Origin of the sequence: Enterobacter sp. RHBSTW-01064 (assembly GCF_014103035.1) — a bacterium.
In the GTDB taxonomy this organism is placed as follows: domain Bacteria; phylum Pseudomonadota; class Gammaproteobacteria; order Enterobacterales; family Enterobacteriaceae; genus Enterobacter; species Enterobacter mori.
Genome location: NZ_JABXOU010000007.1, coordinates 173015 through 229683, shown reverse-complemented (window position 1 = coordinate 229683; position 56669 = coordinate 173015). Strand labels below are relative to the sequence as shown.

The 56669-nt window shown below is 55.6% G+C and carries 54 protein-coding genes, 1 other RNA gene and 1 other annotated feature (2 of these 56 running past the window's edge); of the genes, 19 read left to right on the top strand and 36 right to left on the bottom strand.

The window, feature by feature from the left end:
- Positions 1 to 1511, bottom strand: the 5' portion of a protein-coding gene (ushA, locus tag HV355_RS19970) for a bifunctional UDP-sugar hydrolase/5'-nucleotidase UshA (protein WP_010428206.1). Its footprint begins 142 nt before the window's first position; the window shows 1511 of its 1653 coding nt (coding positions 1-1511); its start codon is at positions 1509 to 1511; its stop codon lies beyond the left edge, outside the window.
- Positions 1512 to 1675: 164 nt separating this feature from the next.
- Here ushA and HV355_RS19965 point away from each other — a divergent pair, with 164 nt between their 5' ends.
- Positions 1676 to 2896 (top strand): MFS transporter, encoded by a 1221-nt coding sequence (locus HV355_RS19965; protein WP_089598007.1) that lies wholly within the window; start codon positions 1676 to 1678, stop codon positions 2894 to 2896.
- A 232-nt stretch (positions 2897 to 3128) separates the two neighbouring features.
- Complete coding sequence (gene ybaL / locus HV355_RS19960) at positions 3129 to 4805, top strand: YbaL family putative K(+) efflux transporter (RefSeq protein WP_010428204.1); 1677 nt, start codon at positions 3129 to 3131, stop codon at positions 4803 to 4805.
- A gap of 184 nt (positions 4806 to 4989) precedes the next feature.
- Here ybaL and HV355_RS19955 read toward each other — a convergent pair whose 3' ends face one another.
- The 9 genes from HV355_RS19955 to HV355_RS19915 all read right to left on the bottom strand — a co-directional run bounded on the left by HV355_RS19955 (position 4990) and on the right by HV355_RS19915 (position 14354).
- Positions 4990 to 6294, bottom strand: coding sequence for an inosine/guanosine kinase (locus HV355_RS19955; RefSeq protein WP_108415736.1), 1305 nt, complete (start codon positions 6292 to 6294; stop codon positions 4990 to 4992).
- A gap of 62 nt (positions 6295 to 6356) precedes the next feature.
- Positions 6357 to 7319: a ferrochelatase gene (hemH, locus tag HV355_RS19950; RefSeq protein WP_010428201.1), complete on the bottom strand. Its 963-nt coding sequence runs from the start codon at positions 7317 to 7319 to the stop codon at positions 6357 to 6359.
- A gap of 125 nt (positions 7320 to 7444) precedes the next feature.
- Positions 7445 to 8089 (bottom strand): adenylate kinase, encoded by a 645-nt coding sequence (adk, locus tag HV355_RS19945; protein ID WP_010428200.1) that lies wholly within the window; start codon positions 8087 to 8089, stop codon positions 7445 to 7447.
- Positions 8090 to 8283: 194 nt separating this feature from the next.
- On the bottom strand, positions 8284 to 10158 hold the full coding sequence (gene htpG, locus HV355_RS19940) for a molecular chaperone HtpG (protein WP_010428198.1): 1875 nt from the start codon (positions 10156 to 10158) through the stop codon (positions 8284 to 8286).
- A gap of 110 nt (positions 10159 to 10268) precedes the next feature.
- Entirely contained in the window at positions 10269 to 10874 is a 606-nt protein-coding gene (gene recR, locus HV355_RS19935) for a recombination mediator RecR (protein WP_008499298.1), read from the bottom strand.
- Entirely contained in the window at positions 10874 to 11206 is a 333-nt protein-coding gene (locus HV355_RS19930; RefSeq protein ID WP_010428194.1) for a YbaB/EbfC family nucleoid-associated protein, read from the bottom strand. The genes recR and HV355_RS19930 overlap by 1 nt, the downstream gene beginning before the upstream one ends.
- Positions 11207 to 11259: 53 nt before the next feature.
- A complete protein-coding gene (gene dnaX / locus HV355_RS19925; protein WP_182403141.1) occupies positions 11260 to 13185 on the bottom strand; it encodes a DNA polymerase III subunit gamma/tau in 1926 nt (641 codons plus the stop codon).
- Positions 11866 to 11930 (bottom strand) — a sequence feature (DnaX frameshifting element). It overlaps the preceding gene by 65 nt.
- A gap of 88 nt (positions 13186 to 13273) precedes the next feature.
- Positions 13274 to 13825 carry an adenine phosphoribosyltransferase gene (apt, locus tag HV355_RS19920; protein ID WP_010428187.1) on the bottom strand — a complete coding sequence of 184 codons (552 nt, stop codon included), beginning with the start codon at positions 13823 to 13825 and terminating at the stop codon, positions 13274 to 13276.
- Positions 13826 to 13976: 151 nt separating this feature from the next.
- Positions 13977 to 14354, bottom strand: coding sequence for a DUF454 family protein (locus HV355_RS19915; protein WP_010428184.1), 378 nt, complete (start codon positions 14352 to 14354; stop codon positions 13977 to 13979).
- Between the two features lie 50 nt (positions 14355 to 14404).
- On the opposite strand from HV355_RS19915, the gene priC reads away from it, so the two are divergent.
- Both priC and rsmS read left to right on the top strand, forming a co-directional pair.
- The gene (gene priC / locus HV355_RS19910) at positions 14405 to 14932 is read left to right on the top strand and encodes a primosomal replication protein N'' (protein ID WP_182403139.1); all 528 of its coding nucleotides are present in this window, start codon (positions 14405 to 14407) and stop codon (positions 14930 to 14932) included.
- Positions 14933 to 14946: 14 nt separating this feature from the next.
- Complete coding sequence (gene rsmS, locus HV355_RS19905; protein WP_014830906.1) at positions 14947 to 15105, top strand: pleiotropic regulatory protein RsmS; 159 nt, start codon at positions 14947 to 14949, stop codon at positions 15103 to 15105.
- A 51-nt stretch (positions 15106 to 15156) separates the two neighbouring features.
- Here the strand turns inward: rsmS and mscK are convergent, their stop codons facing one another.
- Positions 15157 to 18504 carry a mechanosensitive channel MscK gene (gene mscK / locus HV355_RS19900; RefSeq protein WP_108415732.1) on the bottom strand — a complete coding sequence of 1116 codons (3348 nt, stop codon included), beginning with the start codon at positions 18502 to 18504 and terminating at the stop codon, positions 15157 to 15159.
- A 113-nt stretch (positions 18505 to 18617) separates the two neighbouring features.
- Entirely contained in the window at positions 18618 to 19271 is a 654-nt protein-coding gene (gene acrR / locus HV355_RS19895; RefSeq protein ID WP_010428179.1) for a multidrug efflux transporter transcriptional repressor AcrR, read from the bottom strand.
- Between the two features lie 141 nt (positions 19272 to 19412).
- Here acrR and acrA point away from each other — a divergent pair, with 141 nt between their 5' ends.
- The 6 genes from acrA to HV355_RS19865 all read left to right on the top strand — a co-directional run bounded on the left by acrA (position 19413) and on the right by HV355_RS19865 (position 26251).
- On the top strand, positions 19413 to 20606 hold the full coding sequence (gene acrA, locus HV355_RS19890; RefSeq protein ID WP_042716154.1) for a multidrug efflux RND transporter periplasmic adaptor subunit AcrA: 1194 nt from the start codon (positions 19413 to 19415) through the stop codon (positions 20604 to 20606).
- 22 nt (positions 20607 to 20628) lie between these two features.
- Entirely contained in the window at positions 20629 to 23775 is a 3147-nt protein-coding gene (gene acrB / locus HV355_RS19885) for a multidrug efflux RND transporter permease subunit AcrB (RefSeq protein ID WP_089598001.1), read from the top strand.
- Between the two features lie 509 nt (positions 23776 to 24284).
- Positions 24285 to 24659, top strand: a complete 375-nt coding sequence (tomB, locus tag HV355_RS19880; protein ID WP_008499288.1) for an Hha toxicity modulator TomB — start codon at positions 24285 to 24287, stop codon at positions 24657 to 24659.
- Positions 24660 to 24686: 27 nt separating this feature from the next.
- Positions 24687 to 24905 (top strand): HHA domain-containing protein, encoded by a 219-nt coding sequence (locus HV355_RS19875; protein WP_010428174.1) that lies wholly within the window; start codon positions 24687 to 24689, stop codon positions 24903 to 24905.
- 209 nt (positions 24906 to 25114) lie between these two features.
- On the top strand, positions 25115 to 25666 hold the full coding sequence (maa, locus tag HV355_RS19870; RefSeq protein ID WP_148400317.1) for a maltose O-acetyltransferase: 552 nt from the start codon (positions 25115 to 25117) through the stop codon (positions 25664 to 25666).
- 117 nt (positions 25667 to 25783) lie between these two features.
- Complete coding sequence (locus HV355_RS19865; RefSeq protein ID WP_089597999.1) at positions 25784 to 26251, top strand: YlaC family protein; 468 nt, start codon at positions 25784 to 25786, stop codon at positions 26249 to 26251.
- Here the strand turns inward: HV355_RS19865 and HV355_RS19860 are convergent.
- Positions 26223 to 27683, bottom strand: coding sequence for a PLP-dependent aminotransferase family protein (locus HV355_RS19860; protein ID WP_182403137.1), 1461 nt, complete (start codon positions 27681 to 27683; stop codon positions 26223 to 26225). The genes HV355_RS19865 and HV355_RS19860 overlap by 29 nt on opposite strands.
- A 101-nt stretch (positions 27684 to 27784) precedes the next feature.
- Here HV355_RS19860 and HV355_RS19855 point away from each other — a divergent pair, with 101 nt between their 5' ends.
- Positions 27785 to 28495 (top strand): GNAT family protein, encoded by a 711-nt coding sequence (locus HV355_RS19855; RefSeq protein ID WP_182403135.1) that lies wholly within the window; start codon positions 27785 to 27787, stop codon positions 28493 to 28495.
- On the opposite strand, the gene ykgO is transcribed toward HV355_RS19855, so the two are convergent.
- Together ykgO and HV355_RS19845 are read right to left on the bottom strand one after the other, a co-directional pair.
- The gene (ykgO, locus tag HV355_RS19850) at positions 28492 to 28632 is read right to left on the bottom strand and encodes a type B 50S ribosomal protein L36 (protein ID WP_003859006.1); all 141 of its coding nucleotides are present in this window, start codon (positions 28630 to 28632) and stop codon (positions 28492 to 28494) included. The two genes, HV355_RS19855 and ykgO, sit on opposite strands and share 4 nt — an antisense overlap.
- A gap of 2 nt (positions 28633 to 28634) precedes the next feature.
- On the bottom strand, positions 28635 to 28895 hold the full coding sequence (locus HV355_RS19845) for a type B 50S ribosomal protein L31 (protein ID WP_010428154.1): 261 nt from the start codon (positions 28893 to 28895) through the stop codon (positions 28635 to 28637).
- Between the two features lie 231 nt (positions 28896 to 29126).
- On the opposite strand from HV355_RS19845, the gene HV355_RS19840 reads away from it, so the two are divergent.
- On the top strand, positions 29127 to 30692 hold the full coding sequence (locus HV355_RS19840; protein ID WP_182403133.1) for an EAL domain-containing protein: 1566 nt from the start codon (positions 29127 to 29129) through the stop codon (positions 30690 to 30692).
- On the opposite strand, the gene HV355_RS19835 is transcribed toward HV355_RS19840, so the two are convergent.
- A complete protein-coding gene (locus HV355_RS19835; protein WP_010428149.1) occupies positions 30685 to 30957 on the bottom strand; it encodes a metal/formaldehyde-sensitive transcriptional repressor in 273 nt (90 codons plus the stop codon). The genes HV355_RS19840 and HV355_RS19835 overlap by 8 nt on opposite strands.
- A 132-nt stretch (positions 30958 to 31089) precedes the next feature.
- Here HV355_RS19835 and HV355_RS19830 point away from each other — a divergent pair, with 132 nt between their 5' ends.
- Positions 31090 to 31938, top strand: a complete 849-nt coding sequence (locus HV355_RS19830) for a nickel/cobalt efflux protein RcnA (RefSeq protein WP_182403131.1) — start codon at positions 31090 to 31092, stop codon at positions 31936 to 31938.
- Positions 31939 to 31974: 36 nt separating this feature from the next.
- Here the strand turns inward: HV355_RS19830 and HV355_RS19825 are convergent, their stop codons facing one another.
- From HV355_RS19825 to HV355_RS19815, 3 genes are all read right to left on the bottom strand, one after another.
- Positions 31975 to 35067 (bottom strand): beta-galactosidase, encoded by a 3093-nt coding sequence (locus tag HV355_RS19825; protein WP_182403129.1) that lies wholly within the window; start codon positions 35065 to 35067, stop codon positions 31975 to 31977.
- A 103-nt stretch (positions 35068 to 35170) separates the two neighbouring features.
- On the bottom strand, positions 35171 to 36241 hold the full coding sequence (locus tag HV355_RS19820) for a LacI family DNA-binding transcriptional regulator (RefSeq protein WP_182403127.1): 1071 nt from the start codon (positions 36239 to 36241) through the stop codon (positions 35171 to 35173).
- Between the two features lie 77 nt (positions 36242 to 36318).
- Complete coding sequence (locus tag HV355_RS19815) at positions 36319 to 36930, bottom strand: membrane protein (protein ID WP_010428145.1); 612 nt, start codon at positions 36928 to 36930, stop codon at positions 36319 to 36321.
- An 86-nt stretch (positions 36931 to 37016) separates the two neighbouring features.
- Here HV355_RS19815 and HV355_RS19810 point away from each other — a divergent pair, with 86 nt between their 5' ends.
- Positions 37017 to 38438 carry a PLP-dependent aminotransferase family protein gene (locus HV355_RS19810; RefSeq protein ID WP_182403125.1) on the top strand — a complete coding sequence of 474 codons (1422 nt, stop codon included), beginning with the start codon at positions 37017 to 37019 and terminating at the stop codon, positions 38436 to 38438.
- Positions 38439 to 38507: 69 nt separating this feature from the next.
- Here the strand turns inward: HV355_RS19810 and HV355_RS19805 are convergent, their stop codons facing one another.
- The 3 genes from HV355_RS19805 to ffs all read right to left on the bottom strand — a co-directional run bounded on the left by HV355_RS19805 (position 38508) and on the right by ffs (position 39335).
- On the bottom strand, positions 38508 to 38723 hold the full coding sequence (locus tag HV355_RS19805) for a hypothetical protein (RefSeq protein WP_010428144.1): 216 nt from the start codon (positions 38721 to 38723) through the stop codon (positions 38508 to 38510).
- On the bottom strand, positions 38720 to 38971 hold the full coding sequence (locus tag HV355_RS19800) for a hypothetical protein (RefSeq protein ID WP_006176926.1): 252 nt from the start codon (positions 38969 to 38971) through the stop codon (positions 38720 to 38722). Before HV355_RS19800 ends, HV355_RS19805 begins: the two co-directional genes overlap by 4 nt.
- A 267-nt stretch (positions 38972 to 39238) precedes the next feature.
- Positions 39239 to 39335, bottom strand: an RNA gene (ffs, locus tag HV355_RS19795) — signal recognition particle sRNA small type.
- A gap of 170 nt (positions 39336 to 39505) precedes the next feature.
- Here ffs and HV355_RS19790 point away from each other — a divergent pair.
- The gene (locus tag HV355_RS19790; protein WP_182403123.1) at positions 39506 to 39817 is read left to right on the top strand and encodes an MGMT family protein; all 312 of its coding nucleotides are present in this window, start codon (positions 39506 to 39508) and stop codon (positions 39815 to 39817) included.
- 33 nt (positions 39818 to 39850) lie between these two features.
- Here HV355_RS19790 and HV355_RS19785 read toward each other — a convergent pair whose 3' ends face one another.
- Positions 39851 to 40378 carry a YbaY family lipoprotein gene (locus tag HV355_RS19785; RefSeq protein WP_182403121.1) on the bottom strand — a complete coding sequence of 176 codons (528 nt, stop codon included), beginning with the start codon at positions 40376 to 40378 and terminating at the stop codon, positions 39851 to 39853.
- Between the two features lie 203 nt (positions 40379 to 40581).
- On the opposite strand from HV355_RS19785, the gene tesB reads away from it, so the two are divergent.
- Positions 40582 to 41442: an acyl-CoA thioesterase II gene (gene tesB / locus HV355_RS19780; RefSeq protein ID WP_108415724.1), complete on the top strand. Its 861-nt coding sequence runs from the start codon at positions 40582 to 40584 to the stop codon at positions 41440 to 41442.
- 95 nt (positions 41443 to 41537) lie between these two features.
- Here tesB and amtB read toward each other — a convergent pair whose 3' ends face one another.
- From amtB to HV355_RS19755, 5 genes are all read right to left on the bottom strand, one after another.
- Complete coding sequence (amtB, locus tag HV355_RS19775; protein ID WP_042714776.1) at positions 41538 to 42824, bottom strand: ammonium transporter AmtB; 1287 nt, start codon at positions 42822 to 42824, stop codon at positions 41538 to 41540.
- Positions 42825 to 42859: 35 nt separating this feature from the next.
- Positions 42860 to 43198: a P-II family nitrogen regulator gene (glnK, locus tag HV355_RS19770; RefSeq protein ID WP_008503304.1), complete on the bottom strand. Its 339-nt coding sequence runs from the start codon at positions 43196 to 43198 to the stop codon at positions 42860 to 42862.
- A gap of 222 nt (positions 43199 to 43420) precedes the next feature.
- Entirely contained in the window at positions 43421 to 45202 is a 1782-nt protein-coding gene (locus HV355_RS19765; RefSeq protein ID WP_148400310.1) for a SmdB family multidrug efflux ABC transporter permease/ATP-binding protein, read from the bottom strand.
- Positions 45195 to 46949: a SmdA family multidrug ABC transporter permease/ATP-binding protein gene (locus HV355_RS19760; protein WP_100167112.1), complete on the bottom strand. Its 1755-nt coding sequence runs from the start codon at positions 46947 to 46949 to the stop codon at positions 45195 to 45197. The genes HV355_RS19765 and HV355_RS19760 overlap by 8 nt, the downstream gene beginning before the upstream one ends.
- A 30-nt stretch (positions 46950 to 46979) precedes the next feature.
- Entirely contained in the window at positions 46980 to 47438 is a 459-nt protein-coding gene (locus tag HV355_RS19755) for an Lrp/AsnC family transcriptional regulator (protein ID WP_010428130.1), read from the bottom strand.
- 115 nt (positions 47439 to 47553) lie between these two features.
- Here HV355_RS19755 and HV355_RS19750 point away from each other — a divergent pair, with 115 nt between their 5' ends.
- Positions 47554 to 48600 carry a PLP-dependent cysteine synthase family protein gene (locus HV355_RS19750; protein ID WP_182403120.1) on the top strand — a complete coding sequence of 349 codons (1047 nt, stop codon included), beginning with the start codon at positions 47554 to 47556 and terminating at the stop codon, positions 48598 to 48600.
- A 40-nt stretch (positions 48601 to 48640) separates the two neighbouring features.
- Here the strand turns inward: HV355_RS19750 and cof are convergent, their stop codons facing one another.
- Positions 48641 to 49459, bottom strand: coding sequence for an HMP-PP phosphatase (gene cof, locus HV355_RS19745; RefSeq protein ID WP_010428126.1), 819 nt, complete (start codon positions 49457 to 49459; stop codon positions 48641 to 48643).
- Positions 49460 to 49561: 102 nt separating this feature from the next.
- On the opposite strand from cof, the gene HV355_RS19740 reads away from it, so the two are divergent.
- Both HV355_RS19740 and queC read left to right on the top strand, forming a co-directional pair.
- Positions 49562 to 51262, top strand: a complete 1701-nt coding sequence (locus HV355_RS19740; protein WP_182403118.1) for an SgrR family transcriptional regulator — start codon at positions 49562 to 49564, stop codon at positions 51260 to 51262.
- A 66-nt stretch (positions 51263 to 51328) separates the two neighbouring features.
- Positions 51329 to 52024 carry a 7-cyano-7-deazaguanine synthase QueC gene (queC, locus tag HV355_RS19735; protein ID WP_182403116.1) on the top strand — a complete coding sequence of 232 codons (696 nt, stop codon included), beginning with the start codon at positions 51329 to 51331 and terminating at the stop codon, positions 52022 to 52024.
- Positions 52025 to 52026: 2 nt separating this feature from the next.
- On the opposite strand, the gene HV355_RS19730 is transcribed toward queC, so the two are convergent.
- The 7 genes from HV355_RS19730 to lon all read right to left on the bottom strand — a co-directional run.
- Entirely contained in the window at positions 52027 to 52356 is a 330-nt protein-coding gene (locus HV355_RS19730; protein WP_148400307.1) for an addiction module antidote protein, read from the bottom strand.
- Complete coding sequence (locus HV355_RS19725; protein ID WP_108415717.1) at positions 52343 to 52696, bottom strand: type II toxin-antitoxin system RelE/ParE family toxin; 354 nt, start codon at positions 52694 to 52696, stop codon at positions 52343 to 52345. The genes HV355_RS19730 and HV355_RS19725 overlap by 14 nt, the downstream gene beginning before the upstream one ends.
- 48 nt (positions 52697 to 52744) lie before the next feature.
- A complete protein-coding gene (locus HV355_RS19720) occupies positions 52745 to 53143 on the bottom strand; it encodes a YbgC/FadM family acyl-CoA thioesterase (protein ID WP_025756175.1) in 399 nt (132 codons plus the stop codon).
- A 99-nt stretch (positions 53144 to 53242) separates the two neighbouring features.
- Complete coding sequence (locus HV355_RS19715; RefSeq protein ID WP_108415716.1) at positions 53243 to 53623, bottom strand: helix-hairpin-helix domain-containing protein; 381 nt, start codon at positions 53621 to 53623, stop codon at positions 53243 to 53245.
- A gap of 148 nt (positions 53624 to 53771) precedes the next feature.
- The gene (gene ppiD / locus HV355_RS19710; RefSeq protein ID WP_172701363.1) at positions 53772 to 55643 is read right to left on the bottom strand and encodes a peptidylprolyl isomerase; all 1872 of its coding nucleotides are present in this window, start codon (positions 55641 to 55643) and stop codon (positions 53772 to 53774) included.
- A 212-nt stretch (positions 55644 to 55855) separates the two neighbouring features.
- A complete protein-coding gene (hupB, locus tag HV355_RS19705) occupies positions 55856 to 56128 on the bottom strand; it encodes a nucleoid-associated protein HU-beta (protein ID WP_010428111.1) in 273 nt (90 codons plus the stop codon).
- Positions 56129 to 56339: 211 nt separating this feature from the next.
- A protein-coding gene (gene lon, locus HV355_RS19700) for an endopeptidase La (protein WP_148400305.1) crosses the window boundary here: on the bottom strand, positions 56340 to 56669 show its 3' end. 2025 nt of this gene lie beyond the right edge of the window; 330 of the gene's 2355 nt are visible here — the last part of the coding sequence; its start codon lies beyond the right edge, outside the window; it ends in the stop codon at positions 56340 to 56342.

Here is a 56669-nt window from a genome sequence, read left to right as displayed (position 1 = left end):
TCGCCACCCGTGGCGTTAAAGCTTAACGTTGCCAGACGGTACGTTTTGGCCGGGTCAACCGGTTCGCCCTTGATCTTCAGATCGTTAAGCTTGCCGTCTTTCGCGACGAAACTCACGTTAGCAAACTGCGGGTAGGCGCCCGAGTCCGGCTTCATCTGCGCCACGGCGGTGAGGTAGTCAATCACCTCTTTCCCGCTCATATCCGCATACACCACCACGTTGCCGAACGGCTGTACCTTCAGCACGTCTTTATAGGTGATGTTTCCACCTTCGATGGAATCACGAATGCCGCCGCCGCTCATTACGCCAAAGTCAGCGCCAGTGCGCGCTATTTGCGCCGCCAGCACCAGATGGCCCATGTTGGTCTGCACGAAGCGGACTTTGCTGCGGTCCCCTTCCAGGCGGCCATTGAGCGTACCAATTTTCACGTCCAGCTGCGCCTTGCCTTTGTTCTGGAACGGCGTCAGCAGGGAGAGCATCTGCTGGTTCTCTGCAATCTCAGGCGTGTAAAGTACGCGCTCACTTTTCCCGTCCGGATAGGTCACCTTCTTCTTCAGGTTGACCGGAATGAGCTGATAGTGGACCAGCTTCATCTCGCCGTTACGGAACTCAAAATCTGCACGACCCACGTATTTCCCCCACTCGTGCGCCTGTACGATCCAGATACCGTTCTGACGGTCCGGCGCGCACGGCGTGCCCGGTACGTAGTCCACCTGCTTTTTATTCTCGGACGCCATACACACCGGATCCTGTGAGTGACCACCCACAATCATTGCCAGAGAGCCCGCAGGCAGGCTGCGCGCCATCTCGACGTCGCCCGGCGCATTGGAGCCGTGCGCGCCGTTGTCGTAGTGCCCCATGTGGGTGGTGGCGATAATCACGTCCGGTTTTTCGTTCTGCTGTAATTCCTGAATCACCAGCTTCGCTTCGTCTGCCGGTTTACGGAATTCGATATCAGTGAAGAACTCAGGGTTACCAATTTTGGCCGTGTCGTCGGTAGTGAGGCCAATGACCGCAATTTTTAAGTCCTGACGCTTAAACAGCGCCCAGGGTTTAAACAGGCGTTCGCCGGTGCTTTTCTGGTAAATATTGGCAGAGAGGAACGGGAATTTAGACCACTTCTCCTGCTGGCGCAGCACGCTCAGCGGGTTATCGAATTCATGGTTACCCACGGCCATCGCGTCGTAGCCAATCAGATTCATGCCGCGAAAGTCAGGCTCGGCATCCTGTAAATCAGATTCCGGCACGCCGGTATTGATATCCCCGCCCGAGAGCAGCAGCACGCTACCGCCTTCTGCGGCGACCTCTTTGCGAATACCGTCAACCAGCGTTTTTTGCGCCGACAGGCCATATTCCCCGTATTCACTGCGCCAGAAATGACCGTGGTGATCGTTGGTATGCAAAATGGTAATTTTATAGGTTTTGTCTTTTTCATATGCCTGCGCGGGCAGGCTTGTCAGCCCCCAGGCCGCTATCAACGCCAGCGCGACGCCACGCTTCATTAACTTCATCATCTCTCTCCCTGACCAATAGACAAACGCAAAAATTACAGTGACTCACAAGAATAGACAAATAAGTTTTCAGAATTGCGACTTTCTTCAAATGTCACGGACGGGTATGTTAGTCGGATAATAATTACACCCTGCATTTCTCATAACAAATCGACGTGGTATTTATGGCAATCAGTGAATCAACCCAGCCCGTCCCGGGCGCTCCGGCGTCGCCGCCAAAATCGCGCACTTCCTTTAAAGTTTTAGGCGCAATCAGTCTCTCGCACCTGCTCAACGACATGATCCAGTCGCTGATCCTGGCAATCTACCCGCTGCTGCAGTCCGAGTTTTCGTTAACCTTCGTACAGATCGGGATGATCACCCTCACCTTCCAGATGGCCTCCTCGCTGCTGCAGCCGGTGGTCGGTTACTGGACGGATAAATACCCAATGCCGTGGTCGCTCCCCATTGGCATGTGCTTCACCTTGAGCGGGCTGGTGCTGCTGGCAATGGCGGGCAGCTTTGAAGCGGTGCTTATCGCCGCCGCGCTGGTGGGGACAGGCTCGTCCGTCTTCCATCCGGAATCCTCCCGCGTGGCGCGTATGGCCTCCGGTGGTCGTCACGGGCTGGCGCAGTCCCTGTTCCAGGTAGGCGGTAACTTTGGCAGTTCCCTCGGCCCACTGCTGGCCGCGGTGATCATCGCCCCATACGGCAAAGGCAACGTGGCGTGGTTTGTGCTGGCCGCGCTGCTGGCGATTGTGGTACTGGCGCAAATCAGCCGCTGGTATGCCGCGCAGCATCGCGTGAACAAGGGCAAACCTGTAGCAAAGGTTATCAATCCCCTTCCCCGTAACAAGGTTATCCTGGCCGTAAGCGTGCTGCTGGTGCTGATTTTCTCGAAATACTTCTATATGGCGAGCATCAGCAGCTATTACACCTTTTATCTGATGCAAAAATTCGGATTATCGGTACAAAACGCGCAGTTCCACCTGTTTGCCTTCCTGTTTGCGGTGGCAGCAGGAACGGTGATTGGCGGGCCTGTAGGTGACAAAATCGGGCGTAAATATGTGATTTGGGGCTCAATCCTCGGTGTTGCACCCTTCACGCTTATTTTGCCCTACGCAAGCCTGGAATGGACGGGGATTTTGACCGTCATTATTGGTTTTATTCTGGCCTCTGCCTTCTCGGCCATTCTGGTTTACGCACAGGAGCTGTTACCGGGGCGTATCGGTATGGTTTCCGGGCTCTTTTTCGGATTTGCCTTCGGCATGGGCGGCCTTGGTGCGGCGGTGTTGGGCATGGTTGCAGATCACACCAGCATCTTCCTGGTCTACAAAATCTGTGCTTTCCTGCCACTTCTGGGGATATTGACCATATTCCTGCCTGATAACCGTCATAAAGCGTAATTTAGGGGTCGCCAAAGTTAAACTCTGGCGACCTTGCACCCTTATGCCATAAGGGTTTCTTCTCACCTTCCCCATCAAACTTGTCCAAAAGGGCTTTTTTTCACGCTTATTGCTCTTTTATTCAAACTTCAACAATTATTCATAAACATAAGGGTAAAAATTGTCATAAACTATTACCTGGTCTTTTGGTATTTATGCCAAAAATGGAACACTCACCACGAAAGGAGACGGAATGCACCACGCCACACCGCTTATCACCACCATTGTTGGTGGACTTGTGCTCGCTTTTATCCTTGGCATGATTGCCAATAAACTGCGTATTTCTCCTCTTGTCGGCTATCTGTTAGCGGGTGTACTGGCGGGTCCTTTTACGCCGGGTTTCGTGGCGGATACCAAACTGGCTCCAGAACTGGCGGAATTAGGCGTGATTCTGCTGATGTTTGGCGTCGGTCTGCATTTTTCACTGAAGGACCTGATGGCGGTAAAGTCTATCGCCATACCGGGAGCGATCGCCCAGATAGGGGTGGCGACGCTGCTGGGAATGGCGCTTTCAGCGGTACTGGGCTGGTCGCTGATGACCGGCATCGTGTTTGGGCTGTGTCTTTCAACCGCCAGTACCGTGGTGCTGCTGCGCGCGCTTGAAGAGAGACAGCTGATAGACAGCCAGCGCGGGCAAATCGCAATAGGCTGGCTGATCGTTGAAGATCTGGTGATGGTGTTAACGCTGGTGCTGCTGCCCGCCGTCGCCGGGATGATGGAAAAAGACAACGTCGGCTTCGCCTCGCTGGCGTTGGATATGAGTATCACCATCGGTAAGGTTGTGGCCTTTATCGCCATCATGATGCTGGTGGGCCGCCGTCTGGTACCGTGGATCATGTCCCGCACTGCGGCGACAGGTTCCCGCGAGCTGTTCACTCTTTCGGTACTCGCTCTGGCGCTGGGTATCGCCTTTGGTGCCGTTGAGCTGTTCGACGTCTCGTTTGCGCTGGGCGCGTTCTTCGCCGGGATGGTGCTGAACGAATCTGAATTAAGCCACCGCGCGGCGCACGACACGCTGCCGCTGCGTGATGCTTTCGCCGTGCTGTTCTTCGTCTCCGTCGGGATGCTTTTTGATCCGCTGGTTCTGATCCAGCAGCCGCTGGCAGTGCTGGGCACGCTGGCGATCATTATCTTTGGTAAGTCCGTTGCCGCCTTCTTCCTGGTGCGGATGTTTGGCCACTCGCCGCGTACGGCGCTGACCATTGCCGCCAGCCTGGCGCAGATTGGTGAGTTCGCGTTTATTCTGGCCGGTCTCGGCATGGCGCTTAATCTCCTCCCGCAGGCCGGTCAGAATCTGGTGCTGGCGGGGGCGATCCTCTCCATCATGCTGAACCCGGTGCTGTTTGCCCTGCTGGAAAAATACCTCGATAAAACGGAAACCCTGGAAGAGCAGACGCTGGAAGAGGCTATCGAAGAAGAGAAGCAGATCCCGGTGGATATCTGCAATCACGCGCTGCTGGTTGGCTTTGGCCGCGTGGGCAGCCTGCTCGGTGAGAAGCTGATGGCGCAGGGCATTCCGCTGGTGGTGATTGAAACCTCACGCACACGCGTTGACGAACTGCGCGAACGCGGCATTCGCGCGGTGCTGGGCAATGCGGCAAACGAAGAGATCATGAATCTGGCGCATCTGGACTGCGCCCGCTGGCTGCTGCTGACCATTCCGAACGGCTACGAGGCAGGTGAGATTGTCGCGTCCGCGCGCGCGAAGTGTCCAACCATCGAGATTATTGCCCGCGCACATTATGACGATGAGGTGGAATACATCACCGAGCGCGGCGCGAATAAGGTCGTCATGGGCGAGCGTGAGATTGCGAACACGATGCTGACGCTGCTGGAGAAAGCGCCAGTTGAAGAGGCTGTTACGGGGTAAGTTTGGTGCGGTCTGGCCCCCTCTCCCTGGCCCTCTCCCACAGGGAGAGGGAACAAACACTAAAAACGGCAACCTGGTTGCCGTTTTGCTTTTACCTTGTGCGGCCTGATGCCCTCACCCTGGCCCTCTCCCACAGGGAGAGGGAATAAACACTAAAAACGGCAACCTGGTTGCCGTTTTGCTTTTACCTGTCCCAATACGCCTCTTCGAGACTATCTTCCCGTTCCGGCAGGCCACGCGTTAAGCGCGGGGAGTGCTGATTCAGCACCTGATAGCTCACGCGGTTCGCGTATTTACACACCTGCGCCAGCGACGAATAGGTCAGCCAGCTGAACTTGTGCTTGCTGGAGTTCGGCACGTTGGTTTTGTGGTAAGCGTTAGCCGTGATGTCGTGCAGCAGCGCGGCCAGCGCGCCATCGCCCGCGCCGTTGGTGTTCATGATCTTCTCTGGCCCGCCCATGTACGGCGCGATGTGGGAGTAGATACGCAGCGGGTTGGTGCAGTCTTTATGGCGCATACCGCGGCTGAATTCGAACTGGTTGAATTCGGCAATTGCGCCAGGCAGCAGCGGATGCTGGGTTTTGCGTTTGCTCTCTTCTTCCGTGAAGCCCGCCATGTACAGCCCGACAGGTCCGGCGGTGCAGAGCACCAAATCTACCCAGTCCAGCGCTTTGTCAGACGCCAGCAGCGGATCGCTTTCGCCGGTCAGCGCTTCGGCCTCTTCTTCGTTCATCGCCAGAATCGAAACGTGTTCCTTCAGGAAGGCCTGCCACCACTCCGGGTTGTCGGCGATAACGAATTTGGTCCCCAGCGTCAGGACAACCGGGACATCGTACTTCTTCGCGTACTCAATCGCCTTCATGGTCGCGTCCGGCATCGGCTCGCCCGGCTTGCAGCGCACCAGATACGACGTGAGCACCAGCGCAGAGGCCCCCGCAATGACCTCTTCAGGGATACTCTCTGCGCGCAGCTTGTTCATGTGGCCAGGGCTGATGGCAAAGGTACGCTCGCCGGACTCACCAATGAGGGTAAAGCAGCGGCCAATCGGGCCGTCAACGCCCTGCAGGTAGTTCAGGTCGGTACGGCTGGAGGTGTTGCACAGGTAACGATAGGCGTAGCCGCCGATTTCGATATTGCTACACATCACGCCGAGCAGCACCGAACGGTCATCAGCCAGCACGGAGTAGTTGTGCATGGTGTTGCCAATGGTGCCACCGGCAAACTGATGGGCGATCAGATTTTCACGCACCAGCTCCTGATACAACGCTTCGGCAACATCGTCCTCGATCACCAGCGAATGCCCGGCGCTCAGACCGTAACGCGCAACAAACGCATCATCCACTTTGGCTTCAATATCCACCAGCGTCTGATCGATACCCACCACCCATGCGGCGCTGGTTTCATTTTCAGGCTGGATTTGCTGCAGGAGCGGATCGCGAGCGTTAACGGGGAAGTAGTGTTTTGATTTACGTTTACCGGGAAATTTCATGGTCTGAACTGTGCAAGGAATAGAAGCCGGGAATGGTAGCACAAACCCGGCCTCAAGCGCGATCAGCGGCTATTCGTCACCAGCGAGACCATCATGTCGATATGCTCAGGGGAGTCGTTAAGTGCCGGAATGTACTCGTACTTCACACCGCCAGCTTCGAGGAAAAATTCCCGGTTTTGCACCGCAATCTCCTCCAGCGTTTCCAGACAGTCGGCCGAGAAGCCCGGCGACATCACCTGAATGTGCTTCACGCCCTTCTCGCCCAGCATTTTGAGGGTTTCATCGGTGTACGGCGTCAGCCACGGCTCGCGGCCGAAGCGCGACTGGAAGGTCATCATCACTTTCTCCGGCGGCAGGCCAAGGGCGGAGACCAGCTCGCGGGTGGTATCGCGGCAGCGCTGCGGGTAATCATCCCCTTCATTGGCGAAACGCTGCGGAATGCCGTGATAGGAAAGCAGCAGCAGATCCGGCTCGCCGTGCTTTTCAAACGACGCGCGCGCGCTGCTGGCCAGCGCCTTGATGTACAGATCGTTATCCGCGTAGTCACGAATAAAGGTCACCGCAGGAATGCGGCGACGCGTCTTCAGAATGCGCGCCAGCTCGTCCCAGACGGCAGCTACCGTCGAACACGAATACTGTGGATAGAGCGCCAGAACGACGATATGGTCAACGCCCTGCGCTAGCAGGTTTTCCACTGCGCTTTCCAGCGAAGGTGTTCCATAGCTCATGCCGAGCGCGACGGGCATATCCGGCAGGCGGGCGGCCAGCGCTTTCTCCTGACGGCGGCTGTACACCATCAGCGGCGAGCCCTCTTCCATCCACACGGACTGATAAAGCTTTGCCACGCGCGGAGAACGAATCGGCAGAATGACGCCACGCAGCAGGGGCCACCACAGCAATCTTGGGGTATCCACGACGCGCGTGTCGCTTAAAAACTGTCGCAGATAGCGTTTTACCGCTGCTGGAGTGGGTGCTTCTGGGGTGCCCAGATTGGCAAGCAGGATGCCGGTTTTCGCCTGACTCATTCACGCCTCTTAACCATTTGATAGGTTGTCAATTGTAGCGGAAATGCGTTTAAACGAAACCCATTGCTGTAATAGGTAAGATGAGAATTTTTCTCACCCGGAGAACCCGGGTGAGAGACGTGCAATTAGCCGAGGATTTTTTCCAGCTCTGCACGTACGTCAGCCACGGCTTTGGTACCGTCGACTTTGGCGTATTGGGTGTTACCCGCCTGCGCTTCTTTGGTGTAGTAGCCGATCAGCGGTGCAGTCATCTGATGGTATTCCACCAGGCGTTTACGCACAGTCTCTTCCTGATCGTCTTTACGGGTGGTCAGCTCTTCGCCGGTCACGTCGTCTTTGCCTTCAACCTTAGGTGGGTTGAATTTGATGTGGTAAACGCGGCCAGAAGCAGCGTGTACGCGACGGCCAACGATACGGTCAACGATCAGCTCGTCCGGTACGTCGAACTCCAGAACGTAGTCCACGTTGATGCCCGCTTCTTTCATGGCGTCAGCCTGAGGAATGGTGCGTGGGAAGCCGTCCAGCAGGAAACCGTTACGGCAGTCTTCCTGAGCAATGCGCTCTTTGACCAGAGCAATAACCAGCTCGTCGGTCACCAGCTTGCCTGCGTCCATGATGTCTTTCGCTTGTTTACCCAGCTCGGAGCCAGATTTAACAGCGGCGCGCAGCATGTCACCGGTGGAGATTTGCGGAATACCGTATTTCTCCATGATGAACTGAGCCTGAGTTCCTTTACCCGCGCCCGGAGCGCCAAGCAGAATAATACGCATTGCGAAAATCCCCTCAAAAGTCGTTTCAATTTTTCAAAAGCGCTAAACAATACCACCAGAACGGGCGTGGCTCAAGGAAGGCGGGAAGGCTGAAACGGTTAATGGGGGGAGATAATTTTGCATCGTGCGGTCTGGTGCCCTCACCCCGGCCTTCTCCCACGGGAGAGGGAGAAGACCAGGGGAGGCGTGGTCAGTTACGCCAGCAGCAGCGCATTCACACGTTTAATGAACAGGTTAGGATCTTCCAGCGTGCCGCGCTCGGCCAGCAGGGACTGATCCAGCAGCAGTTCAACCCACTCGGCAAAGCGGGCGTCGTCCTGGGTGTCTGCCGCACGTTTCACCAGCGGGTGATCCGGATTAAGCTCAAAGATATATTTCACTTCCGGCATCGCCTGGCCCGCCGCAGCGAACAGCTTCGCCATCTGGGTGCCCATTTCGTCGGCATCGGTGGTGACAATCGCCGGAGTATCGGTCAGACGGTGCGTGAAGCGCACCTCTTTCACGCGATCGCCCAGCAGTGTTTTCACGCGCTCGACGAACGGCTCCAGCGCCTTCTCGGCTTCTTTCGCGCTTTCGTCCACTTCATCCGCCAGCTTGTCGATGGACTCGTCGGCTTTGGCCACGGACTGGAAGGATTTACCGTCGAACTCGGTCAGGTAGTTCATCATCCACTCGTCGATGCGGTCAGAAAGCAGCAGCACTTCGATGCCTTTCTTGCGCAGCAGCTCCAGGTGCGGGCTGCTCTTCGCCGCCGCGTAGCTGTCGGCGGTGATGTAGTAGATCTTCTCCTGCCCTTCTTTCATGCGGGAGACGTACTCTTCCAGCGACACGGTCTGTGCGGAGGAGTCGGTATGCGTAGAGGCGAAGCGCAGCAGTTTGGCGATCGTTTCGACGTTCGCGGTGTCTTCCGCCGGGCCTTCTTTCAGCACCAGACCGAACTGTTTCCAGAAGGTCTGATATTTTTCCGCATCGTCTTTCGCCAGTTTTTCCAGCATCTGCAGCGTACGTTTGGTCAGCGCGTTGCGAAGGTTGCGGGTGACGGTGCTGTCCTGCAGAATTTCACGGGAGACGTTCAGCGGCAGATCGTTAGAGTCGATCAGCCCGCGCGTAAAGCGCAGGTAGTTCGGCATGAACTGCTCGGCGTCGTCCATGATGAACACGCGCTGCACGTAGAGCTTCAGGCCGTGCTTGTGATCGCGGTTCCACATGTCCCACGGCGCCTGCGCCGGAATGTACAGCAGGCTGGTGTACTCCTGCTTACCTTCCACGCGGTTGTGGCTCCAGGTCAGCGGATCGGTAAAGTCGTGGGCAATGTGCTTGTAGAACTCGTTGTACTCGTCGTCTTTAATTTCAGACTTGTTGCGCGTCCACAGCGCCTGCGCCTTGTTGATCTTCTCCCAGGAGACAACGGTTTCACCGTCCTGCTCTTCCTGTTTCTCAATCTCAACCGGCAGCGCGATGTGGTCGGAATATTTGCTGATGATGGAGCGCACGCGCCAGTCGTTCAGGAAATCGTCTTCGCCTTCACGCAGGTGGAGGGTGATTTCGGTGCCGCGATCCGCTTTGGTGATGTCATCAACGGTGTATTCGCCTTCCCCTTTGGATTCCCAGAACACACCATTTTCTGCGCTTTCGCCTGCCGCGCGGGTGCGCACGGTGACTTTGTCGGCAACGATAAACGCCGAGTAGAAGCCCACGCCGAACTGGCCGATCAGCTGGCTGTCTTTCGCCTGGTCAGAGCCCATGGACTCGAGGAAGGCTTTGGTACCGGATTTGGCAATGGTGCCGAGGTGGTCGATCACCTCGTCGCGGTTCATCCCGATGCCGTTATCGGCAATGGTCAGGGTGCGGTTCTCTTTATTGAACGAGACGCGCACGCGCAGCTCGCCGTCGCCTTCGTACAGGTCCGGGTTAGACAGCGCGCGGAAGCGCAGCTTGTCCGCCGCATCGGATGCGTTGGAAATCAGCTCACGCAGGAAAATTTCTTTGTTGGAATACAGGGAATGGATCATCAGGTGCAGAAGCTGTTTTACTTCTGACTGGAAACCACGGGTTTCTTGTCCTTTCATCTAAGTCGACCTCAACAATGCCATTTAATGGGGTTGTAAAACGTTGAGTGAGAGATGGGGATAAGGGAGGAAAATTTCAAGCGGAGGCCACGCGCGCAGCCTCCGTTTGGTCAGAAAATAATCTTGTGACGCCCGGCCAGAGAGTGCGACAGCGTGGTGCCGTCGACCATTTCCAGCTCGCCGCCCACCGGCACGCCGTGGGCGATGCGGCTGGCGTCAACGCCGTACTGCGAGCACAGTTCGGCGATGTAGTTAGCAGTTGCCTCCCCTTCCACCGTCGGGTTGGTGGCGAGGATCACCTCTTTAATGGTTTCGGACTCAAGACGCTGTTCAAGGCGGTCGAGACCGATATCATCCGGGCCAATACCGTCCAGCGGGGAGAGATGCCCCATCAGCACGAAGTAGCGACCAGAAAACTGCCCGGTTTGTTCGATGGCGTAGATGTCCGCCGGACTCTCCACCACGCAAATCTGGCCGTTTTCCTGGCGACGCGGGTTCGTACAGATGTTACACACGTCCTGCTCGGTAAAGGTGCGGCAATCCGCACAGTGACCAATTTCTGACATGGCGCGGGTCAGAGCCTGCGCCAGGCGCATCCCGCCGCTGCGGTCGCGCTGCAAAAGCGTGAACGCCATGCGCTGCGCCGACTTCGGGCCAACGCCCGGCAGGCAGCGCAGTGCTTCCATTAACTGCGTGAGCAGCGGACTGGTTTGCATCAGAATGGCATCTTGAAGCCCGGCGGCAGTTGCATACCGCTGGAAACAGAGGCCATTTTCTCTTTCTGGGTTTCGTCGATACGGCGCGCGGCATCGTTAAACGCGGCGGCAACCAGATCTTCCAGCATATCTTTGTCGTCTTCGAGCAGGCTTGGGTCGATTTCCACGCGGCGGCAGTTGTGCGCACCGTTGATGGTCACTTTTACCAGACCGGCACCGGATTCACCCGTGACTTCCAGCTGAGCGATCTCTTCCTGCATCTTCTGCATTTTTTCCTGCATCTGCTGAGCCTGCTTCATCAGGCCACCCAGACCGCCTTTTCCACCGAACATAGGCTTCTCTCTCTTTCACGTTTAAGGATTACAACCGTAAGTCAGACTCACGATCAAATGGGGCGAATACTCTCTTCATCCAGATCGGCGTCGAAGAACCGGCGCAGGGTCTGAATGTTGTTATCCGCGATAATTGACTCGCGCGCCTGCGCGAGCTTCTCTTCATAAATGGCCTGGCGCCACTCCAGCGGCGTTCGCACTGCGGGATTATCATCTTCAATGATAGTCAATTCAACCGGCGCACCCTGCAATGCGGTGAGCGCCTCCGCCAGCGCCTTTTGCGCACCAGGGGAATTCAGATGTCGCTGGCCCGGACGCAGATGCAGACGCACCTGGTTGCCCTCTTGCTCTTTCCAGGCATTGAGCGCGACCTGCTCTACCAGCTTCGGCAGCTGCAGTTTGCTGACCTCAGCGGCCCAGGCGTCCCGCTCGATTGACTCTTCGGCGAGCTTCGCGGCAAGCTCCGGGGTTTTCTCATGCTCCAGCGCTTTCTTCAGCGCTTTTGGCGTGGCGACCTCTTCCTTCACCGTTTCGGTGAGGGTGGTTGCCTTCCAGCGGTAAGCCTCTTCTTTCGCCGGGGCTTTCTGCTCGAGCGCGGACGGTGCCGGACGCGACTGTACGCGCTCCGTTACCGAGGCCAGTCGTTCAAGCGCGGCGTTGTTCACCGGCCGCGCTCTTGCTGGCGCTGCCGGTTCACTCTTTTTTGGTTTGGTTACTCCCTGCGCACGCTGCAACTGGCTGCGTGCGGCAAGTACCGAACTGGTGGCATCCGACAGCGGCACGTTTTGCGGCGGCGGTGTCGGCTGAGGCGGCACCTGCTGCGGCGACATCACCGCGGTCGGGGCGACCGGCGCGAAGGACTGTCGCGGCACTTCCGGCTCGGGCAGCGGCATGCGCGGGTGGAACGCCAGCGCGCGCAGCAGCGTCATTTCAACGCCCATCCGGCGGTCCGGCGCAAACGGCAGCTCTTTGCGGCCAATTAGCAGCGTCTGGTAGTAAAGCTGCACGTCGGCAGGCGGCACGGTGCGGGCAAGTTCACGCATCCGCTGCTCAATGGCGGCCATATCCGCGCCGATTGCCGATGGAGAAAGCTGCAGCATCGCCACGCGGTGCAGCAAGCTGAGCATTTCAACCAGCAGCCCCTCCCACTCCACGCCTCGGGCGGCAGCCGCGTTTACCAGCGACATCACGCGTTCGCCGTTGGCGGCAATCATCGCTTCGATAAGCGAGAGCGCTTGATCGTCATCCAGCGTACCGAGCATGGTGCTGACCGCGTCGGTCGAGAGCTTGCCGTCACCGCTGGCAATCGCCTGATCGGTCAGGCTTAACGCATCACGCAGGCTACCGTCCGCCGCGCGAGCCAGCAGTTGCAGGGCGCGCGGTTCGTGGACAATTTTCTCTTCATCGAGAATGTGCTCAAGCTGCGCGCGGATCTGCTCAACGTCCAGCGCCTTCAGGTGGAACTGCAGGCAGCGCGACAGAATGGTAACCGGCAGCTTTTGCGGATCGGTGGTCGCCAGCAGGAACTTCACGTGTGCAGGCGGCTCTTCCAGCGTTTTCAGCAGGGCGTTGAAGCTGTGACGCGACAGCATGTGCACTTCATCGATCAGATAGACCTTGAAGCGGCCACGCGCCGGGGCGTACTGCACGTTATCGAGCAGATCGCGAGTGTCTTCCACTTTTGTGCGCGAGGCGGCGTCGATCTCAATCAGATCGACAAAACGCCCCTGCTCGATTTCTCTGCAGTTATCGCACACGCCGCACGGGGTGGCGGTAATCCCGGTTTCGCAGTTGAGGCCTTTCGCCAGCAGACGGGCAATAGAGGTCTTACCGACGCCGCGGGTGCCGGAAAAAAGATAGGCGTGATGGATGCGACCTAGCGACAAGCCGTTCGCCAGGGCCGTCAGCACATGTTCCTGACCGACAACGTCAGCAAAGGTTTGTGGTCGCCATTTACGGGCTAACACCTGATAACTCATGGGCAGGCTCTGCAACGCTGGAAGGTGAATTTATGGAGGGGAATGCTATCACAACCTCACTCATTGAGCGAGGTTGTGAGGAACGGGATTAATGACCCGGGAATGGCACCAGGCTGTAGCTGGTAATACCCTGTTTTTCCAGGCGCTGTTCGCCACCCAGATCGAACAGGTTGATGATGAATGCCGCGTCGGTCACTTCCCCACCCAGGCGGCGGATCAGCTTCACGGTCGCTTCGATGGTGCCGCCGGTTGCCAGCAGATCGTCCACCACCAGCACTTTGTCGCCTGGCTTGATGGCATCCACGTGGATTTCCAGCTGATCGGTGCCGTACTCCAGCTCGTAGCTCTCGGCAATGGTTTCACGCGGCAGCTTGCGCGGCTTACGCACCGGCACAAAACCCACGCCCATTGCCAGCGCAACCGGTGCGCCAAACAGGAAGCCACGGGCTTCGGTACCTACTACTTTGGTGATCCCTGCGTTTTTATAACGCTCCACCAGCAGTTCAATGCTGAGCGCGTACGCTTTCGGGTCTTCCAGCAAGCTGGTGACATCACGGAAAAGAATGCCAGGCTTTGGATAGTCCTGGATGCTTTTGATGCTGTTTTTCAGAAATTCAAGCTGCTGTGCAGTTGCGGTCATCGGTTTGTGCCTAAGTGAAACAGTGTTACTCACGGCGCGCAACGAGTCGGTAAAGGTAACAATTGCTTAACCTTTAACCAGGCGCACCTGTGCTCGAAAACGGTCGAATTTACTGGCTGTACGCAATAATTGCAACAGCCATGATGAGGCTTCAGTGCTTTTGTTGCTTTTCATCAACCACGGGGATCCGCCACATAAAGATAAGCAGACAGGTCAGGATCGCCAGCAGCAGAATGCGCACCCACATCATTTTCACCAGCCATAATGAAATGGCGAAGGTGATGAGGATCACCGCGATCGCGCGCGGCTTCGCGCCGGGCGGCATAGCCCGGTGTTTTTGCCAGTACCGCAGGTAGCCGCCAAACCATGAGCGGTAGAGCAGCCAGTGGTGAAAGCGCGGCGATGAACGGGCGAAGCACCAGGCCGCCAGCAGAATAAACGGCGTGGTCGGTAACAGGGGTAAAACAACGCCCAGCGTGCCCAGCACTACCGCGAGCCAGCCAATGATGATTAAAATAGTACGCTGCATAATGCGAATCGTTATCAAACTGAACGGCTACTTTACCACTGGAGAGCGTTTTGAAAACAGCCTTGCTTCTTGAGACGCTACAAAATCAACTGATCGCCTTGCGCGCGCAGGCCACGCCGCTGATGGGACACGCCACGCTGAAGCCGCGCTTTGACCGACAGCTTTTTCGTACCCGCAGCACGTTAATTCAGGATTATCTTGCGGAGGCGCAAACGAATCTTGATGAGTTACGCCATGCGGTGGAGAACGGACAGCAGGAACAGGTGGCCTGGCTGGCGGAGCATCTCACCGAGCAGATAACTGCTTTGCATCGCGAAATCGCCGCCTGGCCGTTGCGCGCCTGGGACAGCGCCTCGCCGGGGCTCGGTAAATGGCAGCGCAAGCGACTGGAGAACCAGGAGTTTGAACGCCGCCTGTTTGAGATGAAGCGCGAACGCGAAGCCCGACTGAACAACAGCGAAACGCTGGAAGAGCAGCAGCTATTGATGCGCGAGATAAGCGCCCTCGAAGGCCGTATTGCCCGCTGCCGACAGGCGCTGGATGAGATCGAGCGCGTCATTGAACGTTTGACCCGTTAACAGGAGCCACAAAGATGTCACTGGAAAATGCACCCGACGAGGTCAAGCTGGCCGTCGATTTGATTATGCTGCTGGAGAATCATGAGATCCCGGCGGAGACGGTGCTGAAAGCGCTGGAGATTGTGCGGCGGGATTTTGAAGGGAAATTACCCTCACCCCAGCCCTCTCCCTGAGGGAGAGGGAGAAAATCGTTCCCTCGCCCCTGAGGGCAGAGGGAAAATAGATTATGCCGGAGTCGGATCGTCACCCTTAATCTCGCGCTTCACTTCCGTATGCTCTTCACCTTTTTCGTTACGCAGGTGAACCTCAAGCTGGTTGAAGGCGATGTTAATGTCATTTTCACGGCACAGGCGGTCGATCGCGCGGTTCAGTTCGTCGACGGTGTAGCTGCGATCGCGCAGCTCACGCACGTACAGGCGCAGCTCGTGGTCCAGCGTACTCGGACCGAAAGTGGTGAAGAACACCGCAGGCGCCGGATCGTGCATGACTTTCGGATGTTCAGACGCCGCCTTCAGCAGCACCTCTTTCACCTTATCCAGATCGGAACCGTAGGCCACGCCGAGGCGGATCACCACGCGAGTGGTCGTATCGGAGAGCGACCAGTTGATCAGGCGCTCGGTCACGAACGCTTTGTTCGGGATGATCACCTCTTTACGGTCAAAGTCGGTAATGGTGGTCGCACGAATACGGATCTTGCTGACGGTGCCAGAGAAGGTGCCGATGGTGACGGTATCGCCGATACGCACCGGACGTTCGAACAGGATGATCAGGCCGGATACGAAGTTCCCGAAGATCTCCTGCAGGCCGAAACCAAGACCGACCGAGAGCGCTGCCGCCAGCCACTGCAGTTTGTCCCATGAAACACCCAGCGAACCAAAGACCGTCATCGCACCCGCGATAATGATCACGTAGTTCAGGATAGTGGTGATGGCGTAAGACGCCCCCTGACGCAGGTTCAGGCGGGACAGCACCAGCACTTCCAGCAGGCCCGGCAGGTTGCGGATCAGCGCCCAGGCGACCACCAGCGACACCAGCGCAAAGAGCAGGCTGCCCATGGTCACGCTTTTCATCACCGTCACACCCGCCTCGGTGCCGCTGTACTGCCAGAGCTTGACGCTGTCGAGGTACGCAAAGACGGTGATTAAATCAGACCAGATGGCCCAGAACATCACCCCAAACAGCGCCACCATTACCAGCATCGTGATACGCATGGTTTGCTGGTTGACCTGCTCCAGCGCGATGGTCGGCTCTTCCTGCGGCTCCGCGCCTTCTGCCCCCTCTTTCACCTGATGCTGACGGCGCGCGATCGCACGGCGATAGGCGATACGCCGCGCCGCCACGCTCAACCCGCGCAGCACGGTCTGGAACAGCAGATTCCAGACAATCACCAGATAAACCGTTTCGATCCAGCGGCCTGACAGGCGCAGCGTGGTATAGAAGTAGCCCGTTGCCGTCAGCACCATCAGCGCCAGCGGAATGATCGCCAGCACCGTTACGGTCGCCAGACGAAGGTTGTGGGACTCTTTATCACGCCAGCTGTCGCGGCACATCGGCCACATCAGAACGGCAATCAGCAGCAGGTTCAGCAGAATAACCAGCTGCCCCAGCACGTCGTCCATCAAATGCAGCGGTGAGAGCTCAGACACGACAGACCAGAAGTGCAGCGGCAGCAGCGCGAGGCTGATGCGCACAATCTGACGACGCCAGTGGCTGGTAAGTTGTTCCGGCATGTTGAAGTGACGCACCGCCACTCCGTCTTTTTCCAGCACTTTCCAGCAGAGACCAAACACCAGCCAGAACAGCGCCAGCTTTTTGCTGAACGCCCAGAGCAGGTCGCTGATGTTGAGCTGCATCGTGAGCAGAATCAGCCCGGCGGCCAGAATCAGCAGGCAGACCGGCAGCGCGCGGATCAGGTCAATCAGGATCGCTTTCGGGGTGTGCAGCTGGCTGTCGTTACGCAGTTGTCCCACTTCTGACGCCAGCCTGGCCTGATACTGTTTCAGCCATTTCAAACGCCAGCGGATCAGACCCGCAATCAGCAACAGCGGCAGGCCCGCGAGGAAGGCAATCATCACCGCAGGCCAGGCTTTTTCCCAGTTGACGGTGATTTTCATGCTCTTGATTTGCGACTTCAGCGTCTCAGGGAAGGATTTGACCCAGTCCCAGTCCATCGGCTTGTTGCTGTTCACCCAGAAAATCTGCTGGGTCAAAATCTCCTGCAGGCTTTTCGAGACGCTCACCAGCTGCTGCTGGTTGATCTGCAGGTTAATGGCCATCATTAGCTGGTTACCCAGCTGTTTGTTGAGCTGGTCGAGCAGCTCGCGACGCATATCGACGACCTGCAGCAGCGCGTCGTGAACCTCCGGGTTCACCTCGCTGGAATGGCCCTCTTCCACTTTCGCGACAAAGTTATCGCTCTGGAAAAGCGCATCGCGCTGCTGGTTGACGTCAAACTGTTCCAGACGTAAATCTGCGATGCGGTTGGTCATGTCCTCCAGCTCGTCGGCGGACGGCAGCGTCTGCTGCTGCTGGTACAAAATTCGCGACAGCAGAAGGCTCCCTTTCAGAACCGCAATCTGCTCTTTAATGTTACGTTCCGCCTGCAGCGCGCGATCCAGCCAGTTTTTGACTTTAATATTCTGCTGCACCAGCGAGTTACCGCTTTCGGTGGCCTGAATCAGACGCTCACTTAGCTGATGGTTAAGCTCAAGCTCCTGCTTCACCAGCGGGTTGGCCTGAATGCGGGCGGTTTCGTCTGGCGAGACAGCTTCCTGAGCGGTTTTTTCCGTCAGCGTCAGGCGTTTACTGTTTACCGCCTCCTGCAGCAGCTGGAGCTGGTGCTCAAGACGATTAATGTTGGCGGTGACGTAATCACGCTGTTTTTGCAGCGTATCCTGCAGCACCGTATTGCCTTCAAGGCTCTTACGCTGCTGTTCAATTTCCGCATTAAGCAACGTCTGCTGAATCAACAACAACGTTTGCTGCGTAGCGCGTAACGCGCCATCTCCCACAGCCGTCCCATTCAGGCGGTTGCGGATCTGCTGAAGCTGCTGAGACGCGGTGTACATCGCGTTTTGCACGCGCTCAGGCTGCGTTTGCAGCGAGACCAGCTGGCTGTTATAGGTGGCGAGATCGGACTGCGCGGTCTGGAGATCGTCCAGCAACTGCGCCACACGCGACTCCAGCTGACGTAGCGAGAGCGTCGCAAGCGTTTTGCGGGTTTCGTCATCGTTATCGACGTCGCTCAGCGCGCTCAGCGCCTCTGTCGCCTTGCGCATGTTGTCCGGTGCCTGCGCGACCTTCTGGCGAAGCTGAGCCGTTTCTGCTTTTACGCGTTCAATTTTATCCAGCGTTTCCAGCGTTTCCGTCAGATCCTGTTGGACGAGTTTCTCCTGAGGCGACAGCTCTTTTTGTTTATTAAGCGTATCAAGCTGCGCCTGAACATCGGCACGCGAAGGGATATCGCTGGCGTTATCTGCGCGAGCATACGAAAGCGGCGCGGAAGCCAGGAAAAACAGCATAGCAAAAAATAATGCAAGAACAGGATGTTGCGAGCGTTTGGTGTGCAGCATAGTCGTGAGTATGATGTGAGAAATGACCGAAAATAGTCCGGTGTGAAGAATATCACGCCCGCTGAAAGCAGAATAGCAAGAACATGAACCTCCAGGATAAATCCTGGCGACGGTCAGGCAGGAACGGAGTGGGTTTCGTCACGCAGCGTCGGACAAAATTGCAACATCTCCAGCAAAATGGCGACGTAGCTACGCGCTTCGTTTTTAAGATCAAAAGATTGTGGCGCAAATAGCCAGTTCTCCATCAGCCCGGAGACATAGCTACGTAACAGGATGGCGGCGCGTCGCGTCAGCAGGTTGGCCGGTAACGTTTTTGCCTGAATACATTGCGTTAGCGTCTGTTCGATACGGTCATAGCTCTCCAGACACAGGCTACGCTGCGCCTGCTGGACGACCGCCATTTCGCCCACGAACTCGCATTTATGAAAAATAATTTCCATCATTAGCCTGCGACGTTCTTCAACTACCGTTGCTTCAAGGATATATACTAGAATTTCTCTTAATACTGAGAGTGGATCGTCAGGGAATTTTGCCCGATACTCAGTCTCTAGATCGCTAATGTTGGATTCTGAAAGCTCCCAGATTTCACCAAACAGATCTGACTTGTCTTTGAAATGCCAGTAAATCGCTCCCCGCGTGACGCCCGCGGCCTGAGCAATCTGCGCCAGCGAGGTTGATGACACACCCTGCTGAGAGAACAAACGAATCGCCACATCCAGAATGTGTTGTCGGGTTTCCAGCGCTTGTTGTTTGGTTTTTCGTGCCATATGTCAGTGAATTTACAGGAGTCAGATTTACATACATTTGTGAATGTATGTACCATAGCATGACGATAATATAAACGCAGCAATGGGTTTTTAGACTCAGGACCCTTGATCAATTTGAAATCGGACACTCGAGGTTTACATATGAACAAAAACAGAGGGTTAACGCCTCTGGCGGTCGTTCTGATGCTCTCAGGCAGCTTAGCGCTAACAGGATGTGACGACAAACCGGCTCAACAAGGAGCTCAGCAGGCGCCAGAAGTAGGCGTTGTGACGCTCAAATCTGAACCTCTACAAATCACCACAGAATTACCAGGCCGTACGAGTGCTTACCGCATTGCGGAAGTGCGTCCTCAGGTGAGCGGTATTATCCTGAAACGTAACTTCACGGAAGGCGGTGATGTGAAAGCCGGTGAGTCTCTGTATCAGATTGATCCAGCAACCTATCAGGCGTCTTATGAAAGCGCGAAAGGCGATCTGGCGAAAGCTGAAGCTGCAGCCAAAATCTCCCAGCTCACGCTGAGCCGCTATAAAAAACTGCTCGGTACGCAGTACATCAGTCAACAGGATTATGATACTGCGCTGGCGGATGCACAGCAGACCAACGCTGCCGTCGTTGCCGCGAAAGCCGCCGTCGAAACCGCGCGTATTAACCTGGCCTACACCAAAGTGACCTCCCCTATCAGCGGTCGTATTGGTAAATCTTCCGTGACGGAAGGGGCGCTGGTGCAGAACGGTCAGGCCACGGCGCTGGCTACCGTGCAGCAGCTTGATCCGATCTACGTTGACGTCACACAGTCCAGCAATGATTTCCTGCGTCTGAAGCAAGAGCTCGCAAGCGGCAAGCTGCAACAGGAAAACGGCAAAGCCAAAGTGGAGCTTGTGACCAATGACGGTATCAAATACCCACAGTCAGGCACACTGGAATTCTCTGATGTGACGGTCGACCAGACCACCGGTTCCATCACCTTACGTGCGATTTTCCCGAACCCGGACAACACGCTGTTGCCTGGTATGTTCGTTCGCGCGCGTCTGGAAGAAGGGACGAATCCAACCGCACTTCTGGTTCCACAGCAGGGTGTGACCCGTACGCCACGCGGCGATGCGAGCGCACTGGTTGTCGGGGCGGATGACAAAGTCGAAACCCGCAATATCACTGCTACGCAGGCGATTGGCGATAAATGGCTGGTGACGGAAGGTCTGAAAGATGGCGATCGCGTGATTATCACTGGTTTGCAAAAAGTTCGTCCTGGCGCGCAGGTTAAAGCACAGGAAGTGAAGTCTGACGATAAACAACAAGCTTCAGCCGCTGGTCAGTCAGAACAAACCAAGTCTTAACTTAAACAGGAGCCGTTAAGACATGCCTAATTTCTTTATCGATCGCCCCATATTTGCGTGGGTGATCGCCATAATCATCATGCTAGCTGGGGGACTTGCGATCCTGAAGCTGCCCGTCGCGCAATATCCAACGATTGCGCCACCGGCGGTGACGATCTCCGCAACCTACCCAGGGGCTGATGCAAAAACGGTGCAGGACACCGTGACTCAGGTTATCGAACAGAACATGAACGGTATCGATAACCTGATGTACATGTCCTCAAACAGTGACTCCACCGGTACAGTTCAGATCACCCTGACCTTCCAGTCAGGTACCGATGCTGACATCGCGCAGGTTCAGGTGCAGAACAAACTGCAGCTGGCGATGCCGCTGCTGCCGCAGGAAGTACAACAGCAGGGCGTGAGCGTCGAGAAATCGTCCAGTAGCTTCCTGATGGTTGTCGGCGTTATCAACACCAACGGCACCATGACGCAGGAGGATATTTCCGACTACGTGGGCGCCAACATGAAGGACGCCATCAGCCGTACTTCCGGTGTGGGTGACGTGCAGCTGTTCGGTTCCCAGTACGCGATGCGTATCTGGATGGATCCGAACAAGCTGAACAACTTCCAGCTGACGCCGGTTGACGTAATCAGCGCGATCAAAGCACAGAACGCCCAGGTGGCAGCCGGTCAGCTAGGCGGTACGCCGCCGGTGAAAGGCCAGCAGCTTAACGCCTCGATCATCGCACAGACGCGTCTGACGTCCGCCGATGAGTTCAGCAAAATTCTGCTGAAAGTGAATCAGGACGGTTCTCAGGTTCGCCTGCGCGACGTGGCGAAAGTTGAGCTGGGCGGTGAGAACTACGACATCATCGCGAAGTTCAACGGCAAACCGGCTTCCGGTCTGGGTATCAAACTGGCGACAGGCGCTAACGCCCTGGACACCGCCACGGCTATCCGTGCAGAGCTGAAGAAGATGGAACCTTTCTTCCCGTCAGGTTTGAAAATCGTATATCCGTATGACACCACGCCGTTCGTTAAAATCTCGATTCACGAAGTGGTAAAAACCCTGGTTGAGGCGATCATCCTCGTCTTCCTGGTCATGTACCTGTTCCTGCAAAACTTCCGTGCGACGTTGATCCCAACCATCGCCGTTCCGGTCGTACTGCTCGGGACCTTCGCAATCCTGTCGATATTTGGCTACTCGATAAACACTCTGACAATGTTCGGGATGGTGCTCGCCATCGGCCTGCTGGTGGATGACGCCATCGTTGTGGTAGAGAACGTCGAGCGTGTGATGGCGGAGGAAGGCCTGCCGCCGAAGGAAGCAACCCGTAAATCGATGGGGCAAATCCAGGGCGCGCTGGTCGGTATCGCGATGGTGCTGTCTGCGGTATTTATTCCGATGGCCTTCTTCGGGGGTTCAACCGGTGCGATTTACCGTCAGTTCTCTATTACCATCGTTTCCGCGATGGCGCTGTCCGTGCTGGTGGCGTTGATCCTGACGCCTGCCCTGTGTGCCACCATGCTGAAGCCGATTCAGAAAGGCGGCCACGGCGAGCACAAAGGGTTCTTCGGCTGGTTTAACCGCATGTTTGATAAGAGCACGCACCATTACACCGACAGCGTGGGCAACATCCTGCGCAGCACCGGTCGTTATCTGCTGCTCTATATCATCATCGTGGTGGGCATGGCTTTCCTGTTCGTTCGTCTGCCAAGCTCGTTCCTGCCGGATGAAGACCAGGGCGTGTTCCTGACGATGGCACAGCTCCCGGCGGGTGCATCGCAAGAGCGTACCCAGAAAGTGCTGGACGAAGTGACGGACTACTACCTCACCAAAGAGAAAGACAACGTTGAATCCGTGTTTGCGGTTAACGGCTTTGGCTTTGCGGGTCGTGGTCAGAACACCGGTATCGCCTTCGTTTCTCTGAAAGACTGGTCTGAACGTCCGGGCGAAGAGAACAAAGTTGAAGCGATCACCGGCCGCGCCATGGGCACCTTCTCGCAGATTAAAGATGCGATGGTCTTCGCCTTTAACCTGCCAGCGATTGTTGAACTGGGTACGGCGACCGGTTTCGACTTCCAGCTGATTGACCAGGGTGGTTTGGGTCACGAGAAACTGACTCAGGCGCGTAACCAGCTGTTTGGTGAAGTGGCTAAACACCCTGACCTGCTGGTCGGCGTGCGTCCAAACGGTCTGGAAGATACGCCGCAGTATAAAATCGACATCGACCAGGAAAAAGCCCAGGCGCTGGGTGTGTCCATCAGCGACATCAATACCACACTGGGCGCGGCCTGGGGCGGTAGCTACGTCAACGACTTCATCGACCGCGGTCGTGTGAAGAAGGTGTACGTGATGTCCGAAGCGCAGTACCGTATGTTGCCGAACGACATCAACAACTGGTACGTTCGCGGCAGCGATGGGCAGATGGTACCGTTCTCCGCCTTCTCAACCTCGCGTTGGGAATACGGTTCACCGCGTCTGGAACGCTATAACGGCTTGCCATCGATGGAAATCCTGGGTCAGGCTGCGCCGGGTCGAAGCACCGGTGAAGCGATGAACCTGATGGAAGAACTCGCCAGTAAACTGCCTGCAGGTATCGGCTATGACTGGACCGGTATGTCCTATCAGGAACGTCTGTCCGGGAACCAGGCCCCTGCCCTGTACGCCATTTCACTGATCGTGGTCTTCCTGTGTCTGGCGGCACTGTATGAGAGCTGGTCGATTCCGTTCTCCGTTATGCTGGTTGTTCCACTGGGGGTTATCGGCGCGCTGCTTGCCGCAACGTTCCGTGGATTAACCAACGACGTTTACTTCCAGGTGGGCCTGCTGACAACCATTGGCTTGTCGGCGAAGAACGCGATACTTATCGTGGAATTCGCCAAAGATCTGATGGAGAAAGAAGGCAAAGGTCTGATTGAGGCGACGCTTGAAGCCGTTCGTATGCGTCTGCGTCCAATCCTGATGACGTCTCTGGCATTTATCCTCGGTGTAATGCCGCTGGTTATCAGCTCCGGTGCGGGCTCCGGCGCGCAGAACGCAGTAGGTACCGGCGTAATGGGTGGGATGGTCACCGCGACCGTTCTTGCGATCTTCTTCGTACCGGTGTTCTTCGTGGTGGTTCGCCGCCGCTTCAGCCGTAAGAATGAAGACGTTGAGCACAGTCATTCGGTAGAACCTCACTGATACCGGTTTCATATGATAAAAAGGCCGCATTTGCGGCCTTTTTCATTTCAAAAAAATCATAAATTACGCTTATTGTGCTGCTATTTATTTTCTGTCATCTTAATAAGACATATCATAATTAACTGAAAACTTAATCGGCGAATTCATGATTTTTTTAATTTCATTTCGCCGCGTAAATTATTAGGAATATTCCTAGCACCACTATCGAACAAAGAAAAGTCCGAATCTGGTCTTCGTCTGACAGTTTACGCTAAATCAATGAAACGTAAGGACGCGATAAAAAATCAGTGTTAATTCGGTTAAAAACGTTCTGTTCAGACCGGGCAATTGCGTAAACGCACGCAGTATCAGGTTTTAATTGTAATTTTTCGTAATAGCGCGGTGAAATCTCGATCAGAGTGGCTTATAGTTAGAGTTATCAGGAACACAGCACCCGTGCGGCTAAGTATGTTGTATCCATCCCGACATGATGTTCGGTGAGTAAGAAATCACTCAGAAGGGGATGCGCTATGGACGAGTACTCGCCAAAAAGGCATGATATCGCGCAGTTGAAATTTCTCTGCGAATCCTTGTACCATGACTGCCTTGCCAATCTTGATGAAAGTAACCATGGCTGGGTGAATGACCCAACGTCTGCGATCAATTTACAGTTGAACGAGCTGATAGAGCATATTGCAACCTTCGCACTTAATTATAAAATTAAGTACAATGAAGATAATAAGCTCATTGAGCAAATTGACGAATACCTGGACGACACCTTTATGTTGTTCAGTAGCTACGGCATTAACGCCCAGGATTTGCAAAAATGGCGTAAATCGGGAAATCGGCTATTCCGCTGCTTCGTCAACGTGAGCAGAGCAAACCCGGTTAGTCTTTCCTGTTAAAATTATTACAATTACTAAGGTGAATTTATGTCTGATAAACCATTAACAAAAGTCGATTATTTGATGCGCTTGCGACGTTGTCAGTCAATAGACACGCTCGAACGTGTCATCGAAAAAAATAAATACGAGCTGTCTGATAATGAACTGGCTGTATTTTATTCAGCCGCTGACCATCGGCTCGCTGAGCTGACCATGAATAAGCTGTATGACAAAATCCCAACGTCCGTATGGAAATTTGTTCGTTAATCTTTAACGTGTATCTGTAGAGGTTCTACGTCGCGTTCTGGTTTGTATACACCTTTCGACTTACGCTCCCTGTGCGAAAGCAGGTCTCCGTGTAAAACGTGCTCATCCGCAACATTGTTGTGACTCTTATCACACAGGTTTTCCGGGAACGTTCCCTTACTGGCCTATCCCTATTACTCTGCAGTAATGATATCCAGAGAGGTTCCTAAATGAGCACAGAAAAACAGAAGATGATTGCAGGTGAACATTACCGCCCTGGTGATGAGACGTTACGGGGCGATCGGCTGCGAGCCCGCCATCTGATTCACCGCTATAACCACACCGCCCCCGACGCGAAAACTGAACGCCAGAACATTCTGGCGGAACTTTTAGGACAAAGCGCAGGCGCGTATATCGAGCCGAGTTTCCGCTGTGACTACGGTTACAACATTTACCTGGGTAAAGAATTTTACGCTAACTTCGATTGCGTGATGCTGGATGTCTGCCCTATTCATATTGGCGACAACTGCATGCTGGCACCGGGTGTGCATATCTACACGGCAACTCATCCGCTGGATCCCGATGAACGCAACAGCGGCGTCGAGTTTGGTAAGCCCGTGACCATTGGCAATAACGTCTGGATTGGCGGGCGCGCCGTCATTAATCCTGGCGTCACGCTGGGTGATAATGTGGTCGTGGCTTCCGGCGCGGTTGTGACAAAAGATGTACCGGCCAATGCTGTCGTTGGCGGCAATCCGGCAAAAATCATCAAGATGCTCTAAGGTATCGGGGAGCCAACTGTTATGGTCTTTTAGCGCCTGACTGTTACTTTTTTCAGCCTGGTGGCTCCCCTAAAATAGGCGGATCCCCTGTATTTTCAACAATCATGAAGGCAGAAAATGACCGAGATACAGCGCCTGCTCACCGCCACCATCGACGATCTTAACCACCGCGAAAAGCGCGACAATCGCCCGCGTTTTAGCATTAGCTTCATTCGCAAGCATCCGGGACTCTTCGTCGCCATGTACGCTGCCTGGCTGGCAACGCTTGTGGTGATGCTGACATCCGAAACCCTGGTGGACTCCGTCTGGCTGCTCGTTGTGCTGTTTGTGGTATTCAACGCGTTCTTCTTTTTCGACGTTAATCCCCGCTACCGCTACGAAGATATCGACGTGCTTGATTTCCGGGTCTGCTATAACGGCGAGTGGTACAACACGCGCTTTGTGCCGACAGAATTGATCGACAGCATTTTACACTCCCCAGCTGTGGAGACCGGGCAGAAAGAGAAGCTGCAGAAAATGGTTTCAACCAAAGGCCAGCTCTCTTTCTATGACGTCTTTACGCTTTCCCGTCCTGCTGCTGTGTAATCAGCGTCTGTAGGCGTCGGATACCTGACGCAAATTGAGAAGCAGAGGTATTACCGTACCCCAGTACCAGACCGGTTTGCCCCTGCTTCGGCGTCAGGTAGTACCCGCTTAACGCCGCGGGGGCCAGCTGAAATGCCCTCGCCTGCTGAACAATCGCCTTGTCATTAATCCCGTCAATCGCCACCGTCAGGTGCATACCGCCCTCCGCCGCCAGCACACGATGCGCGACATGTAGCTCCGCGTTGAGCACGTCGCGCAGCTGCCGGTAGCGTTTCCGATAGAGCCGACGCATGGCGGCAAGATGACGAGCGTAATGGCCCTCTTCAATAAACAGCGCCAGCGTACGCTGTTCCGCACGATGCCCCCCACGCAATAACGCACCAATGGCCGGACGCGCCGCGTTTGCCAGCGACGGTGGGATGACCATAAAACCGATTCGGAGCGACGGGAACAGCGTTTTACTGAATGTTCCCAGATAAACCACCGGCGCGTTGTTGACCATTCCCAGCATTGCTGGCACCGGCTCTCCGGAATACCGAAACTCGCTGTCGTAATCGTCCTCGATAATCCAGGCCTTATGCTGGAGCGCAAGCGCCAGCAATGACAAGCGCCGACGCGCGCTCAGCACGCTCCCGTAGGGAAACTGATGTGAAGGCGAAGTAAAGATAAGTGCAGGGCGCGCTGCATGTTGCCCTTCCCAGTTCATTCCCTCGTCGTCCACGGGCATGCCCACCATCGTTAATCCCGATTTCGCAAACGCGCTTTTTGCCCCCGCATAGCCGGGATCTTCAATCCACGCGATATCCCCCGGCTCGCTCAACAACTGCGTGCAGAGATTCACCCCTTCCAGAGCCCCCTCGGTAATAACAATCTGACTGGCATCGCAATCAATTCCCCGCGACAGGGCAAGATGGCGGGCAATCGCCTCACGTAATGAGGTTTCCCCGGCCGGATCGCCATAGCCAAGCAATGCACTCCCTTCCTCGCGTAAAACGCGATCGTACAAGCGCCGCCAGAGCGGAAGAGGAAAATAATTGATGGCGGGCGTGCCGGGTGTAAAAGCGAGTACCGGCGTCTCCCGCAGCGTCGGCTCTGGCAGCTGCGTCACCCGCTTAGCCAGCGTGACGGTCGGCTCGGGAAAATCCTGTCGATTTCCGCGCTGCGCCAGTTGCGCCACGCGCGTACCCTGACGACTGCGCAGCAGATATCCTTCGAGCGAGAGTTGCTCAAGCGCCGCATTAACGGTGTTACGGGACACGGAAAGCTGCTGCGCAATCACCCGGGAGCCCGGTAAGCGGCTTTCAGCCTGCAGCCTTCCCTGCAGGACAGCTTCACGCATGGCAAGATACAGCGTGCGCTGCAAGGTCTCTTCACCGCGCTTTTTCAGCGCAGCAGTAATCAGGGTATAAAATTCATCGCCAGGTATATTCATTTTCTCTCTCCGTGGTACCACCAGAACATACCTCACTGGTACTTTTTAAGGAACCAGCATTTATTTACTCTGGGATCACTTACAGCAGAGCGGAAAATAACATGAGCACATTCAATCAGTTTGGACAACCTGTTGGCGATGAACTTATCGACTGGCAACCCCGCCCGCACCCTTCCCGGGTGAATCTTCATGGCCGCTACTGTCGGCTGGAGCCGCTGCGTGTGGAACATGCCGATGTCCTCTTTTCCGCCTATCTACTGGCAGAAGATACCCGCAGCTGGACATGGCTGCTGCGTGAACCTGATGCCACCGCAGGCGAATTTGCCGCGTGGGTGGCAAGCGTGTGTGAATTACCGGATCCGATACATTTCACCGTCATTGATAATCAGACTCAGGCACCGGTCGGTACGCTGGCGCTGATGCGTATCGATCCGACAAACGGTGTTATGGAAGTGGGACACGTTCATTTCTCCCCCCTTCTTAGCCGCACGCCGATGTCCACAGAAGCGCAATATCTTCTGATGCAGTATGCGTTCGACGTGCTGGGATACCGCCGCTATGAATGGAAATGTAACAGCCTGAACGAACCTTCCCGCAAGGCGGCGCTCCGTCTGGGATTTCAGTTTGAAGGGCGCTTTCGTCAGGCTCTGGTGACTAAAGGTCATAACCGGGATACGGACTGGTTCTCAATCATCGACAGCGAGTGGCCGATGCTGGCGAAAGCGTTTGAAAACTGGCTTGCCACCGACAATTTTACCGTCGATGGCAAACAGATCAGATCCCTGGAAAGTTGGCGTGAAACGCGCGTTTAGCGTCTTTTTTTACGACCCTGAACGGCTTTAAAGCGCGGGTTCGATTTGCAAATGACGTACAAGCGTCCCTTACGTTTTACGATCTGGCAATCCGGATGACGCTGTTTCGCACTGCGCAGCGAGTTAAGTACCTGCATGGTTAACCCCGCTTCGCATTAAGAAAGCCGCCAAAACGTTTGCGGAAGCGCGCAGCGCTGCCATCCGTCGAGAACGTTTTCTGCTTACCGGTATAAAACGGGTGTGATTTTGAAGAGACTTCGATGGTGATGTACGGATACGTTTCACCGTCGAGCTCAATTTCACGGTCGGTCTTGATGGTCGATCCGACTTTAAAGTATTCGTTGGCACTGGTGTCGTGAAACACCACAGTGCGATAGGCTGGATGGATATCAGGTTTCATCATACGCTCTTCATGCTTTGTTATAACATAACAAAATAATATCCAGGCTCAGTTGAAAAAACAACCCCTGAAAATTCCCCCCCTTCCTCGCAAAACGTCCTTAAAGGTCTGCGACAAAATGAAAATCATGACACCTGCGTGCTATAACTATATCATTTCGCGGTAAAATCTTTCGCCTCCGACAAGCGACTCTGTGCCCGGTAACAGGCATATGAGAAAGGAAACAGCAGCATGAAAACCCGACATCTGGTCAGCCTGGTCACAGGCATACTGATATTTTCTGTGCTGGTACCGATTTGCCTCAGTATCTGGCTGGCGCATCGCCAGGCGGAGGATAAATTTGTCGATGTGCTTGATAGTTACGCCTCCCGCGTGCTGCTTCGTACCGACAGGGTTGTTGATCAGGCAAAAGAAGCGCTGACCCGGCTTCAGGCCTTTGAGGGGCCTCCCTGTAGTTATCTGCATTTACGGGAAATGCGTCGGGTTGCTTTCTCATGGCGTTATGTTCAGGAAGTGATCTACATCGACAGCCTGAAGCCCCTCTGCTCCTCGCTGGAACAAGACAGCGACGCAGCCGCTTTCCCGCCCCCGATGCGTATTACTGCAGATGGTTACAGTGCCTGGCTGACCACGCAAAACGATCTTGGTTTTAACCGCTATATGGCCGCGCTGGGCAAAGGCCATTACCTTGTGCTGATCGATCCAGCCTCGTTGGTGGATGTGATCCCTTTCGGTGAGATTGCAATTGATGCCGCGCTGGTGGGCAGCTCAACACACCTCGTTTTTGCCAGCAGCGACACGCTTGCTCCTCATATCCGCAACATGATTGTCGATCGGGAAATGACCCGCGTTCAGTACAACGGCTCAATGTATATTATTAAGCCTGTTCCTGAACTGGGGTTTAATATCGTCGCCTGGGCGGCGTTAAAACCGCTGGCTGAAACCTGGCATCGGCAACTTCTTTTCTGGCTGCCGTTTGGCGTGTTGATAAGCCTGCTTGCCGCGCTTTTTGTTCTGCGTATCCTGCGGCGTATACAATCCCCACGCTACAGGCTGCTTGATGCGATTAATAACCGCGAATTTGTGGTTAACTACCAGCCCATTGTGGCGCTCTGCAGTGGGAAAATTGTCGGTGCAGAGGCGCTTGCCCGCTGGCCTCAGCCTGACGGGAGCTATCTCTCACCGGAAATTTTCGTTCCGCTAGCGGAACAGACGGGCCTTATTTCGCAACTGACGCAGCTAGTCATCGAAAAACTGTTTGAGGATATGGGTCACTGGCTACATCTGCATGGCGATCAGCATATTTCCATTAACCTTGCGCCTGCCGATTTACTCTCCGGCAAGTTGCCGCCTCTGCTGAGCCAGTTGCTCAATAAGTGGAAAGTCCATCCCAGACAGATCGCCCTTGAGTTAACCGAGCGCGGCTTTGCCGATCCTAAAATTAGCGCACCGGCCATCGCGGCATTCCGCCGTTCGGGTCATGCCATCTATATCGATGATTTTGGTACCGGTTATTCCAGCCTGAGCTACCTACAGGATCTGGACGTCGACACGTTAAAGATAGATAAGTCGTTTGTGGACGCGCTGGAGTACAAAAATGTCACCCCGCACATTATTGAAATGGCGAAATCGCTGAATCTGGCCATGGTGGCGGAGGGTATAGAGACCGACGGGCAGCTCCGCTGGCTGCACCTTCACGGGGTGCAGTATGGACAGGGGTGGTACTACAGTAAGGCGCTGCCAAGGGAGGAATTTATTCTCTGGGCGGAAATGAACCTCAAGACGCATTCTACTTAAGGTAGGATTTGATCACCTTTAAAACCACGCCAAGATCGGCTTCACGCTGCTCTTCTTCGGGCTCTTTCACCACGTGATCGGTTAAATGGCCCTCGATCACCTGCATCATCATGCCGTTGACCGCCCCGCGGATCGCTGCCAGCTGCTGGAGAACATCGGCGCATTCGTGGTCGCTATTAAGCATTTTTTCCAGCGCGTTGCTCTGCCCCTGAATTTTTTTCAGGCGGGTTAATAACATCTTCTTGTCGCGAACCGTATGTGACATCTCTTTCCCCCTAATTTTGATGTTTTAAGCATATCACGCCCTACTCCCCCTGAGTATTTTTCTACTGGGGGGTAGTATTATACTACTGGGGGGGAGTAGTATCAGAGCACAGTTTTTCTCCCGGAATGTTCAATGAACGATTTTGCTTCTCTCCTTCAACAGGGCAACGCCTGGCTGTTTGTGCCCAGCGCTATTTTGCTTGGTGCGCTGCATGGCCTTGAGCCGGGCCACTCAAAAACGATGATGGCCGCTTTTATCGTGGCGATCCGCGGGACGCTTAAGCAGGCGATCCTTCTCGGGCTTGCCGCAACCCTGTCTCACACGGCGGTGGTCTGGATCATTGCGATGGCGGGATTATGGTTTGGTCGGGGCCGGGATGCTCATACGTCTGAGCCCTGGTTCCAGCTGATCTCTGGCGTGTTGATCATTGCGATCGCGCTCTGGATGGCCTGGCGCACCTGGAAAGAGAGCCAGCCGCACGAGCATCATCATCATGACCACGACCACGACCATGACCACGACCACGACCACGACCACGACCACGACCACGACCATCATCATGATCATCACAACCCTGGTCATCAACTGGTTGAAGAAGAGTGGCAAGACGCCCACCAGCGTGCGCATGCCCAGGATATTAACCGTCGTTTCAACGGACAAAACGTCACTACCGGGCAGATCGCCCTGTTTGGCCTGACGGGCGGGCTTATTCCCTGCCCGGCGTCCATCACGGTGCTGCTGATTTGCCTGCAGCTCAAACATTTCGCACTCGGCGCAACGCTGGTGTTCAGCTTCAGTATTGGTCTCGCACTGACGCTGGTGGCTTCCGGGGCGATTGCCGCCTTAAGCCTTAGGCACGCGACGAAGCGCTGGCCGGGTTTCAGCGAGTTTTCGCGAAAAGCGCCCTGGATATCAGCGGCACTGATTACCCTCGTCGGGATCTACATGAGTCTTCACGGGCTGAGCGGGATTTTATCCTGAGCGACGCGGCCACCCGCGGTGGCCGCGACTGGCGCGCTACAGTGCGTTCTGATGCCAGCTAAAGGCGTAGCGAAGCTGACGATGTTGCAGGATGAATTCCGGTGAAACGCTTGGGCTCCAGGAATCATCACCGCCAACGCCCATATGGAATGCATCCAGATTGAGCCAGCAGCCCGGCTCATCTCGCAGCAAGTGCTGATGCGTTGTCTCACGAAGCTGCTGTTGGCTGTGGCGGCTGACGGAGAAATGGAAATTTCCCTGAAGCACGTGCGCTCCGCAGGCGAGTTCTCGGGTGTCACAGCGCAGGCCGTTTTCTGTCGGGAAAATGTAGGGGGTCTGCATCGCATCGAGCGGCAACGTCCAGCGCCCCTGCTGCGCCGCCAGCTTCCTGTCCGGATAGTTCTCGAACGGCCCCAGCCCCAGCCAGCGCACCGTATCCGGTACCTGTGCAAACTGGACGCTCAGGCCGATTCGCGCGGGCTCGGGAATATCGGACGCCACCTGCACCTGCACATCGCCATGCAGCACGCCGCAATCGTCAATCCGCCAGACCTTATGGCTCAAAAACAGCGCCTTACCGCGATACTCCCAGACGTGTCGCGTGGTCACGACCACGTCATTAGTATGCGGTTCCGCTTCACACATAAGCAGGCGCGCAGACATCTCAATCATTCCGGCCGCTTTCCAGCGTTCAACCCAGGCATTCGGATCGATTTGCGTGGCTTCGCTCACGCCAATGTCATTATCCAGCGGCGCACGGGTAAAGTTATCCGTCAGCGGCGAGCGCAGCGTTTCAACGCCCTTGTTCCACCACTGCGTCAGATTTCCCGAGGCGCGATCGAACCGCCAGCGTTGCTCTCCATGGGTAATGTCCAGCACATCATCCTGCTCTGTGAATACCGGCGGGATCCCGACTGCCCGCGGTGGCGTAACGTACAGCGGCGTCGGAAGCAGCCACTGATCCCACGCGCAGCGATGATTCGCCGGTGACCAGTCTGTTGCCTGCGGCTGGATAACCTCCACATTAAGCCAGACCTCCCCCGGCCCGGCCATCAGCGTCGGCAGCGAGATTTCCAGACGCTGCTGCCCCTGAGGGGGAATGGAAAGCGCAACCTCCCCCTGAGCCAGCACCTCCCCGTCGCGGGTAACCGACCATCTCGCGACGTCGTTGTCGGTGTGGCGGAACAGGTAATCACTTTTCACCTCAACCACCAGCGGAGAGGTACTCACGCACGTAAAGGTGAAAAACTGCTGCGCGCGCTGCGCTTCATACAGCGCCGGATGCGGCGTGCGATCCGGGAATACCAGACCATTCAGGCAGAACTGTCGGTCATTCGGTTTATCACCGAAGTCACCGCCGTAAGCCCAGAAGGGTTTGCCGTTTTCGTCTTTCTTCGTCAGCGCCTGGTCGACCCAGTCCCAGACGAACCCGCCCTGTAGGCGCGGATGACTGCGAAATGCCTGCCAATATTTGGCGAACCCGCCAAAGCTGTTGCCCATCGCGTGGGCGTATTCACAGAGGATCAGCGGGCGTGTTTCATCCGGCATGCCGATCCATTTTTTGATCGCCCATTTTGGCACCGCCGGGAACGGCTGGTCCTGATCAACACGAGCATACATCGGACAGACAATGTCGGTTGCTGCCGTATTCGCCCCACCGCCTTCGTACTGTACAGGGCGCGTTGGATCGGTAGTTTTCAGCCAGCGGTAAAGCGCATCATGGTTTGCACCGTGCCCGGACTCATTCCCCAGCGACCAGATGATAATGGACGGATGGTTACGATCGCGCTGCACCATGCGCGTCACGCGTTCACTCATGGCAGGCAGCCAGCGGGGATCGTCAGCAAGACGGCTCATTGGCACCATGCCGTGGGTTTCGATATTGGCCTCATCCACAACGTACAGACCGTAGCGATCGCAAAGCTTGTACCACAGCGGATGATTTGGGTAATGCGAGCAACGGACGGCGTTAAAGTTGTGCTGCTTCATCAGCTCGATATCGCGGCGCATCGTCGCTTCATCCATCACCTGCCCGTTTTCCGGATGATGCTCATGGCGGTTCACGCCCCGAATCAGCACCGGTTTACCGTTGAGCTTCAGCAGACCCTTGCTGATTTCAACCCGGCGAAAGCCGACGTCGCATGCCTCGACGTCCAGCACATTACCCTTTGTGTCCCTAAGCGCAATTGTCAGACGGTAAAGTTCAGGCGTTTCCGCACTCCACAGTGCGGGCTCTTTGACGGGGATCGCCACCGCTAGCCGCTCGGCCCAGCGGCCTCGCTCGTCAACCACCGCAGAGCCGGGGCGTTGCGTGACGCTGGCGCATTTTTCGCCGTTTCGCCACAGGGTGATGACCACTTCGCAGGCAGAATAGCAGGACCCTGCCAGCGCGACGTCGACGTTAAGCATTGCGCGGTCACACTCCGCGTTGAGATCGGTCACAACGTGGTAATCCGCAATCTGCGTCTCAGGCTTATGCAGCAGCGAGACGTCACGGAAAATACCGCTCATGCGCCACATATCCTGATCTTCAAGATAGCTCCCGTCGCACCAGCGCAGCACCATGACCGCAAGACGGTTCTGGCCTGAACGCAGCGCTGCCGTGAGATCAAACTCGGCGGGCAGGCGACTGTCCTGGGAATAGCCAATCCACTGGCCGTTGCACCAGAGATGGAATGCTGAGTTTACCCCGTCGAAGATAATGCGGGTTTGCCCGCCGTGCAGCCAGGCGTCATCCATCTCAAATGTGAGCGAGTAACAACCGGTAGGATTCTCTGTCGGAACGCAGGGCGGATTGACGGGGATCGGATAGGTCACATTGGTGTAGATCGGCGTATCAAAGCCCTGCATCTGCCAGTTCGAAGGAACGGGCATCGCGACGGCATCGGTATAATCCTCTTCTACCCATGCCTGCGTAACCTGTTCTGGCGCAGCAAAAAAGCTAAACTGCCACATCCCGTTGAGAGAACGTTTGTTTGGGGTTTTCGCCTCTTCTCTGGCCGAGACTTCGTCACGCCAGCTGTGAAACGGCGCGTGGACCGCCAGGCGATTCCACTGCGTCACCCCGGGGTTTTCCCAGTCCCGACGAGCCAGAAGTGCGCTGAGGGTCAGCGATGATGTGTCAGACATAATAACCTCTTTGCGAAGCGCTCACAATTTCAGTCAACATGCCCTGGCAACAGAGAAGGGTAAAGTGTGCGATCCTCACGTAGCGAGCCGGATCACAAAAGATTTATCCCCGCGCGATTTTTTCAGCCAGCAATGCCAGATTTCTCAGTTGATGGGCAAGCTCTTCCCGATCAACCCGATCGGCTGCGCGACGGGCGCTCGAATGACGCGCGATCAGCGTGACGGGAAGCTGCTCTTGCCAGAATTTTTCACTTCTCGTCGGCGTCAGCAGCCATTCCACGCTGCGCTCGCCCGCCTCACGAAAAGCCTGCCGAACGGTGGTCAGCGGCGGTGAAAACCAGGCGCTGTCAGCCGTGTCATCAAACCCGACAATCGATATCTGGCCCGGTATAGCAATGCCCTTCTCTACGCAGGCGCGCATCACGCCCAGTGCCATTTGATCGTTCGCGACCAGAATGGCGTCAGGTAGTTGCGACCCGGATAAAAGCTGGTGGCCTTTTTCATATCCGGAGGCGGCGCTCCAGTCGCCATGAACCTCGTCAGCGGCTTCAAGACCGGCTTGTGCCAGGGTCGTTTTCCATCCCGCCAGACGCGCACGCGCTGAAACGGAACTCTCTGGTCCACTGAGAAGAGCGATGCGCTGATGTCCCAGAGAAATCAGATGTTCCGCGCCCAGCGCGGCCCCCTGCCCGGCGTTAAATACCAGACTGTTGACCTGTGCCGAAGGGGAAACATCGAGGAACAGAACAGGCACAGGCGAAGCCATTTTCTGAAGCTGCTCTGCGTCAGGGTCGTCCAGCGGGACATTGACCAGTAAGGCTTCCACACGCTGAGCCAGCAGTTCCTGCACCGCAGCCTGGCATTGCTGAGCATGCTCCACCATTGAAATTAAGACGCTTGCCCCCTGCTCTGCCGCGCGGGATTTTACCGCTGAGACAATTTGCGAGGGCGCATGCAGGGCCAGATCGGTGGTGATCAGCCCCAGCGTCCGGGTCCGTTTCCCCGCCAGCTGCTGTGCGCCCCGATTAGGCACGTAGTGCAGTTCGGCCATCGCCTGCTGCACCTTTTCCCGAGTGCGGGTGGAGACGTGCTCCGCGCCATTAATCACGCGGGACACGGTCTGGTAAGACACCCCCGCAAGGAGGGCAACGTCATAGAGTGTGATCGCTTTCATGCAGTCCGGCATCGCTTGATAACAAGCCGCTATTCTGGCACAGCGACGCCATTAAAGCATGTGAGCGCTTCGCAAAATTAAACAACCCGCTCAGGCTGAGGAACCGTCTCGATACGCGGCTTTTGACGGAACCACGGCAAACAGAGCTGGATAAGCGGGCCGATGGTCAGGGCGTAAATCACTGTCCCCACACCAAATGAACCGCCAAGCAGGCAACCGATAATCAGGACAGAGACTTCAATAGAGGTGCGCACGCTGCGGATTGACCAGCCTAACCGGGCGTGGATCCCGGTCATCAGGCCGTCGCGCGGACCTGACCCAAAACCTGCACCGATATACATCCCGGTTGCTATGGCGTTCGCGACGATCCCGGACACCAGCAGCGCAATGCGGACAGGCAGCGAACTCAACTCAGGGATTAAGGCCATTGAAGCATCTGCCGCCAGGCCAATACAGATAACGTTACTGAGGGTGCCCAGCCCGGGCATCTGACGCAGCGGGATCCACAGCAGAAGCACCGCCGCACCGGTCACAATGATGACCGTACCAATGGTCATCCCCGTTTGTAAGGCCACCCCAAGGTGAAAGACGTCCCACGGATCGACGCCCAGATCCGCACGAATAAACATCGCGGTGGAAAGGCCATAAAGCCCTAAACCGACATAAAGCTGTAGCAGACGACGTACCATTTTTATCTTCTCCAGTGAACCAGAGTTTCATATTGGGTCAAAATGGCTCTATGATTAATGTCCAGTTTCTAAATAGTGGACTGCATATGTCATCTCGTCGTTTCGGAAGCCAGTCTCTGGCACGCCTTTTAGGCCACTGGCAACAATCCTCGTCGCGTACGCCGTTCTGGCGTCAGCTGGCCGATGCGTTACGTCTGCTTATTCTGGATGGCAGACTGGCGCTGAATACGCGGCTACCGGGTGAGAGGGAATTAGCCAGTACGCTAAACGTCAGCCGAACCACCGTTGGCAGCGCGCTCGCCCATCTGCGGGAAGAGGGTTATCTGGAAAGTCGCCACGGCAGCGGCTCACGCGTGATCCTGCCGGATACCCGCGCGGTACCGACGCTTTCTGCGGCCAGCGCGGCGCTGGACCTGTCCACCGCCGCACTCAACGCCGGGCCCGAAATCCATCAGGCGTATACCCATGCGCTGACGGCGATTACCCAGCACCTTGCGCTGACGGGCTATGACCAGCTCGGGTTGCCCGCGCTGCGGGAAGCCATTGCCGCACGCTATACCGCGCGCGGGCTGCCAACGCGGGCAGACGAAGTGATGGTCGTAAATGGTGCCGTCAGCGGCTTTGCGCTGGTATTGCGCATGATGACCGGGCCAGGCGATCGCATCGTCGTCGACCATCCAACCTACCCGCTGGCGATCGCCGCTATTCAGGGGGCTCTCTGCCGACCGGTAGGCGTTTCACTGCCTGAAAGCGGCTGGGATACCGACGGTTTCGCGGCAACGCTTGCCCAAACGGCCCCGCGCCTGGCCTACCTGATGCCGGATTTTCATAATCCAACGGGACGCTGTATGGACGCCGCCACCCGTCAGACGATCACCGACATCGCCGCGCGGACGCGTACCACGCTGGTCGTGGACGAAACCATGCTCGATCTCTGGTTTGATGCGCCGCCGCCGCCCCCTCTGGCAGCGTTTAATCCTGGGGCAGCGGTGATTACGCTGGGCTCTGCCGGGAAAAGCTTCTGGGGTGGACTGCGTCTCGGCTGGATCCGCGCCTCTTCACGCACCATCGCGGCGCTCGCTCAGGCGCGCGATACGCTGGACCTCGGTTCCCCTATGCTGGAACAGCTGGCAACGCTGTGGCTTATCGAAAACAGCGACACCTTTTTGCCCGCTCGCCGGAAAATGCTGGTGGAACGACGGAACAGGTGCGGGGAACTCCTGCGCGAGCATTTCCCGGACTGGACCTTCCATGAAGCCGAAGGCGGGCTTTCGTACTGGATTGAACTGCCGGGGATGCTGGCAACGCAGCTCGCCGCACGGGCTGAGACGATTGGGATCAACATGGGGACCGGCACGCGGTTCGGTCTTTCAGGGGCATTTGATCGCTATTTGCGTATGCCTTTCTCACTTGAACCGGAAGAACTTGAGCAAGCGTTATTGAGAATCAAGCCGTTGTGGCTCGCCCTGAACCAAACCACGCCCTCGATTAAACGGAGCCTGGTGTAAAATTTTTTCGTAAATAATAAAAACAGCTGACTGTCATAGAGGCAGTCAGCTGTTTTCACATATCAGGAATTAGTGCTGAGGAGGAATCGGGAAACCTTTCAGTGAAATAACAAAATCTTCACCCTCTTTCTTTATTTTTGCGCCGGTATCACACCAGTCAGACGCAATACGAAAGAACTCATCACTTCCTACATTCCAGCCAAGACGTACATGTTTGACGTAGCCTGAACGCAACAGATCGCAGGCCTCTTTGTAGTCATGGGCGGTCGACAGTTGTTGTTTCATTTTCTCTTCTTCAGAAGTTTACGTAGTGCCTTGATTTCTTTAGGAGTAAATGGAGAAACGCTCTCTTCTTCCGTATGCTGATTATCAATATCCTCTTCCGATACTCCCGCCTCTTCTACTGCTTCAAACGCCAGCAGCAGCAGTTTCTCTGTGGTCACGCTTAAATTCTCATTATTTACTTCGGCATAGTGGCGAAGTCTTTCTTTTAGCGCTTCATCAATTTTAACATTCAAAACCGCAGTAGCCATAATTGTCACTTCCCTTCGGAAACCGTGTTTAATTTAATACACGAAGTTAACTTTCTAATCCAGATATATATTTTTTGCTTATGACGGAAAAAAGACACCCGATAATAAAATGACAGTCTATTATTACAGGTTTATGACAATATTATTTCAGTTAAATGAAAGATATATTTCCGGGCTTATAAAAACCACTTTATCTATAAGGATTAATAGCCTGAGAGCAAAGGTATCTAAAGCAGAAGATTTTTTGGGGGAAGAAATGGGTGGGGGCCCTGCCAGCTACATCCCGGCACACACGTCGTCTGCCCTGGCTGCTTCCTTCCGGACCTGACCTGGTGAACAGAGTAGCGTTGCGGGAGAACCAACAGAGCCCCCATTGAGAGCGTTGTTAACCAACGCGCTGGCGCATTATCCCTATGCCGCCCGTCAATTGCAAGCCATGGGCATCTGGATGCTGGTTTATTGCGCAAACTTAAGCGGCAATCGCCTTCATCTTCGTTTACCATCACACTTCATTACGACCCACTGGAGTGATAAATGGACGAACATGACTCTTTCCCGCAACGCGTGTGGCAAATCGTGGCCTCCATCCCGGAAGGGGTTGTCACCACCTACGGTGAGGTAGCGCGTCTTACAGGCTCTCCGCGTGCGGCACGTCAGGTCGGTGGCGTTCTGAAGCGGCTCCCGGAAGGAAGTGCTTTGCCGTGGCATCGTGTGGTGAATCGTCACGGTGCCATTTCGCTTACCGGGCCGGATTTGCAGCGTCAGCGTCAGGCGTTATTGTCAGAAGGTGTGCAGGTGTCAGGTTCGGGACAGATCGATTTGCAGAAATACCGTTGGGTGTACTGAACCCTCTCCCGCAGGAGAGGGTAAAGGCAGGAATTACAGCTGCGTAGGTGGGGTTGCGACGGTCGGCTGGTTAGTCTGAGGCGCAAGCGGAACTTCCGTTTGCTGCACCGGGACCAGATTCAGGTCAACTTTTGTTCCACCGTTGTTAATCGCTTCGTGCACCGTGTCGGTAATAAAGACCAGTTTATCGTTGATCGTTACCGCCGCACTCAGCAGGATACGCGCATTTGGCTGCACATCTGCTGGATTGTAAGGCAGTACGAAGCTAAATGGCGCCTGTTTACCCTCGGTGCGAACCGCACGCTGCGCCAGCACTTTCGACGGTGCATCGGCCAGTGAAGCATCAGACAGCGTTACCGTTAATACCGCATCCGGCGGCAGAGCCACTCTTTGCTTGATCCAGATTGTACCGGATACATTTGGCTGCTGAATTGACTGCTGTGAAAGTGTATTAATCCCGTTCGGGTCAGCTGCTGGCACCGGCACCTGAGCGCTCTTACCTGCACAGGCGGACAACGCCACCGCAATAGCTATACCACTTAGCATAGGCACGAGTTTCATTGAAGTCTCCTTATCATCAATGCACCAGCGGGATCGATCCCATCCGATGTCGTTTCATTCACATAACGTATTCAAGTGTGGCACAAATCAATGATTAACGCCTGAATTCTCCCCGATATTCAGACTAATCTACCCATCGGACCACTTTCATTTCTGCGTTATACTCTGCGTATCTTTCGCCACGGCGTTTATTGAGGACGACTATGAGTCAGGCACTGAACAATCTGCTGACATTACTGAATCTGGAAAAAATTGAGGAAGGACTCTTTCGCGGACAGAGCGAAGATTTGGGTTTACGCCAGGTCTTCGGTGGGCAGGTCGTGGGACAAGCGCTGTACGCAGCCAAGGAAACCGTCCCGACCGACCGTCTGGTGCACTCCTTTCACAGTTACTTCCTGCGCCCTGGCGATAGCGCAAAACCCATTGTCTATGACGTTGAAGTGCTGAGAGATGGCAACAGTTTTAGTGCTCGCCGCGTGGCAGCTATTCAACATGGCAAACCGATCTTTTACATGACAGCCTCTTTCCAGGCGCCTGAACCGGGCTATGAGCATCAAAAAGTGATGCCGCCAGCCCCTTCGCCTGACGATCTCAAATCGGAAACCGATATCGCCCGCGCGCTGGCGCATCTGCTTCCGCCGCAGGTAAAGGAGAAGTTCCTCTGCGATAAGCCGCTTGAGATCCGCCCCGTTGAATTCCATAACCCGATGAAAGGCCACACTGCAGAACCGAAACGTCAGGTCTGGATGCGTGCCAACGGCACAATGCCGGAAGATCTCCGCGTTCATCAGTACCTGCTGGGCTATGCGTCTGACTTTAACTTCCTGCCTGTGGCGCTGCAGCCGCACGGCGTGGGGTTCCTGGAAAAAGGGATGCAGGTCGCTACCATCGACCACTCGATGTGGTTCCACCGTCCATTCAACATGAATGAGTGGTTGCTCTACAGCGTGGAAAGTACGTCGGCATCAAGCGCTCGCGGCTTTGTGCGGGGAGAGTTTTATACGCAGGATGGCGTGCTGGTGGCTTCGACGGTGCAGGAAGGGGTGATGCGTAATAGAGGGTGATGTAAAAAGCCCGGTGGCGCTACGCTTACCGGGCCTACGGATTGTGCAGTTGTAGGCCGGGTAAGGCGAAGCCGCCACCCGGCAAGACTCTCAGATCATGCGTTATACGCATTCTCGCCGTGGCTGTTGACGTCCAGACCCTCGCGTTCCTGCTCTTCCGGTACGCGCAGGCCGACAGTCATGTCCGCCAGCTTATAGCCAATAAAGGCCACGACAGCAGACCACACAACGGTGATGGCAATACTTTCCAACTGCACCAGCACCTGGTGAACCATGGTGACGCCTTCCGCATAACCCACGCCGCCCAGTGATTTAGCTGCAAAGATCCCGGTCATGATACAGCCGACAATGCCGCAGACGCCGTGGACGCCAAATACATCGCAAGGGTCGTCAACGCGCAGAACACGTTTCAGAGCGGTAACGCCCCACAGACCCGCAAGGCCTGCAACCAACCCCACCAGCAGCGCACCACCTACACCCACGTAACCACAGGCTGGCGTGATACCGACCAGACCGGCGATAGCCCCCGAACAGGCACCCAGCAGAGACGGTTTACCGCGAACGGCCCACTCGCCAAAGACCCAGGAGAGGATTGCACCCGCCGTTGCGACAACGGTGTTCACGAAGGCCAGCGCGGCGATTTCGTTAGCGGCACTTGCAGAGCCTGCGTTGAAGCCAAACCAGCCAAAGTAGAGAATCGCCGTACCGGTAAACACCATCGGCAGGTTGTGCGGCTTGAACGCTTCTTTCCCGAAGCCCACACGTTTGCCAATCAGGTAGGCACCCACCAGGCCCGCGACTGCGGCGTTGATGTGTACAACGGTGCCGCCCGCAAAGTCCAGCGCACCATGGCTCGCCAGCAGACCGCCGCCCCATACCATATGCGCGATAGGCACATAGGAGAGCGTCAGCCAGACCACCACGAAGATCAGGACGGCAGAGAAACGAATACGCTCAGCAAGCGCACCCACAATCAGCCCGACGGTGATGCAGGCAAACGATCCCTGGAAAGCGACGTGGATGTACTGATAGAAGCTGCCCATCAGCGCGGTCAGCTCGATATTTTTCAGCATCACCCAGTCGAAGTTACCAAAGAACGCATTGCCCGTGCCGAACGCCAGCGAGTATCCGTAAACTACCCACAGCACGCAAACCAGCGCGAACGTTACCGCAACTTGCGTCAGCATGGAGAGCACGTTCTTGCCGCGGATCAGGCCGCCGTAGAACAGCGCAATGCCCGGAATTGACATGAACAGCACCAGCGCGGTGCTAATCATCATAAAGGCGTTATCGGCTTTGTCTGCCACGGCAGGCGCAGCCAGAGCCAGGCCCGGCAGCAGTGCCAGCGACCCCAGAGCCGTTTTGAGTGTTGCTATCTTCATTTTCTCGATCCCTATCACTGTGTGCCAGGAGTTACTTACAGAGCCGCTTCGTCAGATTCGCCGGTACGAATGCGAATGACGCGCTGCAGTTCGGCAACGAAAATTTTGCCGTCGCCAATTTTGCCGGTGTAGGCCGCTTTGCTGATGACATCAATGACCTCATCAAGCTGGTCATCCGCAATCGCGACATCGATTTTTACTTTTGGCAGGAAATTCACGCTGTATTCCGCACCGCGATAAAGCTCGGCATGACCCTTCTGACGACCAAAGCCTTTCACTTCGGTGACAGTCAGTCCCTGAATACCCATTGAAGACAACGCTTCACGTACGTCTTCGAGTTTGAATGGTTTGATTACAACCGTAACCAGCTTCATAAATCCCCTCCAGTCAGAATTCGGTAATGGCCGCAGCTAACACGTAAGGGACATTGCAAGGGGTGTGCCAGAATTGAAAACAGCGAGAAAACGGCGGGCGATGAGCCAGGAATGGGGTTCAATACCGAACGGGTGAAAAAAAACGCACCATGGCAGTGCACAGTGCGTTTCAGTTTTGCACCAACAGGAATGACTGTTAGCAGCTTGCCTGTTTTTGGTGCATCAGGCGCTCAGCGACTCTTCTTCGCGCGCGCTGGCTGCCAGCTCTTCACCTGCCAGCTGCAGCTGGTACATCTGCCAGTAGCGTCCTTTCTCTTCCAGCAGTTGTCTGTGCGTACCTCGTTCAACGGCCTGTCCACGATGCAGCACCAGGATGGTATCGGCATCGACAATGGTTGAGAGGCGATGCGCGATGACCACCAGCGTGGTGTGATCCCGAACAGCGGCCAGCGCCTGCTGGATGGCCTGCTCGGTACCGGAGTCAATGCTGGCCGTCGCTTCATCGAGAATCAGCACCTGCGGCGTTTCAATCAGCACGCGCGCCAGGGCCAGCAGCTGTTTCTGCCCTACGGAGAGGTTATTCCCCTGCTCGCCTAGTTTCGTATTGATACCCTCACTGAACCCGCGCGCCAGATCGGCCAGCTGCACTTTCTCCAGCACCTCCCAGACCTGTTCCTGGGTAAAAGGCCGACCCAACGTGACGTTAGCGTAGAAGGTATCGGCCAGTACGACCGGGTCCTGTTGCACCATGGCGACGCCCTTACGCAGCACATTGTGGCTGAGTGATGCAAGCGGGCGTCCATCGAGGCGGATCTCACCTTGCGTTAACGGATAGTAGCCCATTAACAGACTGGCGAGCGTACTCTTGCCGCTGCCGGTATGCCCCACCAGCGCCACGAAGCCGCGCGACGGTACCTCAAGATTAATGTCCTGTAAGACAAGCTGGTCATCGCGGTAAGCAAACGAGACCTTATCAAAGGCAATCGAGCCGCTTTGCAGAGGACGTTCATCATCGCCATAGGTTTGACGCGGTCTGTCCATCAGCTCGAACACGCGTTCACCGGCGACCACCGCCTGTTGCAGCATCGATTGCTGGGTAGTGAGCTCAATCAGGGGTTCGTTAAGGCGCCCCAGATAGCTGATGAAGGCATAGAGCACCCCAACCTCAATGGTTCCACGCGTTGTCAGCCCAAACAGCATCAGCAGGCCACAGAGGACCAGCGCCGAGAACAGGCTAAGCAATGGACGCAGCAGGAAGCCGTCCAGACGTAACGTCTGCATACGCGCCATATAGTGCGAACGGCTGGCTTCGCCCATGCGCTCGCCAAAGCGCGCCTGCTGGCGGAACTGCTGGATGACGCTCATGCCGTTGATCACTTCATTGAAGCCATCATTGATGTCGGCCAGATAAGCGCGCACCCGGCGAACAATCGGCGTGCTGTAGCGCTGGTAGATCACCATCACGATCAGCACCGCCGGGAAGATAGTGATCGCCACCAGCGCCATACGCCAGTCGAGGCTGAACATGGCGACCAGCATCGCACCGATCAGCGCGGCGCTGCGCAACACGGTTGCCACTACGGTGACGTAGAGATCGCGGATCACTTCAGTATCGTTGGTCACGCGCGAAATTACCTGCCCGACCGGCTGGGTGTCAAACTCGCTCAGCGGCTGGCGCAGCGCGGCATCCATGACATCCGTACGCAGCTGCTGTACCACGCCCACGGCTGCCCTGTTAAAGAGCAGCGACTGGGCATAGTGCAGCCCTGCCGCCGTTAACTGTAGCCCAACGTAGGCCACGCCTAAGCCTGCGACCAGCCCCCACGGCAGATAGCTTTTCGCCACCATATTGTCGATGAAATAGCTGATAAGCAAGGGGCCGCTGACTTCGGCAATCGCCGCAATCCACAGCAGAAGCACGGCAACCGAAAGCGGTTTACGCCATGGCGAACCGTAGGCCAGAAGGCGTTTGAGCGTCGGCCACATTGTTCCGAGCTTACGCATGGGTCGCCTCCTCATCCAGCGCCGCTTCCAGCTGCTGATAACGATACATGTCGCGATACCAGCCCGGCTGTTCCGCCAGCTGCTCGTGCTGCCCGCGCTGGGCGATATGCCCGTGCTGCAACACCAGAATTTCACTGGCTTCCGTCAGCGCCGACAGGCGGTGGGCGCTGATGATCACCGTGCGTCCTTCTCCCCACTGACGAAGATTGTGCAGGATCTGATGCTCAGTACGGCCATCAACGGCGGAAAGCGCATCGTCCAGGATCAGGATTTCAGCATTCAGCAGCAGCGCACGCGCGATCGAAATTCGCTGCTTTTGTCCGCCGGAGAGCATCACCCCTCGCTCGCCGACTTCCGTTTCATAGCCCTGCGGCAGACGCAAAATATCGTCATGGACGCTGGCTAAGCGCGCCACATGTTCAATCTCGTCCTGTGTTGCCGAAGGATGACCGAGGGCGATATTGTTCGCGATGGTATCGGAGAATAAAAACGGCGTCTGGCTCACCACCGCCAGGCGGCTACGCCAGCCGTCCAGCAGCAGGTTCGACAAGGGAATGTCATGAAAACGAATATCGCCCTGCGTCACGTCGAAGTGGCGCTGCAGCAGAGAGAGAACGGTGCTTTTTCCGGCTCCCGTTGGGCCGCAAATTCCCAGCATCTGTCCTGGCTGCAGGGTGAAGTTCACGTTTTCGAGCACCGGATGCGTCGTCTGCGGATAGCTAAACGACTGAATATCGGCTTTCACGGTTCCGCGCCCGTCGGGAACGGCTTCGCTGCCGTCCTTCACCACCGGCGCTTCCGCCAGCATCGCGCGAATACGGCTGTACGCGGCGCTGCCGCGCTCAACGATGTTAAACATCCACGCCAGCGCCAGCATCGGCCAGATCATCAGCCCCAAATACATGGCAAAGCTGGTCAACTGACCGAGGGTCATGGAACCCTGCACCACCATCCAGCTCCCGCCGCCAATCGCCAGCATATTCGCCATGCCGATGGCGATATAGATCGTCGGGTCAAACCGGGCGTCAATACGCGCCACGCGCATGTTTTTCGCGCCGGTATCCGCCGCATCAGCGGCAAACAGTGCGGACTGCCTGTCTTCCAGGCCGAAGGCTTTGATCATGCGGATGCTGGTCATACTCTCCTGGGTGCGATCGTTGAGCGATGAAAACGCCGCCTGCGCCAGCTTGAAACGCTCGTGAAGCTTTTCACCGTAGCGGTTGATCGCCAGCGCCATCAGCGGCATTGGCAGCAGCGCCAGCAGGGTCAGTTGCCAGCTAATCTGGGTCGACATCACAATCAACACCGCGCAGCCCATGACCAGTGAATCCACCAGCGTCAGCACCCCTTCCCCGGCGGCAAAGACCACGCGGTCCACGTCGTTGGTGGCGCGTGCAATGAGGTCACCGGTCCGGTGGCGCAGATAAAATTCAGGATGCTGGCGGCTCAGCTGGCGGTAAAAATCTTCACGCAGCTCAACGGCCAGCTGATAGGACGCACCGAATAAGAGCACGCGCCAGACGTAGCGCAGCAGGTATACAATCACCGCGGTCAGCACCAGCGTGCCGACCCACATCAACACCCGTGCGGTGGTGTAATGCTGTTCGGTGACGCCATCCACGACGTACCCCACCACTTTCGGCGGGATCAGCTGCAGGATGGCAATGATAATAAGCAGGCATACCGCGCCGAGGTAGCGTTGCCACTCCCGACGAAAGTACCAGCTTAATTGGGCAAATAATCGCACGCGGTTTGTTCCTGAAGGTATTTTTCGAAGTTATTCAATGGGTAATGCTGTGGTGTATTTTATCTGTTCCATCGCGAAGCTTGAGGTGACATCCGACAAGCCCGGTACGCTGTTGACCAGCCGCTTGTAGAAATCATCATAGCGCTTCATGTCGGCCACCTGGACGCGCATCAGGTAATCGTATTCTCCCGCCATTCGCCAGAAGCCGAGCACCTCGGGCATCTCAGAAACCTGAGTGACAAAGCGGCAATACCATTCGCTGCTGTGGTGCTGCGTTTTTATCAGGACAAAGGCCGTCAGTCCAAGCCCCAGTTTTTCGGGATCTAATAACGCCACACGGCCCAGCAGCACGCCGTCATCTTCCAGCTTCTTGAGGCGTTTCCAGCACGGTGTGGTGGTCAGATTAACGGCATCTGCTAACGCCTGCAAAGAGAGGGTGCAGTCCGTTTGCAACAATGAAAGCAGCTTGCGGTCAATTTTATCTAGCATACCCACCTCGCAGAGAAAATTTTTCTCCCTACATTCTATTTTAAAGGCCAGATAGCAACAATTTTTTCTGTGCTTTTCGCTATGCTAGGCACAAAATGACAAACGGATAACTACGATGAATAGCACCTGGGTTAAACATGCGATCAGCGAAATCAATGCCGACTATCAGCGCTCGGCGGATACGCACCTGATTCGCCTTTCCCTGCCGGGATTTAACGGCATTCAGCTCTATCTGAAAGACGAAAGCACTCATCCTACCGGTAGCCTGAAGCATCGTCTGGCACGTTCCCTGTTCTTATACGGTTTATGTAACGGCTGGATTAAAGAAGGCACGACGATTATTGAATCCTCGTCCGGTTCCACAGCGGTGTCCGAAGCCTATTTCGCCCGACTGCTGGGCCTGCCGTTTATCGCCGTCATGCCGTCCTGCACTGCAAAACGCAAAATCGAACAGATCGAATTTTACGGCGGGCGCTGCCACTTTGTGGAAAGCGCCTGCGAAATCTACGCCGCCTCTGAAATGCTGGCGCGCGAGCTGAACGGCCACTATATGGACCAGTTCACCTTCGCCGAGCGAGCCACCGACTGGCGCGGCAATAACAACATTGCCGACAGTATTTTCCGCCAGATGACCCACGAGCCGCACCCGGTTCCGTCGTACATTGTAATGAGCGCCGGTACGGGCGGCACGTCTGCCACTATCGGCCGCTACATCCGCTGTCAGGGCTACGATACCCAGCTGATGGTGGTTGACCCCCAGAACTCCGTGTTCCTCGACTACTGGCAAAACCGTAACGCCGAACTGCGTAGCCCGGTGGGCAGTAAAATTGAAGGGATTGGTCGCCCGCGCGTGGAACCCTCTTTCATTCCCGACGTCGTGGATGAGATGATGCGCGTGCCGGATGCCGCAAGCGTGGCAACGGCGCACTGGCTGGAGACGCAGCTTGGCCGCAAAGTGGGCGCGTCGACGGGCACCAATATGTGGGGCGCACTGCAGCTTGCCGCACGCATGCGCGAAGAGGGCCGCACCGGTTCCATCGTCACGCTGCTCTGCGACAGCGGCGAGCGTTATCTCGAGACCTACTACAACGCGGAGTGGGTGCAGGCCAACATCGGCGATATCGCCCCGTGGAAAGCGCAGATTGCAGAGCTGGTGAAATAAAAAAAGCCAGACCGAAGTCTGGCTTGCTGGAAGGGTCTCACTATTCGGGGGAATACGGGAGGTTGTTGTTGTCCAGCCAATGCGTCAAAAAATGGGACACCGCTTCATTGCCGCAGTGTCCGATAACCGGCAGATGGGGAAGTTCTGCTTTTAGCTGCGCCATCGCGTTCCCCATGATCAGACCGCGACCGACGCTGCCCAGCATCTCGCGGTCGTTCATGGCGTCGCCAAACGCCATGCAATCCTGCATCGTTAAGCCCAGGTGGTCGCTCAGAACCGCCAGGGCTGAACCTTTGTTACAGCCCACCGGCAGCACTTCCAGACAATCCACCGCCGAGAAGGTCAGATGCGCCCGGTCGCCCAGCGCCTCATTCAGCTGAATCCGTAAGCGACAGAGATCGTCATGATCGCCGCAAAAGCAGATCTTGGTGACCGCATGGGCGGGGATCCGTCGCAGATCGATAAGCTGGTATTTAAAGCCGCTGTAAACATGCGCGTGCAGTAATTCCGGGATTTCGCTGCCGGTAAACCAGCCCCCATCGTTAAAGACGTGGATGCTGGCCTGCGTATCCCAAGTGCTGTGCAGCACGATATCCGCCACTTCAGGGTTGAGATCCTGTCGGTGCAGCACATCGCCTTCCACGGAGTGAATTCGCGTCCCGTTGCCGGTGATCAGAAAGGCGTCGAGGGAAAACGCGCCCAACAAATGGCGCATCTCCAGCACATGACGACCGGTGGCAAACGTCAGGGTGACATCACGCTCGCGCAGGCGCTTCAGGGTACTCAGGGTTTTCTCCCCCAGACGGTGATCCGGCATTAACAGCGTGCCGTCCATATCAAATGCAGCGAGCCGGGCCATGATTACTCCTGAAAATGTGATGCGATTAACTTGTGTATCAGTATCGTGTGAGATATACGGAAGTAATAGTGAATAGATGATAATTATTGTTCCGGGTTTCTTATGCGCCAGCTTAATCGTCTTAATCAGTATCAGCGACTGTGGCAACCTTCCGAGGGTGCAATACAACAGGTCACTATCAGCGAGTTGGCCGCCCGCTGTTTTTGTAGCGAGCGGCATGTCCGAACGCTGCTGCGTCAGGCTCAGGAGGCAGGGTGGCTCAGCTGGCGCGCGCAGTCTGGCCGCGGAAAGCGCGGTGAGCTGACGTTTCACGTCACCCCGGAATCGCTGCGCAACGTAATGATGGAAGAGGCGCTGAAAAGCGGGCAGCAGCATAACGCTCTCGAACTGGCTCAGCTCGCGCCTGAGGATTTACGTGCGCTGCTGCATCCATTTCTGGGTGGACACTGGCAAAACGATACGCCGACGCTGCGTATCCCCTACTACCGCTCGCTGGATCCCCTTCATCCCGGTTTTCTACCCGGCCGGGCGGAGCAGCATCTGGCCGGGCACGTTTTCTCCGGACTGACGCGTTTTCACGGCAGCAGCAGCGAACCGACGGGGGATCTGGCGCACCACTGGGAGGTCTCGGCGGACGGCCTGCGGTGGCACTTTTACATCCGTTCCACCCTGCACTGGCATAACGGCGATAAAATCGAGACGGCACAGCTTCAGCGAAGCCTGACGGCGCTGCTGGCGCTGCCAGCCCTGCGTAAGCTGTTTCAGAGCGTATTACGCATTGACGTCACCCACCCGCAGTGTCTGACATTTACCCTCCATCAGCCTGATCACTGGCTTGCGCACCGCCTGGCGACATACTGCAGTCGCCTCGCCCATCCCGACCAGCCCATGACGGGTAGCGGTCCTTTCAAACTGAGCGTGTTCGATCCTGAATTGGTTCGTCTGGAAAGCCACGAGCAGCACCATCTTAGCCACCCGCTGCTGAAAGCGATTGAATACTGGATCACGCCGACGCTGTTTGACTACGGACTTGGCACCAGCTGTCGTCATCCGGTACAAATCGCCATTGGCGAGCTTGATGAACTGGAAAACCTGCGGCTGGTGAGCAGCAGTACCAGCCTGGGGTTTTGTTATCTCACGCTGAAGCACAGCCCACGCCTGAACAAAATGCAGGCACAACGGCTGATCAATATCATCCATCTCTCAACGCTGCTGCACACGCTGCCGTTGAATGAGGGTTTAATCACGCCAACGGCAGAACTCCTGCCCGGCTGGGATATACCGCAGTGGCCTGATTTAACGGATGTTCGTCTGCCTGAAACATTGACGCTGATTTATCATCTGCCGGTTGAACTCCACACCATGGCAAACCAGCTGAAGCAGTACCTTGCCCAACAAGGCTGCGAGCTTAGGGTCATTTTTCACGATGCCAAAACATGGGACGGATGCCAGCGACTGGCAGAGGCGGATATCATGATGGGTGACAGGCTGATTGGGGAAGCGCCAGAGTATACGCTTGAGCAGTGGCTACGCTGTGATGCGCTTTGGCCGCACCTGTTAAGCGCGCCGCAGTTTGCTCATCTACAAGCCACGCTGGATGCGGTTCAGACCCAGCCCGATGAACTGGCGCGGCATGCTGGCCTGAAAGCCATTTTTAGCCAGCTTATGGAAAATGCGGTGATTACACCGCTATTTAACTACCAGTATCAAATCAGCGCCCCACCGGGCGTTAACGGTATCCGGCTTAATACCCGTGGCTGGTTTGATTTCACCGAAGCCTGGCTTCCTGCCCCCAAATCGTGAAGAAGCTGGTCGGCGCTGAAGTCAGGCGTTAACATACTGTTTTTACCGTAACTGTCGAGATGATTTATGAAACGTGCCGTCGTCGTGTTCAGCGGAGGACAAGATTCCACTACCTGCCTGGTTCAGGCTCTTCATCAGTACGATGAAGTTCACTGCGTGACTTTCGATTATGGTCAGCGCCACCGCGCTGAAATCGACGTGGCCCGTGAACTGGCTCTGAAACTGGGCGCACGCGCGCACAAGGTGCTGGACGTTACGCTGTTAAATGAACTGGCCGTGAGCAGCCTCACCCGGGACAGTATTCCCGTCCCGGACTACGAACCCGATGCCAGCGGCATTCCGAATACCTTCGTGCCGGGTCGTAATATCCTCTTCCTGACCCTGACGGCGATCTACGCTTACCAGGTAAAAGCCGAAGCGGTGATCACGGGCGTGTGCGAGACCGACTTCTCCGGCTACCCGGACTGTCGCGACGAGTTTGTGAAAGCGTTAAACCACGCCGTCAATCTGGGGATGGCGAAAGAGACGCGCTTTGAAACCCCGCTCATGTGGCTGGATAAAGCCGAAACCTGGGCGCTGGCGGACTACTGGGGCAAGCTGGACCTGGTTCGCAGCGAAACCCTCACCTGCTATAACGGCATCAAAGGCGACGGTTGCGGCCAGTGTGCCGCCTGTAACCTGCGCGCTAACGGGCTGAATCATTATCTTTCCGATAAAGTCGGCGTGATGGCCGCGATGCAAAAAAAAACCGGGCTTAAATAGGGTTACTTGACCGTGCTGTCGAACAGTTTTACGCCGGCAGCACGCGTAACTTTCATTAACGTCGTCAGCGTTGGGTTGCCGTTATCAGACAAGGTTCGGTATAGCTGCTGACGGGACAGACCTGCTTTGGCAGCGATTTCACCTATGCCGCCGCGGGATTCGATGACCTGACGGAGTGCAATGAGATAGGCAGGGATCCCCTGATCTTCATAAATTTCTTCCAGTGCTATTTGCAGGTAAAGTTGAGCATAGGAAGGGTTCTCACGAAGCATTTTCACAACCGCATCGTGATGACTGACAGAACTTGAATATTGTCGTTTAGAGGTGCTCATCTGTTTTTCCTTTCGATAGATGATCTTTCAAGTAATCTACCGCCTGTTTAACATCTTCTCTTTGACTCTTCTTGTCACCCCCGATGAGTAACAACAAGACCCTCTGATGCTCTACGGCAAAATAGATCCTGTAACCGGGACCACTATCAATTCGCATCTCCCAAACACCTTCTCTAAGGTATTTGTAATCTCCAAAATTACGTTTTATTGCGCGGTTAATACGCATAAGGATCCGTAAAACGGTCTCCGGATCCTTACGCCTCATCCTTGCTACCCACTCCTCGAACGGAATTTTTCCGTCACGGGTCCGGTAACGTTCAACAACGTAGTCCCTGTCCATTATTCTATCCCTGAAAAATCCTTTTGTCTTTTATAAAAGACAAACTTTCTACGCGATCATCAGTTCCAGCTTTTCTCGCAACTCCCCTTCCAGCGGCAGCGCTTTCTGCGTTTTCAGATCGATACAGACAAAGGTGATCAGCGCATCAGCTACCACCTGCCCTTCAGGGTCCAGTGTCACCACCTGGCTCAATACCCCGCTTTTACCGTTTAGCTGCTGAACCTGACTGGTGACGGTCAGCACATCCCCTAGCACGGCAGGACGGCGGTAGTTGATGTTGATATTGACGACCACGAACGCGATGTTGTGCGCGGTCAGCCACTGAAAGCTTTCGCTGTTTTCCAGCCCGTCCCAGCGCGCCTCTTCAAGAAACTCAAGATAGCGGGCGTTGTTCACGTGCTGGTAAACGTCGAGATGGAAGCCGCGTACTTTGATTTTTGTCTGCATAGCACAATAGCCTTTACTGTTATTGTAGGAGGAGAGGTCATAACTGGTATGACCTCTTTATCCTGGCAAAATTTGGCCGCAGTGCAAGAAATTGCGTAATTACAACGTCAGGTGTGAGAGGTTGCGCTCAACCAGCGCGCTCCCCATTCCCGGTACCTGTTTGAGATCGTCGACCGTTTTGAAAGGACCATACTCTTCGCGGTAGCTGACGATAGCCTGCGCTTTTTTCAGGCCGACGCCATTCATGACGCGGGCGAGGTCTTCCGCAGAGGCCGAATTGATGCTGACCCGCGTACCGTCATCATCGGTATTTTTACCGACGTCAGTCGCTTTGGTTTGCCCCTGCACCGGCGCTGCCGCGTCAGACTTGCTCTGCGTAGCCTGCGGTTTAGCGGCGGGCGTCACCGCCAGCGCGCCCGCGCTCATCCCGGTGGTGGCAATGGCCAGCGTAATTAACAGTGCTTTGATTCCACGTTTCATGCTGTTATCTCCTTGTTTGTTGACAGCCACGTCACGATAGCCGCCGGGTAAAACGGGCGCAAACAGCAGATTGCAGAAATGGAAAAGGCCGCGAAAGCGGCCTTTAGTTTTTGCAGAGCGTTACGAAAATCTGCGAGCAGACTCGTAATTACTGCTGCTGAGTCATCACATCACCCAGCTTGATTTTTGCTTCTTTACGCAGATTGCTCATCATGGCTTCGAAGGCAATCTGGGCATTATTCTGGGTAATCCCCTGAACCATCGCTTTCTTCTGCGCTTCTGGCAGCGTGCCCGCTTTCACTTCATCCAGCGCCAGCAGAACGACGTTACCCTGCATATCGGTTGTGGTGCCAAAGCTTGGTTTATCCTTCGCAGGCAGCGTCAGACCAAACGCGGCCTGGCTGATTGGGTCCTGACCGGTACGGCTCAGCGTTTTCGCCTCACCGAAGCTCAGGCCAGCGGCTTTCAGCGCGTCCTCTTTACCTGCTTTCAGGTCAACCAGGATCTTCTCAGCATCCAGTTTTGCCTGCTGCTCAGCTTTGTTGTGCTTAACCTGCGCAACAACCTGATCTTTCACTTCCGCCAGCGGCTTAACGGCTTCCGCTTTGTGCTCACTGACACGCAGAACGAATGCACGGTCACCGTCAACGGTAATGATGTCAGAGTTGCTGCCCGGCGTGCCGTTCTCGCCCACCAGACCACCGTTGAAGATGGCGTCAGAAACCGGCTTGAAGTTCAGCTCTTCCGGCAGGTTGTCGCGTCCAAACCAGCCTGTTTCAACCGCTTTGACACCTGCCGCCTGCTCTGCACCTGCCAGAGATTCATTGTCGTTGCTCGCCGCATCGCTCACTTTCTGCTGCAGTGCGTAATAAGCATCCAGCGCTTTTTCCTGTTTCACTTTCGCCGCGATATCATCGCGAACGTCAGCCAGCGGCTTGGTTTTTGCCGCGGTGATGTCGTCCAGACGCACGACCAGGAAACCAACGGAAGACTTAACGACGCCTGACAGCTGGCCTTTCTCTTTCAGACCGGCATTTTTCAGCTCGTCCGGCGTGGTCGCATCTTCCAGCCAGCCCATATCACCGCCGTTTTTCGCAGAGATAATGTCGGTGGATTTTGCTTTCGCGACGGTCGCGAAATCAGCGCCTTTGTTCAGCTCGTCCAGCACGGCTTTGGCATCTGCCTCGGTCTTAGTCTGAATCACGCTGTAGCGGTTACGCTGCGGCTGAGTGAACTGATCCTGATGCTGGTCGTAGTAAGACTGGATTTCCGCGTCAGACGCGGTTTCCTGCAGCGCAGCCGCATCCAGTTTGATGTAGCTCACGCGGAACTGCTCAGGCGCAACGAAAGTGTTCTTGTTCTGCTCGTAGTAAGCGTTAACTTCTGCGTCGCTCACCTGCTGCTTTGCCGCCAGCGCATTCACATCGATTGTCGCTTCACGCACGACACGCTGCTGAGCCACCAGCGCAGCCAGTTCGTCGGTTTCACCTTTGAGCATGAAATCGGTGCCTACAACGGCATTGATGAGCTGCTGAGTGGTCAGCTGGTTACGCAGCGCCTGCGCGTACTGATCGGCAGTCATGCCCATCTGGTTTACGATGCTGTTGTAACGGGCGTTGTCGAATTTGCCGTTAGACTGGAATGCCGGGGTTGAGAAGATAGCTTTTTTGACCTGCTCATCGCTAATGCCCAGACCCAGTCCCTTCGCATACTGGTCCAGCAACGCTTCATCGATAAGGCGATTGAGTGTCTGCTGACGCAAGGTTTTCATATAGCCTTCGTTCGCTGCCAGTTCAGAGAATTGATCGCCCAGCTGTTGCTGCATACGGTTACGTTCACCGGCGAAAGCGTTCTCGAACTGCCCACGGCTGATCTCCTGGCCGTTCACTTTTGCGGCATAGTTCGCGCCACCGCCGATAAGGTAACTGCTCACGCCGGTCAAAATGAACGACACGATAATGATACCGAAAATAATCTTGAGCACGAGACTGTTAGCAGCCGTGCGTAAGCTGTCCATCATGGTGTAACAACACTCCGCTGTAGGTGACTGGTTACCTGACGCTGACGGAAAATCCTTACCGTCGCGCGTAAAGGCGTATTGTGACAAGAAAACGGGGCGATTGTCAGCCCACAACTCGCATAAACTCGCACAAATCAGGTCTGGACAAACAAAAAAGGCACATCAAATGATGCGCCCTTGTACTTTTCGGCTTCCCTGAAGCGGGAAAGCAATCAGTTTACTGCGTCTTTCAGCGCTTTACCTGCACGGAAACCCGGCACTTTAGCGGCAGCAATGGTGATCTCTTTACCGGTTTGAGGGTTGCGGCCAGTACGGGCAGCACGCTCTTTAACAGCAAAAGTACCGAAGCCTACCAGCGCAACGTCGTCCCCAGACTGCAGAGATTCAGTAACAGAAGCAATTAATGCATCTAACGCACGTCCAGCTGCAGCTTTAGAAATATCAGCACCAGCAGCAATTTTGTCAATCAGTTGAGATTTATTCACTGTTCTCTTCCTCTCTTTTATAATTTATATCGCACCTGAATCCTTCACAGCGCGACCGCGCAGCAGTTATATCAGGCCTGCCATGACCTTACAACACCCGTTGTTGATGGCTAACCCAATCAGCAATCTAAATTAGCTATACAAAAAAAGGCTGGCAAGTGCGAAATGACTTACCAGCCTTGTTTTTATTGACGCTCTTTGCGCGAGGTCACTATTTTGCGGTTACAACCTGCATTCCGGAGGGTTCATTCTGCAGTGCGAGACTAAGTACTTCCTCAATGCGTTTCACCGGATGGATCTGCAGATCGGCAATCACGTTGTCCGGAATCTCTTCCAGATCGCGTTTATTTTCGTAAGGAATCAATACGGTTTTGATCCCACCACGATGTGCCGCCAGCAGTTTTTCTTTCAATCCACCGATTGGCAGTACCTGACCACGCAGGGTAATTTCACCGGTCATCGCCACGTCGGCACGCACCGGGTTGCCTGTCAGACAAGAAACCAGTGCGGTACACATAGCAATACCCGCACTTGGGCCATC

Excerpts from the sequence above, each read along its gene's own strand:
- HV355_RS19965 (WP_089598007.1), top strand. The coding sequence starts at position 1,676 with ATGGCAATCAGTGAATCAACCCAGCCCGTCCCGGGCGCTCCGGCGTCG.
- ybaL (WP_010428204.1), top strand. The coding sequence starts at position 3,129 with ATGCACCACGCCACACCGCTTATCACCACCATTGTTGGTGGACTTGTG.
- HV355_RS19955 (WP_108415736.1), bottom strand. The coding sequence starts at position 6,294 with ATGAAATTTCCCGGTAAACGTAAATCAAAACACTACTTCCCCGTTAAC.
- hemH (WP_010428201.1), bottom strand. The coding sequence starts at position 7,319 with ATGAGTCAGGCGAAAACCGGCATCCTGCTTGCCAATCTGGGCACCCCA.
- adk (WP_010428200.1), bottom strand. The coding sequence starts at position 8,089 with ATGCGTATTATTCTGCTTGGCGCTCCGGGCGCGGGTAAAGGAACTCAG.
- htpG (WP_010428198.1), bottom strand. The coding sequence starts at position 10,158 with ATGAAAGGACAAGAAACCCGTGGTTTCCAGTCAGAAGTAAAACAGCTT.
- recR (WP_008499298.1), bottom strand. The coding sequence starts at position 10,874 with ATGCAAACCAGTCCGCTGCTCACGCAGTTAATGGAAGCACTGCGCTGC.
- HV355_RS19930 (WP_010428194.1), bottom strand. The coding sequence starts at position 11,206 with ATGTTCGGTGGAAAAGGCGGTCTGGGTGGCCTGATGAAGCAGGCTCAG.
- dnaX (WP_182403141.1), bottom strand. The coding sequence starts at position 13,185 with ATGAGTTATCAGGTGTTAGCCCGTAAATGGCGACCACAAACCTTTGCT.
- apt (WP_010428187.1), bottom strand. The coding sequence starts at position 13,825 with ATGACCGCAACTGCACAGCAGCTTGAATTTCTGAAAAACAGCATCAAA.
- HV355_RS19915 (WP_010428184.1), bottom strand. The coding sequence starts at position 14,354 with ATGCAGCGTACTATTTTAATCATCATTGGCTGGCTCGCGGTAGTGCTG.
- rsmS (WP_014830906.1), top strand. The coding sequence starts at position 14,947 with ATGTCACTGGAAAATGCACCCGACGAGGTCAAGCTGGCCGTCGATTTG.
- mscK (WP_108415732.1), bottom strand. The coding sequence starts at position 18,504 with ATGCTGCACACCAAACGCTCGCAACATCCTGTTCTTGCATTATTTTTT.
- acrR (WP_010428179.1), bottom strand. The coding sequence starts at position 19,271 with ATGGCACGAAAAACCAAACAACAAGCGCTGGAAACCCGACAACACATT.
- acrA (WP_042716154.1), top strand. The coding sequence starts at position 19,413 with ATGAACAAAAACAGAGGGTTAACGCCTCTGGCGGTCGTTCTGATGCTC.
- acrB (WP_089598001.1), top strand. The coding sequence starts at position 20,629 with ATGCCTAATTTCTTTATCGATCGCCCCATATTTGCGTGGGTGATCGCC.
- tomB (WP_008499288.1), top strand. The coding sequence starts at position 24,285 with ATGGACGAGTACTCGCCAAAAAGGCATGATATCGCGCAGTTGAAATTT.
- HV355_RS19875 (WP_010428174.1), top strand. The coding sequence starts at position 24,687 with ATGTCTGATAAACCATTAACAAAAGTCGATTATTTGATGCGCTTGCGA.
- maa (WP_148400317.1), top strand. The coding sequence starts at position 25,115 with ATGAGCACAGAAAAACAGAAGATGATTGCAGGTGAACATTACCGCCCT.
- HV355_RS19865 (WP_089597999.1), top strand. The coding sequence starts at position 25,784 with ATGACCGAGATACAGCGCCTGCTCACCGCCACCATCGACGATCTTAAC.
- HV355_RS19860 (WP_182403137.1), bottom strand. The coding sequence starts at position 27,683 with ATGAATATACCTGGCGATGAATTTTATACCCTGATTACTGCTGCGCTG.
- HV355_RS19855 (WP_182403135.1), top strand. The coding sequence starts at position 27,785 with ATGAGCACATTCAATCAGTTTGGACAACCTGTTGGCGATGAACTTATC.
- ykgO (WP_003859006.1), bottom strand. The coding sequence starts at position 28,632 with ATGCAGGTACTTAACTCGCTGCGCAGTGCGAAACAGCGTCATCCGGAT.
- HV355_RS19845 (WP_010428154.1), bottom strand. The coding sequence starts at position 28,895 with ATGAAACCTGATATCCATCCAGCCTATCGCACTGTGGTGTTTCACGAC.
- HV355_RS19840 (WP_182403133.1), top strand. The coding sequence starts at position 29,127 with ATGAAAACCCGACATCTGGTCAGCCTGGTCACAGGCATACTGATATTT.
- HV355_RS19835 (WP_010428149.1), bottom strand. The coding sequence starts at position 30,957 with ATGTCACATACGGTTCGCGACAAGAAGATGTTATTAACCCGCCTGAAA.
- HV355_RS19830 (WP_182403131.1), top strand. The coding sequence starts at position 31,090 with ATGAACGATTTTGCTTCTCTCCTTCAACAGGGCAACGCCTGGCTGTTT.
- HV355_RS19825 (WP_182403129.1), bottom strand. The coding sequence starts at position 35,067 with ATGTCTGACACATCATCGCTGACCCTCAGCGCACTTCTGGCTCGTCGG.
- HV355_RS19820 (WP_182403127.1), bottom strand. The coding sequence starts at position 36,241 with ATGAAAGCGATCACACTCTATGACGTTGCCCTCCTTGCGGGGGTGTCT.
- HV355_RS19815 (WP_010428145.1), bottom strand. The coding sequence starts at position 36,930 with ATGGTACGTCGTCTGCTACAGCTTTATGTCGGTTTAGGGCTTTATGGC.
- HV355_RS19810 (WP_182403125.1), top strand. The coding sequence starts at position 37,017 with ATGTCATCTCGTCGTTTCGGAAGCCAGTCTCTGGCACGCCTTTTAGGC.
- HV355_RS19805 (WP_010428144.1), bottom strand. The coding sequence starts at position 38,723 with ATGAAACAACAACTGTCGACCGCCCATGACTACAAAGAGGCCTGCGAT.
- HV355_RS19800 (WP_006176926.1), bottom strand. The coding sequence starts at position 38,971 with ATGGCTACTGCGGTTTTGAATGTTAAAATTGATGAAGCGCTAAAAGAA.
- HV355_RS19790 (WP_182403123.1), top strand. The coding sequence starts at position 39,506 with ATGGACGAACATGACTCTTTCCCGCAACGCGTGTGGCAAATCGTGGCC.
- HV355_RS19785 (WP_182403121.1), bottom strand. The coding sequence starts at position 40,378 with ATGAAACTCGTGCCTATGCTAAGTGGTATAGCTATTGCGGTGGCGTTG.
- tesB (WP_108415724.1), top strand. The coding sequence starts at position 40,582 with ATGAGTCAGGCACTGAACAATCTGCTGACATTACTGAATCTGGAAAAA.
- amtB (WP_042714776.1), bottom strand. The coding sequence starts at position 42,824 with ATGAAGATAGCAACACTCAAAACGGCTCTGGGGTCGCTGGCACTGCTG.
- glnK (WP_008503304.1), bottom strand. The coding sequence starts at position 43,198 with ATGAAGCTGGTTACGGTTGTAATCAAACCATTCAAACTCGAAGACGTA.
- HV355_RS19765 (WP_148400310.1), bottom strand. The coding sequence starts at position 45,202 with ATGCGTAAGCTCGGAACAATGTGGCCGACGCTCAAACGCCTTCTGGCC.
- HV355_RS19755 (WP_010428130.1), bottom strand. The coding sequence starts at position 47,438 with ATGCTAGATAAAATTGACCGCAAGCTGCTTTCATTGTTGCAAACGGAC.
- HV355_RS19750 (WP_182403120.1), top strand. The coding sequence starts at position 47,554 with ATGAATAGCACCTGGGTTAAACATGCGATCAGCGAAATCAATGCCGAC.
- cof (WP_010428126.1), bottom strand. The coding sequence starts at position 49,459 with ATGGCCCGGCTCGCTGCATTTGATATGGACGGCACGCTGTTAATGCCG.
- HV355_RS19740 (WP_182403118.1), top strand. The coding sequence starts at position 49,562 with ATGCGCCAGCTTAATCGTCTTAATCAGTATCAGCGACTGTGGCAACCT.
- queC (WP_182403116.1), top strand. The coding sequence starts at position 51,329 with ATGAAACGTGCCGTCGTCGTGTTCAGCGGAGGACAAGATTCCACTACC.
- HV355_RS19730 (WP_148400307.1), bottom strand. The coding sequence starts at position 52,356 with ATGAGCACCTCTAAACGACAATATTCAAGTTCTGTCAGTCATCACGAT.
- HV355_RS19725 (WP_108415717.1), bottom strand. The coding sequence starts at position 52,696 with ATGGACAGGGACTACGTTGTTGAACGTTACCGGACCCGTGACGGAAAA.
- HV355_RS19720 (WP_025756175.1), bottom strand. The coding sequence starts at position 53,143 with ATGCAGACAAAAATCAAAGTACGCGGCTTCCATCTCGACGTTTACCAG.
- HV355_RS19715 (WP_108415716.1), bottom strand. The coding sequence starts at position 53,623 with ATGAAACGTGGAATCAAAGCACTGTTAATTACGCTGGCCATTGCCACC.
- ppiD (WP_172701363.1), bottom strand. The coding sequence starts at position 55,643 with ATGATGGACAGCTTACGCACGGCTGCTAACAGTCTCGTGCTCAAGATT.